The following is a 57,671-nucleotide window of genomic DNA, read 5'->3' as shown; positions in this document are numbered from 1 at the left end:
CTGGTAGAAAATGAGTTCTTAGATAAAGGCGAGAAGATATTTACAATGTAGATGAATACGACGTTAGAAGTTGTAAGTTATAAGTTCAGGACGTAAAACGTATAACTTAAAACCTAAAACAATAGAAAAAATGAACGAAATATTTGATTTTATAATTACCTCACGCAAAGCCTTTATTCAGTTAATAGATGGTTTGACGATTGAGCAATTGAATAAAATTCCTGAAGGTTACAACAACAATATTGTTTGGAATTTCGGGCACATTGTGGTAAGTACACAAACGCTTTGTTATGTACGCACCGGGGTTTTAGCAGATACAAACTCGGTAAACTTTAACGAATTCTATAAGAAAGACACTCGGCCGACATACACTGTAACTATGGAAGAAGTTGAGGAATTAAAAGCTTTAGCACTTGATAGCGTTGAAGAGATAAAAGAAGATTATGCAAATGGCGTTTTTGCAAACATCACGCCTTTTTCAACTTCCACCTATGGAGCAGAGATGAAAAGTATAGAAGAAGTGCTGGTTACCACTATAGGGCACGATAATGTGCATTATGGATATGCTTGGGCACTGAAGAAAGGCGTAGAAAGGGTTTAGGGTTTAGCGAAAAGACGAAAGCTAACACACTCGTTTTTGCGAGGAACGAAGCAGTCTTAATGCGATAGGTTAAAGATCTCGCTTTAGTTATAGGATTACTTCGTTCCTCGCAATGACGACCGCACATAACATATCGGTAAATCGTCCCGAAAAGAAACAACTGTTCGTGAAGACACGGACTTGACAATAATATTAATAGAAAATAGAACCATAAAATAAATAACAAAAACGATGTCAAATTATTTTAACACATTACCTCTAAGAGAAAAATTAAACCAGCTAGGTGTTTGCGATTTCATGGACAGCAACGAGTTTTTAGATGGCGTTAGCGCTTTGAAAGGCAAAAAACTAGTGATTGTAGGCTGCGGCGCTCAAGGCTTAAATCAAGGTTTAAATTTAAGAGATAGTGGTTTAGATGTAAGTTACACGTTGCGCAAAGAGGCGATTGAAGGCAAAAGAGATTCATGGAAAAATGCAACCGAAAACAACTTCAAAGTTGGTACTTACGAAGATTTAATTCCAACTGCCGATGTGGTAATTAACCTTACGCCAGATAAACAACATACTGCCGTTGTAAATGCAATTATGCCTTTGATGAAGGAAGGTGCAACGTTATCTTACTCTCACGGTTTCAATATTGTGGAAGAAGGCATGCAAATCCGTAAAGATTTAACGGTTATTATGGTGGCTCCAAAATGTCCGGGTAGCGAAGTTAGAGCGGAATATGTTCGTGGTTTTGGTGTGCCAACTTTAATTGCTGTTCATCCAGAAAACGATCCACAAGGTAAAGGATTGGCACAGGCAAAAGCTTATGCTGTTGGTACAGGTGGCCACAGAGCTGGGGTTTTAAAATCATCTTTTGTGGCCGAAGTTAAATCTGATTTGATGGGCGAGCAAACTATTCTTTGTGGTTTATTGCAAACTGGTTCTATCCTATCGTTCGATAAAATGGTAGAAAAGGGAATTGATGCTGGTTATGCTTCTAAATTGGTTCAATATGGTGTGGAAGTAATTACTGAAGCCTTAAAACAAGGTGGAATTACTGCAATGATGGATAGATTAAGCAATGTTGCTAAAATCAAAGCTTTTGAAATTTCTGAAGAATTAAAAGACATTATGCGCCCATTATTCCAAAAGCACCAGGATGATATTATGAGTGGCGAATTTAGCCGCACGATGATGGAAGATTGGGCTGCTGGTGATAAAAATTTATTGAAATGGAGAGCTGAAACAGGTGAAACTGCTTTCGAAAAAACGCCTGCTGGCGATGTTAAAATCGGTGAGCAAGAATACTTCGACAATTATTTATTAATGGTTGCTTTCGTTCGTGCAGGGGTTGAGTTGGCTTTTGAAACAATGGTGCAGGCGGGTATTAAACCAGAATCAGCTTATTATGAGTCGTTACACGAAACGCCGCTTATTGCTAACACCATTGCCCGTAAAAAATTATTCGAAATGAACCGCGTAATTTCTGATACAGCTGAATATGGTTGTTACTTATTCGACCAGGCTTGTAAACCATTATTAGCTGACTTCATGACTAAAGTTGACACTGACTTAGTGGGTAAAAACTTTAACGAGGGTAAAGATGGCGCTGTAGATAACAGAAAATTAATCGATGTTAACGAGGCAATTCGCTCACACGAAGTAGAACAAGTTGGCGCTACATTGCGTAAAGCGATGACTGCCATGAAAGCAATTAAAACTGCATAATAGAACTCAAACCTTATAGGTTTTAAAAACCTATAAGGTTTACAAAAAATAACAAAATGTCAAAAACATTAGTAGAAAAAATTTGGGATGCACACGTTGTAAAAAGCGAAGAAGGCTTTCCTGATATTTTATACATTGATACACACTTAATACACGAGGTAACTTCTCCGCAGGCTTTTGATGGTTTGCGCAAGAGAGGATTACCAGTTCTTCGTCCGCAGCAAACGGTGGCTACTGCCGACCATAACGTGCCGACTTTGAACCAATTACAGCCAATTAAAGAAGAGCTTTCTCGCTATCAGGTGGATATGCTGACCAAAAATTGTGCAGAATTTGGAATTGAGCTTTATGGTTTAGGTCATCCTTTTCAAGGCATTGTTCACGTAATCGGTCCGGAATTGGGCATTACCTTACCAGGGAAAACGATGGTATGCGGCGATAGTCACACTTCAACACATGGTGCTTTCGGAGCCATCGCTTTTGGTATCGGAACCTCGCAAGTGGAGCAGGTTTTTGCAACGCAATGTTTATTGCAGTCGAAACCTAAAACCATGAAAATTGAGGTTAACGGGGAATTGGGCAAAGGTGTTGGTGCAAAAGACATCATCCTTTACATCATCTCTCAAATTTCTGCAGCTGGCGGAACGGGTTATTTCATTGAGTATGCCGGTTCGGCAATTGAAGCTTTGAGCATGGAAGCCCGAATGACAATCTGCAACATGAGTATCGAAATGGGTGCGAGAGGTGGTTTAATTGCTCCTGACCAAACCACGTTCAGTTATATTAAAGGAAGAGAGTTTGCGCCTGCAGGCGAAGAGTGGGATAAAGCTTTAGCGTATTGGAAAACTTTGTATAGCGATGCTGATGCGAAATTCGATAGCGTTTTAACATTTAATGCCGTAGATATCGCACCGATGATTACTTATGGAACCAACCCAGGAATGGGAATGGGAATCCAGGAGCATATTCCGGCGACTAACGCACAACCTGATAAAGAAAAACTTTCTTATCAAAAAGCTTTGGATTATATGGGCTTTGATGATGATGCCGCTTTGATCGGAAAACCGGTTGATTATGTTTTCATTGGCAGCTGTACCAATTCTCGTATTGAAGATTTACGCGAAGTGGCAGATTTTGTAAAAGATAAACGCAAAGCGGATAATGTTACGGTTTGGATTGTTCCGGGTTCGAAGCAAGTAGAGCAACAAGCGAAAAATGAAGGTTTAGATAAAATTTTCGAGGCCGCAGGTTTTCAATTGCGTGAGCCAGGTTGCAGTGCTTGTTTAGGAATGAATGAAGATAAAATTCCAGCTGGAAAATATTGCGTTTCTACATCGAACAGAAATTTTGAAGGTAGACAAGGACAAAATGCCAGAACATTACTAGCCAGTCCGCTAACAGCTGCTGCGGCTGCCGTAACTGGCGTGATTACAGATGTTAGAGAAATGCTTGAACCGGTAGAAGGTTAAAAGGCGGAAGGTTTAAGGTTTAACGTAAGAACAAAATCCCTAAAACACTCGTCATTGCGAGGCACGAATCAATCTATTTTCCAACTGAGATTGCTTCGTACCTCGCAATGACGAAAAGCTAAGAAAAAATGATTTTAGAAGTTGCGATATTAAATATAAAAGCTGGCTTATCAGCTGATTTTGAAAAAGCTTTCAACGAAGCTCAAAAAATCATTTCCTCCATGGAAGGTTACATTTCACATCAACTGAAAAAGTGTTTGGAAGAAACTGACAAATATATTTTGCTGGTAAACTGGGCAACATTAAAAGCACATACCGAAGGTTTTAGAGGTTCTGCAGAATACCAAGACTGGAAAAAGCTACTGCACCATTTTTATGATCCTTTTCCAACTGTTGAACATTATGCTGAGGTGAGATAGCTTAAATGTAAATGATTTACGGTAAAGCAAATAACCCGTAACCAAAGACAAACAAAAATGGAAACATTACAAGAAATACAGAACCAATTTAATGCAGTATCCGAAAAATACGATAGGCAAAGGCGTTTCCTTATACCTTGTTTTGATGATTTTTATGGTACCGCTTTATCGCTGTCTGAAAATGTTTCAAGAATTAAAAACATCTTGGATATTGGTGCAGGAACAGGGTTGATGAGTGCGTTCTTTCATGAGAAATACCCAAAGGCAAAAATCACTTTGGTTGATATTTCTAAAGAGATGCTTAAAAAAGCTGAGGAGCGTTTCGAGGGAAATGAAAACATTAGTTTTTTAAATGCCGATTTCTCCACTATGGATTTACCAGAAAATCATTATGAATTAGTGGTTTCAGGACTGGCAATACACCATTTACCAAATGAATTGAAACAACAGTTGTTCGGCAAAATTGCAAAAACGCTCAAACCTGGAGGTTGGTTTATCAACGCTGATCAGGTTTTAGGCGAAACTCAAATAGCAGAAAAGGTATATACTGAAAATTGGAAAAATCATGTGGAGCAAAGTCCTAACTTAACGGATGAAGAGAAACAAAGTGCATTTGAGCGAATTAAGGTTGATATTATGGCGCCTTTAAAACCGCAGTTAGAATGGCTGGAAAATGCAGGGTTACAAAATGCGAATTGCTATTATCAATATTACAATTTTGTAGTATTTGCTGCAAATAAATAAAAAAAGGCGATATAACGGTTCCTGAAACCTGAAACTCGCAACTTGATACTTGTAAAATGAAAAAATTCATAAAATTAACATCGGCAGTAGTGCCTTTAAACATAGAGAACATTGATACCGACCAGATTATTCCGGCAAGGTTTCTAAAAGCGACCACACGTGATGGTTTTGGCGAAAACCTGTTCCGCGACTGGCGTTATGAAAACGATAATCAACCTAAAGCCGATTTTGTGCTGAATGACCCAACTTATAACGGTCAGGTTTTAGTTGCCGGAAAAAACTTTGGTTGTGGTAGCAGTCGTGAGCATGCAGCCTGGGCTATTCAAGATGCAGGTTTCGATGTCGTAATCAGTAGTTTCTTTGCAGATATCTTTAAAGGCAATGCATTAAACAATGGCTTGCTACCTATTCAGGTTAGCGAAGATTTCCTGGCCCAAATTTTTGGGGCTGTGGATAAAAATCCAAAATCGCCATTAGAAGTTGATCTGGAAAACCAAACGGTAACCATTGTAGAAACAGGAGCACAGGAATCTTTTGAGATTAACCCATACAAAAAATCGTGTTTAATTAATGGCTACGATGATATCGATTTCATCTTGGCTCAAAAAGATTTGATTGAGGAATTTGAGAAAAATTAATATCGAAAAGCTAAGACAATTATCATTTCAAGGTACGAAGCAATCCTACAACTATTGCTAGGTTCTTCAAACCATCGCATTAAGAGTGCTTCGTACCTCGCAATGACGACAGTAAGAATCAGTGTAATCAATCAATCTGTGTATTCAATCCGCAGCAATTAATAACCATGAAAGAAAGCATAGTCAACATTCAAAACCTAACCTTAAAACACCAACAAAAATCGGTGTTAAAGGATTTGAACTGGACTATTTATCGTGGTGAAAACTGGGCATTAGGTGGCACGAGTGGAAGCGGAAAAACATCTTTAGCAAAAATTATATCAGGCCTGCAAAGTGCAGCTGGCGAGGTAAGAATTAATTTTAATAATGATAGCCATTTACCAGCAGAGGCTTTATTTGTAGAAAGCTGGTATCAGTTTAAAAACCTGGAAGGCGTTGCAAACTTCTATTATCAACAGCGCTATACCAGTCAGCAGGCTAAAGATACCTTAACTGTCCATGCGGAATTAGTTGATTTTGGCAAGGAGAACTATCTACATTTTGATCACGTAGAACCGATATTAGAAGCACTACACTTTACAACATTTGCCAGTTCTCAATTGATTGAGTTATCAAGCGGCGAACATAAAAAATTGCAACTGGTTAAAGCTTTATGGTTGAAGCCGCAGTTGTTAATTATCGACCAACCTTATACAGGCCTGGATGCCGCATCTCGTAAAAACCTCAATCTTTTATTAGATGAAGTTTCAACGAATGGTGTTCAATTGATTTTAATTTCCAACGATTCGGAATTGCCAAGCGCTATTAATCGTTTTGCGGAAATAATAAACGGTCAAATTTTAGTTTCAGATTCAAGACTTATAACATCAGCTTCTGAAAAAAAACATACAAGAGAAATTCCTGATTTCCTTAAGGAATCACCTAAATATTCTTCGAAGAATATTGTAAAAATGGTAGATGTTAACATCAGCTATGGCGAGAAACAGGTTTTAAAAAACATCAATTGGGAAGTTAATGCTGGAGAAAAATGGTTACTGCAAGGCCATAACGGATCGGGCAAATCAACTTTATTGAGCCTTATAAATGGTGATCATCCGCAATCGTATGCCAACGAGCTTTATTTGTTTGGTAACCGACGAGGAAGTGGCGAAAGTATTTGGGACATTAAACAACATATCGGTTTAATCTCTCCTGAGTTTCATTGGTATTTTGATGCTACCTCAACCGTTTGGCAAAGTATTGCTTCCGGTTTTTATGATACCGTTGGCTTATTTCAGCAATTGCCCTACTCAAAAAGTGAGCAGGTAAATGAACTGATAGCATATTTTGGGCTAAGCGAAAATAAGAACGAGCTATTAGGCTCGCTTCCATTAGGAAAGCAACGCTTGGTTTTGCTGGCAAGAACCATCATCAAAAATCCCGAATTATTGATTCTGGATGAACCATGTCAGGGCTTAGACCAGCAGCAAACAAAGCTTTTTAATCAATTTATTGATGAGTTGTGCAATAACGGCATGACGATGATATATGTTGGCCATTTTGAATCGCAGCTGCCAACCTGCATAGAAAAAAGAATATTATTAGAAAACGGCGAAGTAAAAGTCGTCGAAAGTTTAAACACCAAAACTCGTCATGACGAGGTAGGAAGCAACCTTTTGCACCGTACTATCTAACTGAGATTGCTTCGTAACTCGCAATGACGGCAATATACAATACAATGAAGAAGAACATTTTAGTAATACCTGGAGACGGTATTGGACCCGAAGTTACCAAATGGGGAAAAGCAGCATTAGAAAAAATTGCTGAAATCTTTGGACATGAATTTGTGTTCGATGAGGCTTTAATGGGACATGCAGCGATTGAAGTTACTGGCGAACCACTGCCAGATAAGACTTTAGAAAAAGCCAGAAAAAGCGATGCTATCCTTTTTGGAGCCATCGGCCATGCCAAATATGATAACGACCCAAGCCTAAAAGTAAGGCCAGAACAAGGTTTGTTAAAAATCCGTAAGGAACTTGGGTTATTTGCAAACCTCCGCCCAATATTATTATTTGATGAACTTCTTCAGGCATCGAGCATTAAACCTGAAATTTTAAGAGGAACTGATATATTATTCTTCCGCGAGTTAACTGGCGACGTTTATTTCGGCGAAAAATCTCGTTCTGAAGATAGAAATACAGCTTCTGATTTAATGATTTACCACCGTTACGAAGTGGAGCGTATTGCACATAAAGCTTATCAGGCTGCGCAACAACGCAACAAAAGATTATGTTCGGTAGATAAGGCTAACGTATTGGAAAGTTCTCGCTTATGGCGTGAAACGGTTCAGGAAATTGCAAAACAATATCCTGATGTGGAAACGGAGCACATGTTTATCGATAACGCGGCCATGCAACTGATAAAAAACCCGAAGAAATTTGATGTGGTGTTAACGGCAAATTTATTTGGCGATATCTTAACGGATGAAGCTTCTCAAATTGCGGGCTCGATGGGTATGCTGGCTTCTGCATCTGTTGGCGAAAGCACAGGTTTCTTCGAGCCAATTCACGGTTCGGCACACGATATAACAGGAAAAGATTTGGCAAATCCACTGGCCTCTATCCTATCGGCAGCGCTAATGCTCGAAATTGGTTTCGGATTAAAAGAAGAAGCCAAATTATTGGTTGATACCGTTGACGAAGTCTTAAAAGAAGGTTTCAGAACACATGATATTGCCGACCAAACCACCAACCGATTCAAAGTTTTAGGCACCGCCGAGATGGGTAAATTGGTATTAAAATTCTTATCACAAAAATCAACTACAACCCCCCAAGCATAATGATACACGATCCCAATAAAGTATATATTTTCGACACCACCTTACGTGATGGAGAACAGGTTCCAGGTTGCCAGTTAGATACCAACCAAAAAATCGAAATCGCTAAAGCTTTGGAATTACTTGGCGTTGATGTAATTGAGGCAGGTTTTCCAATATCCAGTCCTGGCGATTTCCAGAGCGTTGTGGAATTATCAAAAGCAATAAAAAACCCGACCATTTGTGCGCTAACACGTGCAATAAAAGGGGATATAGATGTTGCGGCAGAGTCTTTACAATATGCAAAATATCCACGTATTCATACTGGAATTGGATCTTCTGATATGCACATTAAATACAAATTTAATAGCACCCGCGAGAAGATTTTAGAAAGAGCAGTTGAGGCCGTGAAATATGCAAAGAAATTTGTAGAGGATGTTGAATTTTATGCAGAAGATGCCGGAAGAGCGGATAATGAATTCTTGGCTCAAATGATTGAGGCAGTAATTGCTGCTGGTGCAACGGTTGTTAACATACCCGATACAAATGGCTATTGCATGCCTGATCAATACGGTTCTAAAATTCTTTACCTTAAAGAAAACGTAAAAAATATCGACCAGGCCATTATCTCTGTACATTGCCATAACGATTTAGGTTTGGCAACAGCAAACAGTATTGCTGGCGTAGTAAACGGTGCCCGTCAAATCGAATGTACTATAAACGGTATCGGTGAGAGAGCAGGAAACACCGCCCTTGAAGAAGTTTCGATGATTTTAAAAACCCATAGTTTGGGTTTACATACAGGCATCAATAGCAAGCATTTTACCGAAATTAGTGGTATGGTAAGCCGAATGATGCACATGCCAGTACAGCCAAATAAAGCAATTGTTGGTAAAAATGCCTTTGCACACAGTTCTGGTATTCATCAGGATGGATTTTTAAAACATCGTGAAAACTATGAAATCATCAATCCTGAAGATGTGGGCTTAAATAGTGCTGACATTATATTAACTGCAAGAAGTGGTCGCCATGCATTAAAGCACCATTTAGAGCGTTTAGACTACGACATTGATAAAATTAACATCGATGATGTTTACGAGCGTTTTTTAGTTTTGGCCGATGAAAAGAAAGACATTACCGACGACGATTTACTTTTTTTAATGAGTGATGGAGAAACACCGTCATACCTTAACGGTTATAAATTAAACTTGCTTCAGGTGGTTTGTGGCGATTTGGTAAACCCAACGGCTACGATTAAGCTTCAGTATAATAACGAAGAGAAAGAAGCGAAGGCAGAAGGAAATGGACCAGTAGATGCGACCATTAATGCGATATCAAGCTTAATTGATAAAGATATTACACTTAAAGAATTTACGATACAAGCCATGCATGGTGGAAGCGACGACGTGAGTAAAGTGAATATGAAAGTAGATTATAATGGCAAATCCTTCGTAGGCTTTGGTTTTAGCACAGATATTGTAAAAGCTTCGGCAAATGCATATTTAGACGCAATAAATAAGTTTTTGTAAGCAAGGTTAAAGCTAAAAGATTAAGCTGAAACCATAAATAGAATCGTCATTGCGAGGTACGAAGCAATCTTAAAGCGAGGGGAATAATCTTGAGTAGTAAGATTGCTTAGTGCCTTGCAATAATAAATAGAGAAAAGAACAGGATTAAATCATTTTTGAGGGAAGCTCCCCTCCTTATTTTCAAGGAGGAGTCGGGGGTGGTTTTTTACTTCCTTTTACAAATAGTTCCCTAAAAAATTGCAACGCCTGCCGTACAGCCAAAAATGGCAGCGCTGCAACAACTGAAAAAACACTGAACCTGCTTTTTCAAAAAATAAGTGTGAGTAACGCCTTGATTCTCACTAATACATAATATACAAATGAACGACACCATAAAAAATACTTTTGATTTTGAAAGCGCATACCATACCTTAAAAGGTGTGGTAAAGCGCACTCCTCTCGAGCTAAACGAAGGTTTATCTTTAAGATATAATGCCAACATTTACCTTAAAAGAGAAGATTTACAAATTGTACGTTCGTATAAACTGCGTGGTGCTTACAATAAAATCAGCACTTTAAATCCTGATGCCTTGCAAAACGGCATTGTTTGCGCAAGTGCCGGAAACCATGCACAAGGTGTTGCTTATTCCTGCAAAAAACTAGGTATTAAAGGCGTAATTTTTATGCCCGAAATAACGCCAAAGCAAAAAATCAAGCAGGTAAATATGTTTGGTGGCGATAATATTGAAATTGTTTTAGTAGGCGATACTTTTGATGATTGCCTGAAGGAAGCACTCGCTTATTGCGAAGAAAAATCATCAACCTTCATTCCTCCTTTTGATGATGAAAAAGTGATCGAAGGGCAAGCCACCGTTGCTATGGAAATCTTTCAGGATTTACCTGAGCTTGATGCCATTGTGGTTCCGGTTGGTGGAGGCGGTTTAGCTTCGGGCGTAAGTGCCTATTTACAGACTGTAAAGCCCGATGTTAAAATTTTCGGTGTCGAACCCATGGGCGCCCCTTCGTTAAGTGAGGCGCTTAAAAATGGTGGTCCAATAACCGTTGAAAACATTGAGCGTTTTGTTGATGGTGCAGCAGTAAAACGAATGGGCTGGATTACCTATAACTATTGCAAAGAGTTACTGAGTTCCACTTATTTAATCCCCGAAGGACAAATTTGTACCACCATTTTAAAACTTTATAACGAAGATGCAATTGTGGTAGAACCTGCTGGGGCGCTTTCGGTAGCAGCGCTGGAGCAAGTGAAAGATCAGATTGTAGGAAAAAATATCGTTTGTGTAATTAGCGGTGGTAATAACGACATCGAGCGCATGCAGGAGATCAAAGAAAAATCTTTACTGTTTGAGGGCTTGAAACATTATTTTATTGTTCGTTTCCCACAGCGTCCGGGTGCTTTAAAATTGTTTGTAAACGAGGTTTTAGGTCCACATGATGATATTACCCGTTTTGAGTTTATCAAAAAAACAAATAAAGAAAATGGGCCAGCTTTAGTGGGTATCGAATTAACCGACAAAGATGATTATGCAAGTTTATTGCAACGTATGAAAGATTTCAAATTTGAGATTATAGAATTAAACCAGGATCAAACTTTGTTCGAGTATTTGGTTTAAAAGGTTAACTGCTCTGAAAGATGATATTTTAGAGCAGTTACATTATGATTCTTTAACCAAAATTTCTTTGGCCATAATCATCGGAACACTGATACATTTCTTCTCCATGTAATTCATCACCCGTTCTAAAACCTCACGAGAAGCTTCATCCATCTGGCTGATTTCATCGGCAAACACGCCATTTAAAGCTGTATTTTTAATTTCCTTAATCTTCCTTGGAACTTCTTGCATAGCCAGCTCAATGCGGCGTTGCTTTAAAACAGTAAAAAATTCGGTGATGTTGTTGTTAATGATATCTTCCGCATGAACCAATTCGTTGTAACGTTCTTGAATATTTTTGCGGGCAACCTCTTTTAAAGATTCAACCTCAATGTAATGGACAAGGTTATTATGTATTACTGCAGGCGCAACATCATTCGGGATCGCTAAATCAACGATCACCTTCTTGCCAGTATCGCCATTAAGCAACTTAGCATAAAGTTCTTCATCAATAATAGCCTCTGTAGAACCTGTGCAGGTAATAATCACATCGAAACCAGCTGTAAAATTTTCTAAATCGCTTAACGGATAAGCTTTACCGTTTAATTCCGCAGCCAAAGTTTCAGCTTTAGAAAGCGTACGGTTAAAAATAGAAAAGTTAGAATATTTATGTTTGTTAAGGTATTTGGCAATATTCTGATTGGTTTCGCCAGCGCCAATAATCAGCACCCTCGAATTGCCACACATATTTAATTCTTTAAGCTTACGATAAGCCAAAGAAACCACCGAAACAGGGTTTTTTGAAATATTAGTATGCGTATAAACCTCTTTAGCCGTCTTCACCACCCTATCCATAATCATGCGCATGTAGTCGCCTGTAAAGCCTGCATCACGGCAGTTTTCATAAGCTTTACGTATTTGAGCAAGAATTTCCTTTTCGCCAACAACCAAACTCTCTAAAGAGCAAGATGTTCTTAACAAATGATTAAAAGCTTCTTCGTTCTCGTAAACCGTTACGTTATCCAGAAAACGCTCCATAAATTCAGGAGGTAAGCCCATATCCAAAACGGTTAAAAACCGGGTAACAAATTCCTTATTAGTTTTCTCTTTGGTAAGAAAAACAAACTCTACACGATTACATGTACCAATATAAAATATCTCACTAACCGGAAGTTCTGTTTGAATATTCTTCAACCTGCTATCTAAACTTTGATCACAAATAACCAATTTCCCTAAAGATTTTAGGTCGATGTGGTGATGCGTAAAAGCTATTACTTTTAAATATTCCAAGTGCTTCCGTTATTAACTATTATCGGGAAACAAAAGTAACACGGTTAGCGGTTGCGAACGTCATTAATCTGTAATTTACATCAATTTAGAACGGTTTTAAATAGGCGCATTCTGTTGACAAAATCTTCAAATCGCTTTTTGAAAAGCAAGAACAGTTTTTCATTTTAATGTTGGTCCTGATTTCCCTGCAAGCACAATGAAAAATTGTGGCTTTTCGTTCAATCAGTTTAGACCACTCAGGTTGCTGCTCAACAATAAAACCCAACCCATCCCATCAGGAACTTTCCGCCGAAAACAGGGATGGTACGCCCTTATAATTGATACTCGGATTAAAATACAACAAAATCATAATTTGTAGGTTTATAAATTGTACCAATACCTTAAACGATGATTATACAAAATGAGTTTAGCCTTAGTGGTTCAGATGGAAAATTAATTTTTGGCGACATTACTTTCGACGATAAAAACCCCAACACGCCTATCGTACTTTTTGTTCATGGCTTTAAAGGTTTTAAAGACTGGGGTGCCCATAACCTTGTTGCCCGCTATTTTGCAGCAAACGGTTATCGCTATATTAAATTTAATCTATCGCATAGTGGTGTAACAACTGATCAGCCAAAAGATGTAACCGACCTGGAAACCTTTGGCAGCAACACTTTTTCGAAGGAGCTATTTGATGTTAATACCGTGCTTGATTACATTGAGAAAGCGTATGGAAAGGAAACGGAAGTAAATATGATTGGACACAGCAGAGGCGGCGGACTGGCGATTATCGAGGCAGCAAACGATTTAAGAATACAAAAGCTAATTACCTGGAGTGCGATTTCAAGTTTTGACAGTCTTTGGAAAAAAGAGCAGGAAGCCGACTGGAAAAAAATAGGTAAAATTTACGTAGTTAACGCCCGAACGAAGGAGCAAATGCCACTAAATGTTACTTTGCTCGAAGATTTTGAAGAACATGCTGAAACCTTAAACATTTTAGATGCAGCGAAACGCGTTAATATCCCATGGTTAATTGTTCAGGGCGATGATGATGTGAATGTTCCATTTGAGAATGGGCAAAAGTTGGCTGATGCGAACCCAAATAGCAGGCTGGTCAAGATTGAAGGAGCTAACCACGTTTATGGCGCTTCCCATCCTTATGAGCATGAGACTTTGCCTCCGCTTTTATTTAAAGTTTGTGAGAAGGTTCTAACATTTTTGGGGGAATAATTAATATTACGACTGCCTTAAGTTTAATCGCTTAAATATTTAAATTCTTATTGAGCGGTCGTCACCCTGAATTTATTTCAAGATCTTAATAGCAAAGAAGATGCTGAAATAAATTCAGCATGACGTTATTTGTTAAGTAGCTATGGGTAAGCCTTAAGCTTGACTTGTTTTTGCAGTTTGTAAGGCCAAAGTACTATTTCTCCGTTCTACTTTAAACCGGCCTAACAATTTTTGGGGCTGTACTGTTCAAGCCTTGGCAGAAACTTTAAAACAAAAATTTTCAGCCGGCACTTTTGTTTCTTTTGGTGCCAAAAGAAAGAAGCCCGTCTGGCTAAGACAAATAAACACCCCGCTGTAAAAACGTCAATTATATTGATTTTTATGAAATAAATTAACCCACAGCATCACGAGAGGTAAAAGAAGCAATTAGCAAATTTTAATCATTCCCTCTTCCTACAAAGCCTCGCATGTCGCTTCCACTCGGGCTTTGAAAAATTTCCAAATCGAAATAAGGAACCGCAGCAAGTAAATGATCGAAAATATCGGCAGCAACTTCTTCAAATTTCTTTAGTCCTTTCTCTTTCGAAAACACATAAATTTCGATGGGTAAACCATTCTCTGTGGCCTGTAATTGCCTAACCATGAAGGTTAAATCAGTATTGATGTGTGGATTGCTCTCCAAATATTTCTCCGCATAAACCCTAAAGGTTCCTATGTTTGTCATGTGCCGTCCGTTGACCAGATTATTCGGATTTACGGTATTCTCCGCATTGAAAGTTTCGATTTGCAACTGCGTTTCTCTCAAATAATCTTTTAGGAAATCGATGCTTTTTAAACGGCCAATCAACTCATCATCGCAAAATTTAATGCTGGAAATTTTAATGTTGATGTGTCTCTTAATTCTCCGCCCTTCGCTTTCTTCCATAGCCCGCCAGTTCTTGAAAGATTCACTTACAATGGCATAACTTGGTACTATCGTTACAGTTTTATCCCAATTTCGAACTTTTATAGTCGTTAGGTTAATTTCGGTTACTTCGCCATCGGCACCGTATTTTTCGACGGTAATCCAATCGCCTACCCGTACTAAATCAATGGCACTCATTTGCACAGAAGCCACAAAACCTAAAATCGGATCGCGGAAAACCAGAATAAAAACCGCTGTTACTGCACCAAAACCTCCGAAAATATACAATGGAGATTGATTTAAAATAATCGATAAGATCAGTACAAACCCTACGATATAGAAAACGATTTTTGCTACTTGCTTATAACTTCTAATCGGTTTATCAGCATATTTTTTAGAGGCTTCCATGATGGAAACCAAAGCGTTTAAGAATGCATTTACTGCAAACATCACCGCTAAAACAATATATATTTTTGCAAAGATTGAGGCGTAGAACAACCAAACCTTAAAATCAACAAAGACAAAAGGCACAGCGTTATAAATAATGTAGGCACCAAAAATTAGTGCAAAAGCCCTAAATACTCTAAATTCGAAAAGTGCAATCTGCCAATTAGATTTTGTTTTAGCACTTTTTACCACTGCAATAAAAACTTGACGTGTTAAAAATATGGTCACGAAAAGAAATAGCGTAACGCCAACTAACCCGATGAAAAAATACGAATAAATGAGTTCGCTACCAGTTAATCCTCTACTAGAAAGCCAGTTTCTAAGTTCACCAAAAATAATTTGAAATTCAGGGATGCGCATAGCGGTAATTTAGGGATTTATTGATTATAGTTTTGGAATCGCTTTAGTAATGATCTGTGAGGACACAGACCATGAATTTGCGGACGGTATATAACTTTAACCCCTCGGCCTGTGTCCTCATAGACAGAAATTCAATGGATTATAGTGACCTCTTAGGGCACAGACCATGATATCTAGAACATTTTTAAACCTTTTCTATCCAATTCCCGTCGCCTTTGATAATGTCGATCAATTCATCTAATGCAAAGGCTGTATTTACATTTTTCTTAACTACTTCTTGTCCACGATACAAGGTAATTTTATCAGGACCCGTTCCTACATAACCATAATCGGCATCAGCCATTTCACCTGGACCGTTTACAATGCAACCCATGATCCCAATTTTTAAACCTTTTAAATGGTCAGTACGTGATCGGATTAATTGAGTGGTTTCCTGTAAATCGAAAAGTGTTCTTCCACAACTCGGACAAGAAATATATTCAGTTTTACTAATTCTTGTTCTGGTTGCCTGCAAAATGCCAAAGCTGGTCGCATTTAATAATGCTAAATTTTGTCCTGCGGCGTCAATCCAGATTCCGTCGCCAAACCCATCGGTAAATAAAGCGCCTAAATCAGTAGCTGCATACAATTGCAAATTATCTGCATCCAAATCTTTGTAAGTTCTCTTAATAATTACCGGAATTTGTAGATTTTTTTCTTGCAGCGCAACAAAGAAAGCTCGTTGTTCGGCCATGCCGTGTTGAGCCGAAGTATTTAATATAAAAACAACATTTACTAATTGACGCAACGATAAGTGATTAAACTGCGTCGCATCAATCTCTACAAAGTTTAAATGCTCATCCTTTATGGTGGAGGCATTAAATTCATCTAAAGAAAATACAGGATGGCAGTTGTGTTTGTCTCTTAAAGCCAACCATGTTTTATGGTTATAAATTTGTTTTAAGTTGCCGGGGAACGAAAATGAGGGCAGGTTATCTCCCAAAAAAACCAAATCACAAGCTTGATCTGTTAAGTTGTACTTATCTAATCCTGCGCTATAGTTATAGCCCACAGCATTTAAAAAATAAGGGTCTTTTAAATTTTCATGCGACACATCGATCATGACTACCGGATGGTGGTGACCACCAATATGCTGTACGAGTTCAGTAACTCTGCGAGAATAGGCATAGGGTGAATAAGTTTGGAGTTGGGCGTTTTTAATTGGGAGTTTCCCAGAAAACTGAAGACTCCGATCTCCATGCTTCAAACTCCTTTTCACATATCGATCTGCCAATGCTTTAGCAACCGGTGCTTCAAATTCAGGATCTTCAGTTAATGAAACGCGGATGGTATCGCCTAAACCATCTTCTAGTAAAGTTCCAATTCCTACAGCTGATTTGATCCGACCGTCTTCGCCATCGCCCGCCTCGGTAACACCTAAGTGTAACGGATAATTCATGCCTTCTTTCGCCATGGTTTCAACTAACAAACGGTAGGCCTGAACCATTACTTGTGTATTGCTGGCTTTCATGGAAATAACCAGATTGTAATAATTTTCCGCCTCGCACATGCGGATGAACTCCATTGCAGATTCTACCATGCCTCGTGGCGTATCACCATAATGACTCATAATTCGATCAGAAAGCGATCCATGATTGGTACCAATACGCATTGCTGTTCCGTACTCTTTGCAGATTTTTATTAACGGAATGAATTTTTTGTTGATTCTTTCCAGCTCTGCTGTATAAGCATCTTGAGTATACTCTAAATTTTCAAATTTCTTTTTATCGGCGTAATTACCAGGGTTTACACGCACCTTTTCCACAATTCTTGCAGCCATTTCTGCAGCATTCGGCGTGAAATGGATATCAGCAATTAGCGGAACATCATATCCACGGAACCGCAACTCCTTTTTGATATTGGCTAAATTTTCCGCCTCTTTAATACTTGGAGCGGTAATTCGAACGTATTCGCAACCCGATTCTACCATGCGTATGGTTTGTTCAGCCGTTCCGATGGTATCCATGGTATCGGTAGTGGTCATAGATTGTATTCGAATGGGGTTGTGCCCCCCCAAAGCGATGTCACCGATTTTTACTTCACGAGTTAAAAACCTCGAATAAGTGGTTAAACTGTTGCAATAACCGCCTTCTAAATCATGCTTTACCGATAAATTTTCCATGTGATTGCAAAGATATAGATAGAAATTTGAATGAGAGAATTTTGAAGGAGAGAATGACTTTTATTCTATATCAACCTGTCTTTAATCACCAGTGCATCGGCTGCTATATCATGCCAGCACTGGTTTTTTTTGTTTAGGAAGCTGTACAAATAACCAAAAAAAACTGGCACTACAGAAAGGATTTTGGAGAAATTTCTGGCTAAAGATCTACCAAATGAAATCCGTGATCCTTCGAGATCGGTTACCTTAATGTTGAGTAATTTTTTCCCGATTGTAGCTTGTGAAGCAGAAGATTCGGCAACACTCCCATAAATAAGCTTGATGATAAAAATTGATGGAAATGGAATCAAAAATGCCATTATACGGGCATCTTTCCCTTGGATAAAAACAAAGCTAACTAAAATGATAACCGAGTAAAATCCAAAGATGATGAAATGGTCAATCACCGAAGCCAACAATCGCTGATCGAAAGCGGCAAAATATTGAGGCGCTGTCTTTTGATACTTAAAACCTAAAAGCTCACGCAATTCTTCCATCGCGTGAGCTTCTTTATAGTCATCCATTCCTGGTTTGCGAATGAATGTATTGGGTTTAATATCTAAATTTTTAAGTTCAGCTAAACTATATGGGCCTTGAGGTTTTCCATTAATTACAACTGTGTATTCCATAAGCCCCTCCCAACCCTCCCCAGAAGGGAGGGCTTTGTATGATTAATATTTTATTTCCGAACAGCATCCCGCTCTTCGCTTTATTCTTTGAGCTTTCTAATACCTTGACACTTCAAAGCTACTTAATCCACCGTCTAAATTGATAAAAATCTTTTTGGTTGATGTTTTATAGTTTGAGGTTTCGTAAACGCCATCGCTAAGTTTTTCAAAGCCATCAAAATCTTTGGCAGATAAGCCTGTTTTTGTTTTAATGCGGCAACCAGAATTTGTTGGTACTTTAATTTTCACATCGGCCACGCCCGATTTTACAATTACATCAGTAATGGGAAGTAAATCGCCGAATTTAATATCCAGCGCTGCTGCACCACCATCAAAGCGGAAAGTACGAACTTTGTAATCGGCGAAATCGAAATTGGCTTCACCAGCACCAAGCTTCATTAGAATATCCCAATTGGCAGCTTTGTTCAATTTAAAATCTACATCGTTACCATTTTCGCCAAATTTCCATTTGCTTTTTCTGTTGTCCATACTAAAAGTAAGCACAGTTGCCGAATCGGTAATTAATTTCTTCAGAGAGAAATTACCATGTCTTTTTTTAACCTGAGCATTAATCAGTTCAGATGTTTCGCCGTCAAGGTTGAACGAAATTCCACCACCGGAAATATTTAAAACGGTTTTCTTAGCGTTTTCCGCTGCAACAAAAGGCTCCGCCAATTTCAAGCTATTAAATGCAGTATCGGTATGGTCACTTTCATCATCGTTGTCATTGTCGCTATCATCGATAGTAATATCGATATCTTTCTTAAACTTATGGCCCCACCAACCACTTTGACTAGGTTCTTGTTGGCCTTTATAAAATAAAAATGCCAATGCCACCACTAAAACTCCAACCGAAATGATGCTACCGGTTTGCGAATTGTTTCTGTTGAATAATATGTTTAAACCAGCAATGATTAAAAACACTGGCCAAAAGCCCCAAATGCTACGCCAGTAAAAATCAATAACACCAAAGTTTTCTAGTAGAAGTACACCACCAATAAAAAGCAGTAAAATACCCCAAATTAATCTATCTATTTTCATAATGCTTATGCTTGAGGGTGAGTAGTTGATGTAGAATTGTTGTCGTTTTTGGGTTCCTCTTCTACCACTGTAGTTTCAGTAAAATCGGCAGCCTTTTTTTCTTCCTCCTGAGCTTGTTGATTTTGAAATGTTGCCCACTCATTTTTTCTTTTTGATTTCGCAATAATGCCAATTCCTAAAGCGATAAAAATAAGCGGCCACATAAACTTGAAGAGGTTGCGAATGGTAAACCATTCGGGAATAAAGTCAAGCTCCCGCATCAAAAATATGCAACCAATTACCAAAAGGAGTAAACCAGCCACGGTTCTTCCAGCATCATTCGGCTTGCTCATTTTACCAAAGTCTGGCTGCGTTTCAAATGGTTTTTTCTCCGTTTCGTTTATCGGTTGAGACCAGTTTGTATTTCCAGTATTGGTAGTTCCTCCAAAAGGATTTGCATTTCCAAATGGCGGTGTATTTGGATTATTTTTATTAAAATAATCATTAAATTTTGTGAATTTTAGCGATGGGTCATTGTTAACCGGCACGATAATCCACATCACGATATAAGCAATTAAGCCGGCTCCAGCCATAAAAATGGTTGATAGCACAAATAATAGCCTCACTATGGTAACCTCTACCTGCATGTAATCTGCAAGTCCAGAAGCTACACCGGCAATCATCTTATCGTGTTCGTTTCTAAAAAGCTTCTTTTCCATAACGCTGTTCATTTTGTGTGTGTGTTTAAAAATTCAGCGGAGTAATCAAAACCTCATCAACATTTACCCCTTTACTTAAATTCAAAATGGTAAATAAAGTTTCTGCAATATCTTCGGGCTGTACAAATTTTTCATCCGGAATAGTCGTCCCCTCCCAGGATGAGGTTTTTGTTGAACCCGGCAAAAAAGCAGTTACTTTAACATTGTGAGGAGCTAACTCTTGCCGCAATACATTGTTAAGACTTAACATCGCTGCTTTTGTTACACTATAACTTCCACCATTTTCTACAGGGGCTTTACTTGCTATCGAACAAATATTGAATATATGCCCACGTTGAGCTGTACGCATTTTTTTTCCAAAAAATTTACTCATATAATAAGCCGCATTCACATTAAGGGCTTGTTGTTTTTCGAAAGCTTCATCGGCTTCATCCAACATACTTCCAGGTAAAAAAGCACCAACATTATTAATCAATACATCTGCGAAACCAAAATCGTTTTCTACATTATTTAAAAATTGACAAACTGCATCTTTATCTGCGCAGTCTACCGCGTATATTAAAACTGTTCTTCCAGTGATAAACAATTCATCACGCAATTCTTTAAGTTCTTCCAAACCTCGAGCTACCAGCGCCAAATGATAACCTTCGTTCCAGAGTTTAATTGCAATTGCTCTACCAATTCCTTTTGTTGCTCCTGTTATTACCGCTTTCATAGTTATTAATTAATTTTTGTTGACAAAAAACCATATTTATATTCTAAACCACGAATATTTTCGCAATTATCAAAGCGCTCCAACTTTTTTATCGTTTCTTTGTAGTAATATAAAATGATCATTTAAATTAAGCAATACATACGGAATGAATTTTACCAATTTCGGCAGATACATCCTGCTACTCAAGTCTGTATTCAGAAAGCCGGAAAAACTGAAAATATATCTCAAAGAAATCGCTAAACAAATGGATTATGTTGGTGTGGGTTCTTTGGGTTTAATTGCCATCATTTCTACATTTATTGGCGCTGTAATGACTTTACAAATTGCTTTCCAGTTGGTAAGTGATTTTATTCCAAAAACCATTATTGGATCGGTAAACCGAGATTCGAGTATTTTAGAGCTGAGCCCAACCATTAGCGCTATTGTTTTAGCAGGTAAAATAGGCTCGGCTATCTCATCAGAAATTGGTTCGATGCGTGTTACTGAACAAATTGATGCACTGGAAATTATGGGAATTAATGCACCTGGTTACCTCATTCTTCCAAAAATTATCTCTGGAATAACAATGGTGCCCATGTTGGTTATCATTTCTATGTTTTTAAGTATTTCTGGTGGTTACATTGGTGGATCAATTTCCGGAGCAGTAACCCCAGCCGAATATATCCAAGGGATTACAACAGATTTTAATCCTTACACTATCGTTGTGGCATTAGTTAAGGCTTTTGTTTTTGGTTTCATCATTACCTCGGTACCAGCTTATGAAGGTTTCTATGTTCGTGGTGGTGCTTTAGAAGTTTCACAGGCAAGTACAAGAGCGGTTGTTATTAGCTGTATTTCTATTCTTGTTTGCGATTATTTGGTTACTCAACTGTTATTGTAATGATTGAAGTTAAAGATATATACAAATCATTCTCTGGGAACGACGTTTTAAAAGGCATTTCAGGAAAATTTGAAGAAGGAGTAACTAATTTAATTATTGGAGGCTCTGGATCTGGAAAAACAACGCTCTTGAAATGTATGGTTGGCTTGCACCAGCCAGATTCGGGTTCTGTTTTATACGATGGGCGTGATTTTACGCCAATGACTTACGAGCAACGTATTGAAGTTCGTAAAGAAATCGGCATGCTTTTCCAGGGATCGGCTTTATTTGATAGTATGACGGTGGAGGATAACATCATGTTTCCTTTAAACATGTTTACTCATCAAACTCGCAAAGAAAAGATAGAGCGTGTAAACTTCTGTTTGGAACGCGTAAACCTGGCAGGCAAAAACAAACTTTTTCCTGCCGAGCTTTCTGGTGGTATGAAAAAGCGTGTGGGTATTGCCCGGGCAATTTCGATGAACCCGAAATACTTATTCTGTGATGAGCCAAACTCGGGTTTAGATCCGAAAACATCTATCGTAATTGATGAATTAATTCAAGAGCTAACTGAGGAATTTAAAACAACAACGATCGTGGTTACTCACGATATGAACTCGGTGATGGGGATTGGTGATTACATCTTATTTTTACACGAAGGAAAGAAATTTTGGGAAGGCAGCAACAAGGAAATTGCCCATACAGAAATTAAAGAACTTAATGATTTTGTATTTGCAAGTCGCTTCATGAAAGCTGCAAAAGACAAGTTTTAAGAAAATCCTTATATTTGGCTATGACTACGGCTACACAAAATATCATTAAAAAATTAGAAACCTTACCAGAAGGCATGGTAAATGAGGTAGAAGATTTTATTGATTTTTTGAAAGCTAAGCACGCTAAAAATTTCTTCAAAGCATCTGAAGAAAATAATAATGTGGTTGAAGAACCAAAAAGTTTATATGGAGCAGCGAAGGGAACTATTCTTTATATATCTGATGATTTTAACAAACCGTTGGATGAATTTAAAGATTACATGTAATGCGTTTCTTGCTTGATACTCATATATTCTTATTCTTTATAAATGGAGAATCCTCAATAAGTGAAGAGATCATTGAAATTCTAAATGATAAACAGACAGAAAAGTTTATCAGCATTGTGAGTATTTGGGAAATTACAATTAAGATGAACATTGGAAAACTTAGGCTCAAAGATGATCTAAAATCCATTTACATTTTACTAGACAATTTTGGTATAAAGATACTTCAACTAAGTAAAATAAACTTCGAAGTATATTTATCATTACCATTCGTTCACAAAGATCCTTTTGATAGAATGATTATTTCGCAAGCTATTGCAGATAATTTAACATTGATAACTGATGATCAATACATCAGAAATTATCCAAATTTAAAGTTATTTTAATACATGATACAATTATTAGCCCCCACCCATTGGAAAGATTATGAACTGATTGATTGCGGGGATTTTGAAAAATTAGAACGTTTTGGTACTGCAATATTAATTCGCCCTGAACCGCAGGCAGTTTGGAAAAAAACGTTATCAGAGCAAGAGTGGAAAAAAACAGCTAACATTACTTTTAGAGGTCGCTCGGCAACGTCAGGAGAATGGGTTAAGAAAACCCAATCGATTCCAGACCGTTGGCATGTCGAATATAAAAATAACGAAGTTGCCATTAAACTACGTTTAGGCTTAACTTCATTTAAACACGTTGGTGTTTTCCCAGAGCAGGCTGTAAACTGGGATTTTATCTCATCATCCATCAAAAAATTTAAAACACCGCAGCCTAAGGTATTAAACCTTTTCGCTTATACAGGTGCAGCTTCACTTATTGCAAACGCGGCCGGTGCAGAAACCACTCACGTTGATTCGATTAAACAAGTAGTTACCTGGGCCAATGAAAACCAAGAACTTTCTGGATTAAAAAACACCCGCTGGATGGTGGAGGATGCTTTAAAATTCGTTAAAAAAGAATTCAAAAGAGGAAAAAAATACAACGGGATTATCCTCGATCCACCAGCTTACGGTCATGGACCAAATGGCGAAAAATGGAAATTGGAAGATCATATTCAAGAAATGATGCAAGACGTTGTTCAGCTTTTGGATGAAAAAGAACATTTTTTAATTTTGAATACTTACTCTTTAGGATTTTCTTCCGTTATTGTAGAAAATTTAATTCGCACCTCATTCCCTGGCGTTAAGAATTTAGAAACCGGAGAATTATATTTACAAGCTACAGCAGGCGTTAAATTACCCTTAGGTGTATTTGGCAAATTCTGCAATGTGTAAATGTTAATTACTTTATTTTAAACTACCGGTTTTCCATCCTACTTTCATGCAAAACAGATTCGGAAAAACTGTCTACACTTTAATACTATAATAAATATCTATGAAACTTCCTCAATTAGCAGGTACTTTAATGCTCGGGCTTGCTACAGTAACCTTATTTGCTAACTGTACAGCAGATGGCAAAAATGGCGGCGGCAATGGCTCAAGTGCCGACACTTCTAAAAAGAAAACAGATTCAACAGTAAATATGATGAAACCTGTTGATAGAAAACTATATGACTCTTTAGATAAAAAATTGGCTAACGGTGATACCACAGGCAGATGGCCGGTTAAAAACCAACCTACACCACTAGCTGGAGCAATATTGCCATTTAAACGTATTGTGGTTTATTATGGTAATCTGCACTCAAAAAAAATGGGTGCTTTAGGCGAATATGCTCCTAAAGAGATGTGGCAACGCTTAAATACCGAAGTTAAAAAATGGGAGAAAGCAGATCCAACTACTCCAGTTCAGCCAGGTTTACATTACATCGCAGCAGTAGCAAGCGGTACCCCAGGTAAAGATGGAAAATACATCAACCGCATGGGTAATAAACAGATTGATTCGGTTTTGAAAATTTCAAAGATGCAACCCAATACGATCGTATTTTTAGATCTTCAGGTGGCATTAAGTACCATTAAGGCAGAATTACCTCACATCGAAAAATATTTACAACTACCCTATGTACACTTAGGTATCGACCCTGAATTCTCCATGAAAGATGGATCACTTCCAGGTAAAAAGATAGGTACTTATGATGCAGCTGACATCAATTATGTAACAGGTTACTTAGCAGATTTGGTTAAGAAATACAACTTGCCTCCAAAGGTTTTTGTATTACACCGTTTTACCAAAAAAATGGTAACCAACTCCAAAAACATTAAATTACGCCCAGAGGTACAGGTTGTAATGCACATGGATGGTTGGGGCGAACCAGAATTGAAAAAAGGTACATACAGACATTTTATTCAAAGCGAACCCGTTCAGTTTACAGGTTTCAAATTATTCTATAAAAATGATTTGAAGAAAGCACCTAACAGATTGATGACACCAGAGGAGTTGCTAAAACTCACACCAAAACCGATATATATCCAGTATCAATAATATTTTAAACCCGCAGCCAAATGTTGCGGGCTTTTGTTTTTTCAATCATCCAATTGCGCTCTTCATGAAATCCATCTTAATTATTACTGCATTTCTAATTTCTTCATTGGCCAGCTTTTCGCAAAAACTTAAATCTGCCGAATCATTGACCGCAGCGTTCTCAATAGCTGCAAAAAGCGGAAAGCCGGTATTCCTGATTATTAATACTCCTACTATTGAGCATTTGAAAAAACGCCCTGAGAATGCCAAAGTAGATTTCACATCTGCTTTAGATGACAAAGAGGTGATATCAAAAATTGAAGAAAACTTTGTAGTATTTAACACTACGATGGCAGATACCAGCGTGCGGTCTATCATGCGTTCGGGCAATATTAAACAATTTCCTGCGTATATCTTTCTTCGATCGAACAGAGAAATATTTTTTAGTGAATCTGCAAGCTCTACAGACAAAAACAGATATTTTTCAATGGTTGAAAGGGCAAAAGCTGCTTTTAAAGAAAAGTCAATTTCAGACCTGGAGAAAGATGCTCAACAGAAGGGAGACGCTGTAACATTAAAGAAGTTAATTGATGCCCGCAAGAAAATCGGCATTACGAACAATGCAGACTTAATAGAGCAATATGTTGGTAATTTGAAAATCAGTGATTTTAACAATTATGATAATGTTGTTTATATTCTAGAGGCCGGACCCTATGCAGATGGCACCGCATACAGGCTTGCCTATACAAACCGAAAGCTTATAGATAGCGTATACAAAACAGAACCACAATATAAAAGGGTAGCCTTCAACAATGCAATAATATCAAATACGATGATTGCGGCGGCGAAAGATAAGAATCTGAACAAAGCGATGGCAGGTGCAAATTTTGCCCGGTCAACTTGGTCTAGAGATTACCGTGGAGCCGATAAGTCGTATAATAACCAAATGCTCTGGTATTACAGTACAGTAAAAGATACTGCTTCATACCTGCGAACGGCGGCATATTTCTACGACAATCATTATATGAATATCGGTGCAGATAGCATTAAAAAAATTGAACAGCGAAACCATACAGTTAATTCAAAAAATCAATCGCTTCAATTGGGCGCAAAGAAGATGGTTTCAAAAGAGAAAATGGATAGTCTAATGAAACTTCCCGGCATTAAAACGGTGACATCATCTATCGTATCTATAAGTTCTTCAGGTAATAACTACGCAAATGAACTAAACAATGCAGCCTGGAAGTTTTACGAAATTGGAACTAAAAATATCAATTATTTAACGAAGGCCATGCTCTGGAGTCGGCGTTCAATAGAATTAAATCCAATTTCGGGATATTACGATACGTTAGCTCATATTCTATATCGAATTGGTTACTTTGAAGAAGCAATTAAAACGCAAGAAATAGCTATCGAGAAAGCCAAGAAGGAGCAGATCTCAACTACTAACTTTGAACTAGAGCTGAAAAAAATTAAAGCAAGAACATTGTAATCAATTGCTAATCTATAAAAGTTAATAAGGCATGTTGGCTAGCTGTATGGATATCTCGCCAAACCCTATTAATTACGCTTTCTTTCTTTGCAGCTTCTAATCCGCAATATGGAAATAAGGTATCACTCGCTCGTCGGCAAGCATGAGCGAGTTTCCTGCTTATCAAACTCACTTCTGAAAGTAAATTTTCTTCAATTTTTCCTGATGTAATCAATTGGTCCCAGGATTGATCGAAGGCATTATAGAATCGGCTGCGTAAATCTGCAATCTCTTCTTTACATTTTCGCAACTCTGACTGGAAGAACAAAATCTGTTGTTCATTGTATCTCTTCAACCCCGACCGCGATTTAAAAGCTTCTTCTACAAGTGCAATAAAATGTTTTGCCATACCTAAGCTATTTACAGCCAAAGTAGTTTCTGCAAGCTGCAGAAAAGGATAGTCAAAACCTTCATCAGCCACTTCGATATTACTATTAATGGTAAAAGTTCTATTGGTTGGTACTACCAAATCTTTTAGCTCAAAGGCATGGCTTCCAGTAGCAATTAACCCAAAGTAAGACCACCCTGCTAAAATTTCTACTTCATCCCGCTTAAGAATAAATGATTTAATAACCGGATTTCCCTTCTCATCCAGAACATCGCTTTCATCTGGATTTTTTAGTACACAATTGGCGGTAAATATAGTAGCATGCAAAGCACCGCTTGCATATTTCCAGTGGCCGTTTATCAGGTAACCATTATTTGTTTTAACCGCAGTACCACCAACTGCACCGCTTCCAGCAAAACAAACTTCTCGGTCTGCAAATATTTCCGAAGCCAGTTTAGGATTTAAAAAACCCGCGAACCAGGCTGCTCCGGCACACAAAGTGATGGTCCAGCCTAAGCTTCCATCGGCTTCAGCAAGTTCTTCCTCTAACCTTAATATTTCGGGAAGCTTTTTACCGGCACCACCATAAATCTTGGGTACAAAAAGTTTAAACCAATTTTCCTGATAGGCAAGTTCTAAAATCTCCGGGTGCAGCTTGCCCATTTCTTCAGATGGTGCCGCAAATGCCTGTACCTTTCCCTGCCAGGTTTGTGTTGATGTATTTTCCATGGAATTCCGATTCAATATGGGGTTGATATGTTAAATGGTTCGAAGGCTTCTTTTACCTATAATCTTCTTCCAATCGATAAAACCGAAAATGGCAACTACAAACAAGAAAATAGTTAAGCAAGCCATTAAAGGCAACTTTTTATGAAACAGAAGCGGAACAGCTACAAGGTTGGACACATTTAGAAAGATCCAGTTTTCAATTTTACGTTTGGCCAAAAGCCACATTCCTGCCCAGGCTGTGCTTGATACAAATGCATCGAGAAGTGGCACATCTGAGTCGGTATGGTTTCGCAGTACGAAATAGAAAATAAAAAAGCCAACTACCGAAATCATAACTGCTATGAGCAATTGATTGTTAGTGCTCCAGGCCACTTGGTTTGCCCCTTCAACTTTGCGTTTCTTCCAGATGATCCAACCGTAAACGCTCATGATTAAATAGTAAATACTAAGGCACATTTCTGCATATAGCTTTACATTTAAAAGTAGATACATGGATAATAAGATAGAAACAATACCTGTAGGATAAAGCCAAATGTTGTTTTTCTTGGCCAGCAACACTTCTGAAACGCCAAAGCCTACGGCAAGCCATTCGATTAACGAGGTATGTAAAATTTGCTCCTGAAAAAGCCTGAACCACTCTTGAAAATTCATTAACAATAATTTTATGTCTTCCGACTAATAAAAAATAATTGAAAACTGCTTTCAGGGCGAAACAGTAAGATAAATTTAACCTCTTCCCTCCGTCGGCATTATCCGAATCAGGTGCATTTAAGTTGAAAGTTTAGTGTTCAAAGTTGAAAGTTCCTCACACTTTTCACTGTTGACTTTTCACTTAAAATGGGTGTAATCTCAGCCTTTTGATTGCAAAAGAAATTGCAAAACAAAAAGCACCCCTTTGAGTAGCGCAAATATAGTTTTTATATTTAGAAGATAAGTAATTGAAAGATATTATTGTTTTAGCTTGCCAACTATCGGAGGATTACCTGATCCGCCAATTCTTTTAAACGTTAGGTAGTCGAATTTACCATCAAGATTTATACTACAAAGGAAATCAGCATTGATATTTTTATCTTTACAAGAAAAAAGATAGTAAAAATTTCTATCCTGCATAAATTTAAACTCTGCGGACTTGAAACCATCAATCATATCATGAATTCTACTTAGATATTTAGTGGTTTCTTCTTTTGTCATTTTCAATTTGAATCCACTAGAAAAGGTCCCGTAAATATCATCGTACATCGCTGAATTAAAATCTATCAGAAACTTTTGAATTATTTTTTCCGCGACTCTATCTTGAGCAAATACAACAGTTGAAAAAGAAATAAATAATAAAAATAAAAAAACTCTCATATTTCATCAAGCTTTTAAAATAATCCCAACTGTCCTTTTTCATCAATTTCTATATCATCTGGATTGGTGATTTCGAAATCAACTTTCTTAACAGGCTTTTCTTCTTTTGGTTTCTCCGATTCTGTAGCTGGCTGATTTTTAACCGCATCTGCTTTAGGATCCTTAACTGGTTTTTCAACAGCTTGGGCTTCATCGACTGCTTCTTCAGCCTGTGGATTTTCCGTCACGCTTGTCTTTTCAGCCATCACATCAGGCTTACGTTCAAATTTAGGCTTTGACTTTTCCTGTGTAGACTGGTCAGCTTTATTAGGCACTACGTTTTCTGGAGCCGCTTCCTCGTTACCTTCTTTTATCTCCACAGTATCCTCTTCAACCGAAGTTTTATCTTCTCCACTACCCTCATTTTCATTAGCTTCTTCCGCTTCAATTTCAGGATCTTCTAAAATTACCTTTCGAACATCGTGAGGTGATAGACGATTTCCATTGGCTTTCAAACCTTTTACATCAATCAGTTCGGCCAATGTTAAGTCAAGTGTTTCCGGAATTTGTGTCTTGCCTTTCAGTACATCAACCACTACTTTAGCGGCAGGATTTGACGTGAGAAATAATAAATTCGATTTTGGTTCTTCGCTAATAAAAACTACCTTTTTACCATTCGTCTGTAATTCAAAATTGAAGCGTTTGATGAAATAATTTTGTGCTTTTCCTTCAAAATGAACAGCAGCAAATATCTTTTCGGCATCAAACCTCTCAATCAGAATTAGTCCATCATCAAAGTGATTACTGAGTTCAAAAGAGCTTAGCTCGTAATATCCATCTTTATGAACCTGTAAAATTCTGTCATCGCCATCAAATTCGCCTAGATACTTCCCTCGTCCATCAACATTTAAACGCTTCAGTAAATCATCATACCAAATTTTTAATCCCGATAAAGTAGATACCCCTTTGCTTTTCAGAATGATTTTCTTGACCGGATATTTAGAAATGATATTTCCTTGCGAACCACGACCTTTGATAGCAACTTCTGCAAAATCTTGATCAAATTGTAGTTTACGTAACTTTGAATGCGGCTTTAAGGCAACGTTAACCACTTCTGCCTCACCATTTGGATTAGCTGTGAAATATAAAACCTTCGAACCTTTCGAACCCTTAGTTAAATCATATTCCTTATCACGGGTAACCCCGACAACTGCGAAACGTTTGATGTAAGCGGTTCCTGAAGAACCATCTTTATAAATCATATTGTAAATTGTCCGCTCGTCGTTTTTCTTAAAAACCTGTGCATGAATAATTCCCTTGCCAACAAAAGTTTTATCGGCAACCTTGGTAATCATGCATTTTCCATCCTCACGGAAAACAATTACTTCATCAATATCAGAGCAATCGGCAATAAATTCATCTTTACGCAAACCGGTTCCAATGAAACCGTCTTCGCGGTTCATATACAACTTAACATTTGCCAAAGCCACTTTTGATGCCTCTACCCTATCAAATAAACGGATCTCGGTTTTTCGTTCTCTGCCTTTGCTATACTTATCTTTTAGTTTTTGAAACCAGGCGATGGCATATTCGGTTAGATGTTTCAAGTGATTTTTAACCACTTTGATTTCATCCTCCAGGTTTTTCATTTGCTCATCGGCCTTTTTCACATCAAACCGGGTGATGCTACTCATTGGTTTATCGATCAGTTTCTTGAAATCCTCAGGTAATATTTCGCGATAGAGCGATGGCTTAAATGGATCAAAAAGCAAGTGTAAAACCTCAACTACCGTATCAAAGTTGGCAGAATTTTCATATTCAGGATTTTTATACATTCCTTCCTGAATAAATATTTTTAAAAGCGAACTGAAGAAAATTTTCTCCTGTAACTCGTGCAGGCGAATCTCCAATTCTTTTTTCAATAAACTTTTTGTATGCTTTGTATTTTCAATTAAGATATCATTCACACTCATAAAGTGTGGTTTGTCACCTTGAATAATACATGTATTTGGGGAAATGGAAACTTCACAAGCGGTAAAAGCATAAAGTGCATCGATGGTCACATCCGGCGAAATACCGGGTGCTAAATGCACAATAATTTCTACATGAGCCGCTGTACTGTCCTCAATTTTCTTAATTTTTATTTTGCCCTTATCATTGGCGGCCAAAATACTATCAATGATGGAACTGGTAGTGGTACTATAGGGAACTTCCGTTATAACCAGTGTCTTTTTATCCTTTTCTGTAATTTTAGCACGAACACGGATTTTCCCCCCCCGCTGACCTTCATTATAGTTTGAAAAATCGGCCATTCCACCCGTAAAAAAGTCGGGCAAAATATTAGGCCGAACGCCTTTCAGCGCATCAATGGAGGCATCTAACAATTCGATAAAATTATGGGGCATTACCTTGGTAGCCAAACCAACCGCAATACCTTCTGCCCCTTGTGCCAATAACAATGGAAATTTCACCGGTAAAGTAATCGGTTCGTTGTTACGTCCATCATAACTTAACTGCCACTCCGTAGTATCAGGATTGAAAACAACTTCATTAGCGAACTTAGATAACCGGGCTTCAATATATCTCGGTGCCGCAGCACTATCGCCAGTAATGGGGTCACCCCAGTTACCCTGCATGTCAATTAGCAAATCTTTCTGCCCAATCTGCACCATCGCATCGCCGATAGAAGCATCGCCGTGAGGGTGATATTTCATCGTGTTACCAATTACATTCGCTGCTTTGTTGAAACGTCCATCGTCCATTTCCTTAAGCGAGTGCATAATACGACGCTGAACAGGCTTTAATCCATCATGAATATGAGGAACTGCCCTGTCCAAAATTACATAAGATGCGTAATCGAGGAACCAATTTTCGTACAGACCGTTAATTGGTGTAATGGTATGTTTATGCTCTTCGTTTGGATTTAGGTTTTGATCTGATTCTTCACTCATTTATCTACAGAAATTGGCAGCCGTAAATATAATAAAAATGATTGCACAGTGTAAAAACAGGTTATTCACATTTAAGTACCGGAAATATCGGCGAGGCAATTTGTAATTAGGTTAGAGTATATCAAACCTGTTCAAAAAACCTTGGGAAATTGTTTGAAGATTACTCAGCAGAATCTGATAAAGCGATGAGTACCGCACCGGCAATCATCACCGTGCCACCAACTACAATTTGCCAGGTGATTTTTTCTTTCAAAAAGATGATCGATAAAACAATAGCAATCACTAAAGAGGTTCTTTCAATAGTAGCCACATAAGATGCTGGACCCATTGATAACGCTTTATACGAAAACAAAGTTGACAACGATGTAAAAACCCCTGCCGAAAGCAGAAATATCCATGCATTTTTTTCGATTGCCTTCCAATCGCTAAAATTGCCCTGATAAAACACTACTCCCCAGGTAATGAGTAAAATTAAGACGGCTTGAATGGCAAAAGCCAAACTGGAATCTACATTTTTTAATCCCGCCTTTGTTAGTACAATTACCAATGCAGCTGATATTGCTGCCAGCATAGCCCATAAAACCCACATAGTATTTTTGTTTATAGCTTAACAGTAGAAATTCAAAATAGATTGTAACAAAAAACAATATGTAAAACTTCATTATTTAGTTGAAAATGACTTGCACCACATTAGAAGTGGAAAGTTTAACCTGCGTTGCGCCACGCTCATGTTTATAATCTCCTATTAACTCATAACTGTGTACTCCTGGAATTTTAACCGGCTTAGTGATCCGAATATAAGCTTGGGCCGTAAATTCATCAGTTTTTTCAAGTGTTACTTTTAAACCAATTTACGATTCTTATAGCCGCCACTCGATTTATTTGGATGTGACTTTGAAATAAACCTTTCTGGCTCTTTTATTACAAATGAACTTTATATTTATCCATGATCTCTTTTAACCTTGGCCAATCAAAAGTGATATCATATTGTTTCGCCAGTCGATCCAAATCACCAGGTTTTGGTCGTTGATTATTAATAAACAAGTCAGCCAAATCGCTCATATATGCTTCGTGGCCAGCCGGACTGTACAATTCTATAAACTTTACGGTTTCTTTGCCTGTGTTCCAAAAACTATGAACAATTCCTCGCGGACGTAAATGCCAATCACCAGCTTTTACCTCAAACAATTCATTGCCAACCATAATGGTTAAAACGCCCTGTGTCACTCTACAAATCTCATCGAAAGTTTTATGATAATGTGGCGGGGCGCCCAAATAACCAACAGGTAGTGTAGATTCGGTTATGCCGACATGGCCATCGGTTTGGCTTTTATTAAGTTTAAAACTGATTTCTCCGTCACCGATTTTACCTTTTTTACCAGAATTTGCAAGAATGAAAATAGGTTTCTTAATATCATCAAAAATATCGCTTTGCGATTTAATATCGGCAAAAGCTTGAGAAGGCAGTGCAGCTGAACCAATTGAAGACATCGCAAGCAAATGTAACAACCTTCGCCGAGTTAAAATATTTTTCTGTTCATTCTCCATATTGATGATTTTTCTTCTAATTTATTGAATATCAAGAAATAAAAAGCATTTTTTAAAGAATAATATTATGGATGGGACTGAAACCCGACCCAAAAACTTCAACCGAAGATTATAAAGGGAATGGCTCGCAGATTAAAAGCATTTTCTGCATTTATAAAAGCGAGGACTTGCAGCGATAGCAGGCCTGAACTCACCAATCACTACCGAACTGTCCATTTTCAACTATTTTTAAACTTCAGCCCCTAAACGATCTTCTACAAAAGAGAATGGCAACAAACTTTGTACACTGGGCACTTTCAAAACTTCGCCGTTTAAACAGTAAAAGATTACTTCAATTGGCGATGCTTGCTTTCTTTCAAATTCGGCCATTACTTGCAAACAACCACCGCAAGAGGTAACGGGCTTCAGGATTTCAAAGGCATCGGTTTGCGCAGTAATGGCCATACTTTCGATCACCGAATTTGGATAGGCCGCACCAATGGAAAAAAGCGCAACACGCTCGGCACATAAACCAGAAGGATAGGCCAGATTTTCCTGGTTGCTTCCTAGTATTATCTCGCCTGAAGCCAGCCTGATAGCGGTTCCTACCCTGAATCTTGAATAAGGAGAATACGAACTTGTTAATGCTTTCTCTGCATTTTCACAAAGTGCTGCGTCTTGCTCCTTTAATTCGCTAACCCCATTGTACTGTTCGAAGGTTATATTAAGATTTAATAATTTCATTTTTAATGCTTTAATAAATAGCTATTGTTAAATTTTTATAGCGGGCGAACAATTTAGTTTAATTTTTGTAGTAATTACAAATAACTGTCTTAAATTTAATTTTAATGGCACGCTTTTGGCATTTAACAACCACCAAACACATTCGCTTTGAATAAATACGTACGTAAAAGTTTAAAAATTTTGCTCTGGGTAATTGCATCAATCATCATTTTGGTGGTCGCGATTGCGCTCTCGCTCAACATCCCTGCAGTCCAAAATTTTGTTAAGGGAAAAGCTATTGATTACCTTAAAACGAAAACAAAGACTGAAGTTAGCCTTGAAAGTATTAAAATCGCATTACCCAAAGATGTGGTGTTAAACAAGTTTTATATCGAAGACTTAAAAGGTGATACTTTGTTATTTGCTGAAAAATTAGCGGTTGATATTAGTTTATTTAAGTTAATGGACAATACTGTTGAGGTTAACAGTGTTGAGCTAAAAAACATACGTGCCAACGTTAAAAGGATTGCGCCAGACACTACTTTCAACTTTTCTTTTTTAGTTGATGCTTTTATGAGCGATCAAAAGAAGCCGGAGGAAAAGGTGGATAAGGATACCACATCCACCATGAAGTTTTCTGTCGATAAGGTTTCTTTTGAAGATATAGGCATTAATTATCGCGATGATGTGGCGGGTAATGATGCTAAAATTTACCTTGGCGCATTTAAGGCAAAACTGAAAACTTTCGATTTAGCTGGTCAGCATTACGTGATTCGAGATTTGGCGTTGAATAATACCTCGCTTAGATATTTACAGCAAAAACCTTTGGTAGAACTGGTCCAACATGTTACCAATAGTGTAGATAGCAGCCAGAAAGAAACGGGAAAACTGCCATTGATTGAGGTAGAGAACTTTGCTTTCAACAATGTGAAAGTAAATTACGACGATCAGATTTCTACTACGAAGGCAGTAGCGGATGTTAAGGAATTGGGCCTGATTAACTTGAAAGTCGATTTAACGAATAGTAAATATTCGGTAGAAGATGCTAAGTTAAATAAATCGAATATCCTCTTTGCTTTTAAACCTGCTCCAGGTAACGACTTAAAAAAGGTCGAAGACAACGTTGTTGCTGAAAAATCGGCGCTGGGCTTGATGATTAAAAATATTAGCCTGGCTGACAATAATGTGCAATTTGACAACTTAGGTGCAAAAGCTGCGCCTAAGGGAATGGATTTTAATCATTTAAAAATTACTGGTTTAAATTTTGGCGCCGGCGATGTAAGTTACGGTACCGAGGGCATTAAGGCCAATGTTAAAAATGGTTCGCTAAAGGAGAAAAGTGGTTTTGCGTTGAATGAGTTAAAAGGAAACGCTGTTTACAACGACAAGCAAATAAAGCTAAGCAACTTTGTTTTAAAAACACCAAATACCACCATTGAAAATGCTACGGAATTAAATTTTACTTCGATGGATGATTTAACCAAACATCCTGAAAGAGTGAAATTAGCATTAAGCTTAAAAAATACAACCATCGGACTAAAAGATGCGGGTTATTTTAGTGATGCCATCCCAGCGAATTACCGCAATGAAAAAATAAAAATAAATGCAGATGTGAATGGCTATTTAAATAACCTTAACATTCCTCGCTTGCAAATTACAGGATTAAAAAATACACAAATCGATATTAGCGGAACTGCTAAAGGTTTGCCCGACATTAACAAAACTTTCCTTGATTTGAATATTAAAAAACTCTACGTTACGAAGAGTGATATTTTAGTTGCCGTTCCAAGAAGATCGCTTCCATCTACAATCGAATTGCCAAATGTGATAAATGCCAATGGTAAATTTAAAGGTTCGATGACGGACTTTAAGACCAACATGAACATTCAAACCGATATGGGAGGTGCAATTTTAACCGCAGCGATGAGCGGACCAAACGGGAGAGAGAATTATAAAGCTGATGTTTCTTTGAACAATTTTAATGTTGGTCGCTTGCTAAAAATGCAGCCTAAATTAGGGCGAATAACGGTTAAAGCTAACGTGGTGGGAACGGGGCTTGATCCTAAAAAAATAAATGCCAAATTCAACGCCAGGGTGCTAAATGCCTACTACAATAAATATACTTACCGAAACTTAAATCTGGCAGGAACTTATGCTAATCAGAACGTTACCATTAAAGGTAACATGCCAGATAGCAACGTAAATTTCCTTCTGGATGCCAAAGCCAACCTTGCGGGGAAATACCCTGCCGTAAAAGCTGATTTGAACTTAAAACAATTAAATCTTCAGGCCCTCAACTTTAGTCCAACGTTGTTAAGCGCTGCTGGTTTAATAAAAGTTGATTTAAAAACTGCCGATGCAGATTATTTAAATGGTTCGGTAGATATTACAGGCTTGCAGTTGGCTAAAGATGCGCAAAGAATCAATGTTGATACCATTTCAGTTCGGGCAAAGTCGACAGCTACAGAAAATGAACTTTCGTTGAAGTCGGAAATCATATCGGCAAAAATTGATGGGAAGTACGAGCTGACAAAAATCGGTAGTGCATTCATTAACGAAATCAACAAATATTATTCTTTTGGGCAGGTAACCAAAATTCCTGATCAGAGGATGAGGTTCGCTGTTCAAATTTATGATTCGAAATTACTGAAACAGTTTGTACCAGAGCTGACTGTTTTCAAACAATCGCAGTTTTATGGTTTAATTGATACCCAGAAAGACAGTATACAGATTAAAGGAAATTTCCCGCAGGTAGTTTATGGAGATTTTAAAATTGATACTACTTCAATTAACATTAATAACGAAAACAACAAACTCGATTATGCACTAACGGTGAAGAGTTTGCAAAGTCCTTCCATTGCCTTGTTCAACACCGAAATAAGTGGTGAAGCACTAAACAACTTATTGGGTGTTAATATCTTCCTTCGCGATAGACAATTGAAAGATAAATATGTAATTGGCGGTAATTTTCAATCCATAAACAAAGATTTTAAATTTACACTGGACCCGCAGAAACTGTTATTGGATTATCAAAAGTGGGTCGTATCACAAGATAATTTTATTCAATTCGGTCAATCCGGAATATTAGTCAATCAGTTTGCAATTAGCAATAGCGGTCAGTCGCTATCAATAAATAGCAATCCCACCCAGCCAAATGCACCTTTGAGTGTTGAGTTTAAAGATTTTCAATTGGAAACGCTAACCAAATTCGCAGAAACGGATACTACTTTAGTTGGCGGCCGTTTAAACGGAACTGCGAATGTGAAAGATTTGGCATCGACCCCCAAGTTTGAAGCCAACTTAACGATAGATCAGTTACGTTATCAAAAAGACCAGCTTGGTACTTTGCGTGTGGCTGCTAATAACAATACACAAAATGCCTTTGAAATTAATGTGGCTTTAACTGGTGTTCACGATTTAAGAGTGAATGGATTTTATTACACCGCCCCTCAAAGCGCTTTGGATTTAACCGTGAATATCGATAAAATCGAGATGAAAAATATCGAGAGTTTATCTCAAGGGCAGCTGAAAAATGGAACGGGTACATTAACTGGGGCGTTAGCAGTTAAGGGGGCATTAACTGCGCCAAAAATATTAGGCGATTTAACCTTTAATAACGCTGGAATAAATGTGGCTTATGTAAATTCATACTTCCGTTTGCCGAACGAGAAGATATCTTTTACTAACGAGGGGATTGCCTTTAATAACTTTACATTAATTGATTCTTTGAACCAGAAAGCAACTATTAATGGAAAGGTTTTAACGACAGATTATAAAAATTATCGCTTCGGTTTGGATATCAGAATGAACAATTTCCGGGCAATTAATTCTACTGCTGCCGATAATGAGATGATTTATGGTACGGTTTATTTAACCAGCGACATTAAAGTTCGTGGCGATTTAAACCAGCCAGATGTAAACATGAATATCACGGTAAATAAAGGCACTAAGTTCTTCTTTGCTTTACCTTCGAGTGATCCATCAATCATTGATCAGGATGGAATTGTTCAATTTATTGACGCCGATGCACCTCCTTTTAACGGTCAAAAAGCACTTAAGATAGATAGCATCAGCAAATCGCCAGTAAAGGGAATAAATTTAGTTGCTGCAGTGAAAATAGATCCAGAAGCAGAACTAAATGTTGTTGTTGACCCCTCAAATGGGGATGCACTTAACATAAAGGGAGATGCTGACTTGAATGCAACCATGGATCCAAGCGGAAAAATAAGTTTAACCGGACGTTACGAAGTGGTGGATGGTTCTTACAATTTATCTGTTGGGCCATTAGGTAAAAAGGAATTCCGAATTGTGAAAGGCAGTACGATCGTCTGGACAGGTGAGCCCACTTCTGCTAATGCCAATTTAACGGCAATGTATGAAGTTAATGCTGCTCCTATTGATTTGCTTAACCAGCCAGATTTAGTACAGGCCAAAACCAAAATTCCATTTCAAGTTTATTTAATGATGAAAGGTGAGTTATTAAAACCTACTATTTCATTCAGAATCGATTTGCCTGAAAATGAAAGAGCTACAGAAATTGGGAGTTTGTCTTATACCCGACTTCAAAACGTTAATCGTGATGAAAGCGAACTAAATAAACAGGTTTTTGCATTATTGGCACTCAACCGATTTATTGCAAACAATCCTTTCCAAAGCTTGTCTGGCGGTGGCGGTGGTGTTTCTACACTTGCCCGATCAAGCGTGAGTAAACTATTAACAGAACAATTAAATAATTTAACCTCCGATTTAATTCAAGGCGTTGATTTGAACTTCGGTGTAAATTCATCAGAAGATTATTCTACCGGATCTATGCAACAAAAAACGGACTTGGAAATTGGTTTATCTAAGAAACTATTGAACGATAGGTTAACCGTTACCGTCGGAAGTTCATTTGCATTGGAAGGACCGCAAGCACCAGGAGAAAAATCTACCGATATTGCGGGTAATGTAAACGTAGAATATGCCTTATCTGCCGATGGAAGGTACCGTTTAAGAGCCTACAGACGTAACCAAAACGATGTAATTGTACAAGGTCAGATTATTGAAACCGGATTAGGTTTTACGTTAGTAGTTGATTACAACAAATTCAGAGAAATTTTCCAGAAAAAACGCAATAGAAGAACAAGAAACATTGAACAGAAAGCACAAAATGAGAAAACTAACTAGACCTATTTTATTTGTATTGGCCTGTTTAGTTTATGCAGGTTGCAGTAGTACGAAATCCTTAAAACCTGGACAAATTTTATATACGGGAGCAGATGTGATCATCAACCCAGATTCATCAGGGAAAATTGATGATGAGAAACAAGTAAAGACTGATTTAAAAAGTAAAACCCGGCCCCGCCCGAATAACAAACTCAAACTGGCTATCTACAACTTTGCTGGTGAACCTAAAAAGCCTAAAGGTTTGAGAAACTGGATCAGGAAAAAAGGTGAGCCGCCTGTGCTTTTGAGTGAAGTTAAATTGAAATACAATAACGATGTATTGACTAGCTATTTATTAAGTGAAGGCTATTTACAAGCAGCGGTAACAGGCGACACCGTGGTTAAAGATAAAAAAGGAAAGGCAGTTTATACTGCTGTTACTGGCGAGAGGTATAAAATTAACAAAATCACTTTCCCTCCTGATTCTGGCGTGTTAACTAAAATCATTAATGCCAATAAAGATAAAACGCTATTAAAAGTCGGAGACTTTTATGACTTGGATGTTTATAAAAACGAGCGAATCAGAATTGATAACGACTTAAAAGAGAGTGGATACTTCTATTTCAGTCCTGATTATTTGATTATGCAGGTAGATAGCACGCTAGGTAAAAACCTGGTAGATGTTACGGTTAAGGTTAAAGATATTGCTCCAGACGCGGCTTTGAAACCCTATACCATAAAAAATATTAAAATTTATCCGAATTACTCGCTCCGCAGAGATAGTATACTGCGTAAATTGAAGCCTTTGGAGTATCATGATTTTAATATTTACGATGACCGCAATACCTTCAAGCCCAGATTATTCGACCGATTGGTTTTCTTTCAAAAAGGGGAAGCATATAACCGCAAAGACCATAACCAATCCTTAAACAGGATGGTAAATATCGGTGCCTTTCAAGATGTTAGAGCCGAATTTTTACCAGTGGATAGCTTCAAGAATAACGAACTGGATTTGAACATTTACTTAACACCGCTAAAGAAAAATTCACTTACCTTCTCAGTAACGGGCACTAGTAAATCGAACAACTTCGTAGGTTCGGAAGTAAAGGTTACGCAAACTGTCAGAAACCTTTTCAGGGGGGCTGAGCAACTGGATGTTAGTGTGAGTGGTGGTTTTGAAACGCAAACCAGAGGTACTTCATTAGGTAAAAATTCACTGTCCCTTACAGCAGAGGGAAAGTTAACCTTTCCAAGATTTATTGTGCCGTTTTATAAGCCCAATAGTACTACAGCCTTTATCCCTAAAACAATCGCTTCATTATCTTACCAGATGTTGAACAGAGGATCAGAATATACTTTGCATGCCTTTAAAGGAGAATTTGGATATAACTTCAAAGAAAATCAGTACAAGGAGCATAATTTTAACCCGATTTCGGTAAGTTACATTTCAACAGGTTTCCCTGATTCAAATGTTAGAGACAGTTTGTTTAGGGTTAATCCTTTACTGCGAACAACTTTAGAAAATCAACTTATTATTGGTAGTAGCTATAACTTCACTTATACCAACCAAATGGAAACCAACCGCAGAAATAACACATTTTTCTACGGTGCACTAGAAACTGGTGGTAATGTTTGGGGAACGTTTGTTCCAAAAGATGAACAAGGCAAACGTTCTATTTTTAACGTTCCTTTATCGCAATTTGTGAGATTAGAAGCAGATTTAAGAGATTACTACAAAGTGACCAGAAATGTAACCTGGGCAAACAGATTGAATTTAGGTTACGGTTATGCCTATGGAAATAGTACCTCACTCCCATTTGTTAGACAGTTTTTTGCTGGTGGTAGTAACGACATCAGGGCATTTCCGGCCAGAACCTTAGGTCCCGGAACATACAAAGTACCAGATGATGCTATTTTTGCTGATCAAGGTGGTGACATCAAATTAATGCTGAATTCGGAGCTTAGATTTAAAATTGTAAGTATTCTATATGGCGCCTTATTTGTCGATGCTGGAAATATTTGGTTACGCAAAGAGGATATGGGCGTTCCTGGAACGGCAAATACTGGCAGGCCAGGTTCGGAATTTAAATTAAAAAATGTGCTCAACGAATTAGCTGTAGGTACCGGAGCAGGATTGCGTGTTGATGCCTCAATTTTTGTAGTTCGCTTGGATGTAGCATTTCCTGTTCGTAAACCGTATCTTGCCGAGGGTCAGCGTTGGGTGTTTGATGATATCGCATTTGGAAATAAGGATTGGCGCAGACAGAATTTAATTTTTAATATTGGGATTGGTTATCCTTTTTAACTTTTTAAATGAGATTAATCAAAAAAATCAAACAGTTTTTTATTGCACTTTATCATCTTTTTATAGCAGCTGGGAAGGGTTTTGCTGAAGATAGAATCACTAAATTAAGTGCTTCTTTAGCATATTATACCATATTTTCTTTAACCCCACTAATCATTATCGTTTTATCTGCTGCTACCATTTTCTTCGGTGATAAAATGAATACAGAAACCAGGAATAAGTTCTTTGCGCAAGTGAGTGATATGGTGGGTCCAGATGCTACCCTTCAGTTACAAGGTTTCGTTGAGAACGCAAATAAAACTGGCCAATCAACGATGGGATTAATTATCGGTATTGGGGTGTTAATTGTTGGATCCACAGCCATATTTATCGAAATTCAAGACAGTATCAATATGATCTGGAAGGTAAAAGCAATCCCGAAAAAAGGCTGGCTAAAAATGATTACCAACAGGCTACTCTCCTTTTCTTTAATCGTTTCAATGGGATTTTTATTACTGGTTTCATTAGTTGTAAATAGCGTGGTGGTAGGCTTGGGTGATAAACTCATTTCATTGTTATCAAAAACTGAAATAGACAAAGTTGTTCCTGTGGCTGATGATACCATGGCATTAATCATCTACATTTTGAATAACGTGATTACTTTGGCCGCGGTAACCGCAGTATTTACGGTAATTTTCAAGGTTTTACCCGATGTGATCATTAAATGGAAATCGGCTATCATTGGCGCACTATTTACTGCAGTACTCTTCAGTTTAGGTAAATATTTGATCGGTATTTATATCGAAAAAGGGAACCCAGGCTCTGCATTCGGGGCTGCAAGTTCCATTATTGTAATTTTGCTTTGGATCTACTATACCTCTATTATTTTATATTTTGGAGCAGAATTTACCCAGGCTTACGCCGAAAAATATGATGGCGGAATTGCACCTAGCAAATATGCTGTATTTACAAAAATTACTATCGTAGAAAAAAAGGTGGATATACTACCTCCCCAACACCCTGAAGATACAGTTGATGAACCGGAAAAGAAAAGTCTTTAGTCTTTAGTCTTTATTCCCAAATCTTCTTTGATAGAATTTGTTTGTTATTTGCGAATAAATTCAGGATTTCTCCAGTAACTCTTGCTCTAAAAACGGTTTGAGCACTAACGCATCCATGCCAGAAGCGAGGTACTTTTTGCGATCTTCCTGAATTACATTTGCCGTAACACCCAATATCGATACGGATCTTTTATTCATGTCTTCGCAGCTTCTAATTTTTTGAATAAGTTCAAGTACGATAAAGTTTTAAATAGTAATGGTGTTGAGTTATAATTTGTTGTATGCCAAATTGAGCGAGGAGGTTATCGGCAGTAATAACGGTTTTAATAAATGTTAATTTTGAACTGTCGACACCATTTTTATCCTTTTTGTTTATGGCGGCAATAATTCGTCCGAAAAATTTCTTTTTTGGCTGTGCGGCAACACTTGGTTTTACCGTATCAATTTTTACAATGCTTTTAAATTGCCTTGCGGTAAAAAGTTTGCTTTGAGGATTTATCTTTTCTACATCTTTATCTACCGCAACTGAAAAGTTAATTAAGCTATCAGAAAGTCTTTTGAGCTGAATAAACTGGGCGTTACGAGGCTTTTTTGAAGAATGAGCTGATCAAATCTATCAGAACTAAAAGCTCTTTCTATTATTTTGTTTCTCAATGGTATCCATGATTAAGGAAATTTCCTTAATCTCTTTTACGAACTGCTTGTAATAGCTTCTCTCCCCACTAATAACATACATTCTACACCTATTTTCTGCATCTTACAATTTTAAAAATACAGCTATCTAGTTTTGTTAAATCACTTTGTACCTGAGCAATTTTATTTACCCATTTTAAGAGTAGTATTTTAGAGAAATTAACACATAAAGCTGCTGTTATTCCTAAAAAGACTAAGATTAAAAATGCGACTATTAAATACTTTCCTGCTGAACTTCTAGTGGGTTTCCATTGCGTTAATTTATTTTGCGATTACATCAAGGCCGAATTTTATGCTACTTCATCAATAATTTTAGGTTCTTCCTGTACCTCGTCTTTTTCTACACGCAGATTTCTAATGATGTGTTGCTGCCTGTCGGGAGTATTTTTTCCCATATAATACTCCAGCAAACTTTTAATGGTTTGATCTTTCAAAATAACCGGATCTAGCCTGATATCTTTGCCAATAAACAAACCAAACTCATCAGGAGAAATTTCTCCTAATCCTTTAAAACGGGTTATTTCAGGTTTATTTCCTAATTTTTCGATAGCATTTCGGCGCTCTTCATCACTGTAACAATAAATGGTTTCTTTTTTATTTCGAACCCTAAACAATGGGGTTTGTAAAATGTAAACATGTCCTGCTTTTACTAAATCGGGGAAAAATTGGAGAAAGAAAGTCATCATTAACAATCTGATGTGCATGCCATCCACATCCGCATCAGTAGCGATAACGATGTTGTTGTAATGCAAACCTTCTAAGCCGTCTTCAATATTTAAAGCATGTTGTAACAGGTTAAACTCTTCATTCTCATAAACCACCTTTTTGGTTAGCTCATAACAGTTAAGCGGTTTACCTTTCAAGCTGAAAACGGCCTGACAATCTACATCCCGGGATTTAGTAATCGAACCCGATGCTGAATCTCCTTCAGTGATAAATAAGGTAGTTTCATATCGCTTCTCATGTGTAGAGTTGAAATGAACCTTACAATCGCGAAGCTTTTTATTATGTAGTGAGGCTTTTTTTGCTCTGTCGTTTGCCAGCTTTTTGATTCCGGCAATATCTTTTCGCTCTCTTTCTGATTGATTAATTCTTTTTAAGAGCGCATCGGCTACATCTGGATTTTTGTGTAGATAATCATCAAGCTCTTTTTTAACAAAATCATTGATAAATGTTGCTACTGAAGGTCCTTCAGGTCCCATATTTTGAGAGCCTAACTTCGTTTTAGTTTGCGATTCGAAAACCGGTTCCTGCACACGAACGGAAATAGCCGCAATAATTGATGAACGAACATCGGCAGCATCGAATTCCTTTTTGAAGAACTCTCTGACAGTTTTTACCACCGCAGCCCTAAAAGCAGCCTGATGCGTTCCACCTTGTGTAGTATGTTGTCCGTTTACAAATGAGTGGTAATCTTCTCCATATTGCTGACCATGCGTCATCGCAATTTCGATATCGTTACCAATCATATGAATAATCGGGTAACGGATTTCTTCGGGCTTATTAAATTTGGAAAGCAAATCATAAAGACCTCTTTCTGAAAAATATTTCCGGTTATTGAAATTGATAGTTAAACCCGTGTTAAGGAACACATAATTCCAAACCATGCTCTCCACGAAGTCGGGAATGTAGTGGTAGTTTCTGAAAATGGTTTCATCAGGATAAAACGTTATGGCAGTACCGTTTCGCTGAGTGGTATCGATAACAGGTTGTTCATTTACAATTTCACCTTTCGAAAATTCTACTTTTTTAGTTTTCCCATCACGGTAAGATTGTACAGTAAAACTGGTAGATAAAGCATTCACCGCTTTTGTACCCACGCCATTTAAACCAACCGATTTTTGAAAGGCGTTACTATCGTATTTTCCTCCAGTATTGATCTTGCTTACACAATCTATAACTTTCCCAAGCGGGATGCCACGTCCATAATCACGGACGTTTATTTTTTGCTCAGAAACTGTAATTTCAATGGTTTTTCCGGTTCCCATCACAAACTCATCAATTGAGTTATCGACAATTTCCTTCAACAAAACATAAATACCATCATCTTGCGCAGAGCCATCACCAAGCTTACCAATATACATACCGGGGCGTAGTCTGATGTGTTCTTTCCAGTCTAATGAGCGAATGCTGTCGTCGTTATAAATTACTTCTGCCATAAATTTTGTTATTTGTTACCAGATTGATTGAACTTTGCACAAACGCAAAGCAGCTATACCGAGGGATGGTTCGGAGCAAGCTTTAACATTCAACATGACAAGTATTAAGGGATAATTTGATATTGAGTTTTTTTGAAGTGAACATTGTTTGACTTCGCAAATCTCCAATAGCAAAAATTATTATACAATAATAGATTTATTCTGCGAGGCTGGCAAAATAAAATTTCAACAAAAGAGACGACTAAAATGTAGGAGTTAAAATTGAATAATAGGTGAACACTTTAATTCATTTTCACATCTCAAATCATCCATCTTCCATCCAACCTATTTACCTATCTTCACCCCGTTATTTTATCACTCCTTAATGCAACAAAAAAAGCAACTTTCGCTCTTCGATTTATCCATGATTGTGGTTAGTTTGGTCATCGGAATGGGCATCTTCCGAACGCCTGTAAACGTGGCTGCGAAAGCACAAATGCCCGAATTATTTTATCTGGCTTGGTTTATAGGTGGTTTTGTAGCCTTTTGTGGTGCATTAACTTACGCCGAAATCGGTTCCCGTTACCCGGTAACCGGCGGCTATTACAAAATTTTCTCGCAAGCCTATCATCCTTCAATTGCATTCGCTATCAATTGCATTGTGCTTATTTCCAGTGCTGCATCGGTTGCTGCAATATCAATTATCGGTGCAGAATACTTAAGTAAAATTGTTTTACCAGCCGAAATGCAAAATGAAACTTATCGAGTAGCTATTGCCATCTCCACCATTTTGATGTTTTACTTCATTAACCTGCTCGGCTTAAAAGCCAGTTCGAAAACCCAAAATATTTTAACCGTTATCAAAATCGGCTTAATCTTAACCTTAATTTGTGCGGTATTTTTCGGTGGACAAACCCAGGACGTTGCTCCCGTTTTCAAAACGAGCAATGGTGCTACACCAAGTTGGCAAAATTACGGAAAGGCTTTAGGACTTTGCCTCATAGCAGTTTCATTTTCGTACGCTGGATATGCACAAACGATTAATTTTGGTGGCGAAGTGAAAGACGCGAAGAAAATCATTCCGCGATCTATTATCATCGGCTTAACCATAATCGTAACACTTTACCTGATCCTTAACTATGTTTATGTTAAAGTCATCGGTTTTGAAGAACTGAAAACCGCAGAAAGTATTGCGGCAATTTTGGCTTCGAAAATATTTGGCCCAGCGGGTTTCAAAATTCTTTCGGTTATCATCTATATTTCCGTGATGGGTTATGTAAATGTAAACCTGCTAAGCAACCCGAGGGCAATGTTTGCTATGGGTGAAGAAGGCGCCTTGCCAGGCTTTTTCAGTAGGGTGAACAAAAAAACAGAAGTTATTACCTGGAGCTTAACCATCTTTACGGTAGCGGCAGTGGTGATCATTTTTTATGCAAAAACATTCGATAAGATTTTAAACTACACCATTTTTCTGGAAAGCATAAGTATGGCAAGTTCTGCAGCAACTATTTTTATTCTTCGAAAGCGAACTACAAATCTGGATAAGAAAACCATTTATACTGTTCCATTATATCCTGTTTTGCCCATCATATTTATTGCTGCCTATACTTTTGTAGCATTTAGCATTTATGCCGATGACCCAAATGCTGCATTAAATGGAATTTATATTTTTATAGGCTTTTTAGTGATTTATTTCATATCAAGAGTGATCAACAAGAAATAATTTAAAATGTTTTTAAAACTTATCTCATTTTGATGGTTAATTTATCGCATAAAAAGCAATATTATTGATGTTAAGAACGGTCGTCCTTGCAAGGTACGCAACAATCTCATTTGATAAATTAATATTACAAAGAGTTTATGCCAAAGGCATTCCTCTGGGAGCTTCGATCGACAAAAAATCAATTTTGCCTGCCTGCAGCAAGAAGGTATTTCATAGTCTGCGGATGCTTCGTGCCTCAGAATGAAAGCTTATTTAAGGTTGTCGCACCTGAAATGTACTTCTTCTCTGTCGGGTATAAATTTTGATTTTGAAACCTTTATTAACGAATTCCTTGGCGTTTTACCGCAAAATAATTAAGTTACCCTGCGCAAACAAACCTAATTGTAGTGAATAGAAAAACAGATCGTTTTCGACTGAAGCGTAGGGAGATGACAAATAAATAATCTAGTTTAACCAACTTAATGAATAAAACACTCTCGCTAAAACAAGAAATTGCTTACGCCGCCGGTATGATTGGTTGGAGCACAATGACGAATATCATCATTGTAATGTTGCCATATTTTTATCTGCCACCAAGTAACGCCGGCTTACCGCCATTGGTACCGCAGCTTGTTTTTTTAGGATTGTTCAACATACTATCCATTATTGCAGCTTCAGGAAGATTAGTTGATGCGGTTTTCGATCCTTTTATCGCTTCTAAAAGTGACGCAAGCACCAACCCGAAGGGCAGAAGGATGCCCTTTATGAAATGGGCAATTATACCGGCAATCATTTTCTGTGGATTAGTTTTCTACCCAATACAAAAAAGCGAAAGTTTACACAATGCCTGGTGGCTAACCATAACACTTTGTTTATTTTTCGTTTCAGTCACCACTTACATTATTCCGTATAACGCCCTATTGGCTGAGGTAACAAATACGCCGAGACAAAAAGTTAAATTATCCAGTTACCAGCAAGTGGGCTTTGTGATCGGGATTATTCTATCTGCCTGCACCAATAATTTTGCTGATCTGGTTCAACAGCATTTTGCAATCACAAATCGAAGCGAGGCTGTACAAATAGCCATTTGGGGTTTATGTATTTTATCAGGACTGGTTATGTTATTGCCTGTTTTCTTTATTAACGAAAAAGATTTTTCGCTAGCTAAACCTACACATATTCCACTTTGGCCCGCGATTAAAAACACGTTTAAAAATAGCAATTTCAAATATTATCTTATCTCAGATTTTGCTTTTTATACGGCATTAAGTATAATTTCCAGCGGATTATTGTATTTCTGTACGGTTTTACTAGGCTTAGATGAATCGGAAGGTGGAAAATTCATGGGTGCAATGGTGATGGCTTCTTTACTTTTTTATCCGGTAGTTAATTTCGGATCGGCAAAAATTGGCAAAAAACCATTTGTTCTTGCTTCATTTGTGGTTCTTTGCTTAATCTTTGTCACTATCTTTTTTCTCGGGAAATTACCCCTTTTGCCACGTACTCAACTTTATATTTTAGTTCTTTCTGCTTCCTTTCCGTTAGCTGCATTGGGAATTTTACCCAACGCCATTTTGGCTGATATTGCTCAAAAAGATACTGTAGAAACTGGTGAAAACCACGAAGGGATGTTCTTTGCAGTGAAGTACCTATTTGTAAAATTAGGGCAAACGCTTGGAATAGCCATTTTTGCCATGCTTACCATCTACGGCAAAGACCCTGGAAATGATTTTGGTTTACGCTTAAATGGCATTGTAGGTTTTGGACTTTGTTTAATCGCTTTAATTTGCTTTAGCAGGTTTAAGGAAGAAAAATGATTGAATTAGAGGATGATTGAATGATAGAATAAACCATTCTTAAGTCGGTCAATCCATCCGAATCGTTCATTCAAAATTTAGTTGCTCTTCGCTGAATGAATCATTTAATAAGTCATTCATTCGAAATTCACTCCTTCAATCATTTTAATTTACTTATCTTTGCAGCGAAGCAGGAATAAGGGCTTGCCATTCTGAATGGCATATTCTCTCCGCAAGTTAGTCCTTCAACAATTGATTGTTCTAGCTTCTTCGATAAATATTACAGAAAAAAACACATGTTATTCAAAGAATTAAACCTCATTGAGCCAATTTTAAAGGCACTTGAGAAAGAAGGTTATACTCAACCTACACCAATACAGGAGCAGTCCATACCCACAATATTAAAAGGAAAAGATTTATTAGGTTGCGCACAAACCGGAACGGGTAAAACCGCTGCTTTTGCCATCCCGATGTTGCAGTTATTGCACGAGAAACACATTAATACTAAAGCAACAAAAAATATAAAAGCTTTGGTTTTAACCCCTACGCGTGAGCTTGCCATTCAAATTGAAGAAAGTTTTAAAGCTTACGGAAGAAACCTTAATTTACGCAGACTGGTAATTTTTGGTGGTGTAAACCAACACTCGCAGGTGGAAGCTTTGCGTAAAGGTGTTGATATTTTAGTGGCTACCCCAGGCCGTTTGTTGGATTTAATGAACCAGGGTTTCATTAGTTTAAATACGATTGAACTTTTCGTTTTGGACGAGGCTGACCGTATGTTGGATATGGGTTTCATCCACGATGTGAAAAAGGTTGTGGCTAAATTACCTGCGAAACGCCAGACCTTGTTTTTCTCGGCTACGATGCCTGATGAAATTCAAAAATTGGCGAATACCATTTTATCTAGTCCTACAAAAGTGGAGGTTACACCAGTATCTTCTACCGCTGAAACCATCAACCAATCGATTTATTTTGTAGATAAGCCCGATAAAAAGAAACTTTTAATCCATTTGTTGGAAGATAAAGCGATTGAAACAGCTTTGGTATTTACCCGTACAAAACACGGTGCAGATCGTATTGTGAAAGATTTGGCACATGCTGGAATTAAAGCTGCTGCCATTCACGGAAATAAATCTCAGAATGCTCGTCAAAGGGCTTTAACAGATTTCAAAGATAGAAAAATCCGCGTTTTAGTGGCTACTGATATTGCTGCCCGCGGGATTGATATTGACCAGTTATCTCACGTTTTTAATTACGAATTACCCAATATTCCTGAATCTTATGTACATAGAATCGGTCGTACTGGTCGTGCGGGTGCAAATGGTATTGCGATTTCATTCTGCGATGCAGAAGAGAATGAGTATCTATTGGATATTCAGAAACTGATTAAAATTACTTTACCTGTTGTTGATAACCATCCTTACCCATTAACTTGGGAAAGTATGCTGGCCAAAAATCAGGTTAAACGTAAGCCACAAGCACAATCGAAAGGTGGCGGTGGTGGCAAAAGAGGTGGCGGTGAAGGAAACATGAGCGGCAAACCTCGTAATGCCAGTAACAACCGCAGGTTCGGCGGAAATAGAAATAAGGCTAAAGCATAGTCTAAGCTGAAAGAACAAAGCAGAAAGCCTAATGCTTTTTCTGGCGAATTACATATAATCCCGGGTTGTAAACTACAGCTCGGGTTTGTTTTTTGGGCCGTCGGCTAAAGCCAGACGGCAATGAATAGTAATATGTTAACATGAACAGTCGTCCTTCCTGCGTAGGCGGAAATCTTAAAAAACAAAAACCCTAAATTGAGTAGATCAATTCAGGGTTTTCCTGTATAAACTTTACAAACAAGCTTTCCTCTTAGTTAAACCACCACGTTAATAATCTTTCCTTTTACGAAAATGATTTTTTTAGGCGCTTTGCCATCTAAAAATTTCTGGAAGTGCTCATCCGCTAATAAAATTGCTTCAACTTCTGGCTGCGCTAATGTTAAGTTCAAATTCAGGTTCATCTTCATTTTACCATTGATAGAAACCGGATATGCAAATTCATCCTCTACTAAATGTTTTGGATTGAAAATCGGGAATTCCGTGTGAGACAAGCTGCCCGCTTTATTACCCAATTGAATCCAAAGTTCTTCGCAAATGTGTGGAGCATAAGGCGACAAAATAATCACCATATCCTGTAAAATATTCCGCTTATTGCATTTTAAATCCGTTAACTCATTTACCGCAATCATGAAACTGGATACAGATGTATTGAAAGAGAACCGCTCAATATCATCCTGAACTTTCTTAATGATTTTATGAAGTGATTTCAATTCGGCTTTGGTCGGTTCAGCATCAGAAACAGTAAACTCCCAGGCTTCATTGTGGAACAATCTCCAGAATTTGCGCAAAAACTTAAATACGCCTTCAATGCCGTTTGTATTCCAGGGCTTACTTTGTTCCAGCGGACCTAAAAACATCTCATACATACGCAAGGTATCGGCTCCATAACGCTCAATCAAATCATCGGGATTAACCACGTTGAATTTTGATTTAGACATTTTTTCGACTTCAACACCACAAATATATTTTCCGCCTTCAAGAATAAATTCCGCATGAGCGTACTCTTCTCTCCAGGCTTTGAATTTATTTAAATCTAGCGTATCATTTTCTACGATGTTAACATCGACATGCAATGCTGATGTTTTATATTCTTTTCTAAGGCCCGCAGAAACGTAAGTATTAGTTGGCTTGCCATCGGCATCATTAATTCTGTATACAAAATTACTTCTACCCTGAATCATTCCCTGATTAATCAATTTTTTGAAAGGCTCTTCTTCTTTCGTGTAACCCAGATCTTTCAAAAACTTATTCCAGAAACGACTATATAGTAAATGGCCTGTTGCATGTTCTGAACCGCCAATGTACAAATCTACAGCCTTCCAGTATTCAATAGCTTCTTTTGAAGCGAAGTCGGCATTGTTGTTGGCATCCATGTAACGGTACCAATACCAGCTACTTCCTGCCCAACCCGGCATGGTGCTTAATTCATAATGCCCCCCCTCCTTCGGGCTCCAACCTTCCGCTCTGGCTAAAGGAGGTTCTCCGGTTTCTGTAGGTAGATATTTATCAATTTCCGGCAGGATCAAAGGCAGTTCTTCTTCATGGATCAAGTATGGCAAACCATCTTTAAAGTAAACCGGAATTGGCTCTCCCCAATAACGTTGGCGACCAAAAATCGCATCGCGCTGGCGGAAATTAACTTTCGCCTTACCCACTTTTTCTACTTCTAACCAGTTATTTAAAAACGGAACAGCTTCTTTATATGTCAACCCGTTAATGAAACCTGAATTGATATATTTCCCCTCTTTTGTTGGGTCAGCTTGTATTTCAATATCCTGCTGACCATCCAAAATCTGGATAATTGGCAAGCTGAAGTGCTTTGCAAATAACCAGTCGCGTTGATCGCCACTTGGCACACCCATTACCGCACCCGTTCCATAACCGGCAAGTACGTAATCGGCAATCCATAATTGAACCCGTTCGCCATTTACCGGGTTAATCACATAAGTACCAGTAAATGCACCTGAAACCGTTTTTGTATCCGCCATGCGGTCTAATTCTGATTTCTTTTTGGTTTGAGAAATATAATTCTCGATACCTTGTTTTTGTGTTTCCGTAGTTAGTTCGGCAACCCATTCGTGTTCTGGAGCCAATACCAAATAGGAAACGCCGAAAATAGTATCTACTCGAGTGGTGAAAACTTCAATTTGTCTATCGCTGCCTTCCACCTGGAACTTCACACTCGCACCAACGCTCTTTCCGATCCAGTTGCGCTGCATTTCCTTAATCGGTTCAGGCCAGTCGATGGTATCTAAACCTTGCAAAAGCCTATCCGAGTAAGCCGTAATTCTCATGCTCCATTGCATCATTTTCTTTTGCTCAACAGGAAATCCGCCACGCTCAGAAAAACCATCTTTCACTTCATCATTTGCCAAAACTGTTCCTAAAGCCGGGCACCAGTTTACGGTGCTTTCTCTCAGGTAAGTCATACGGTATTTTAACAACTCGACTTGCCTTTCCTCGTCTGTAAAAGTAGCCCAATCACTCGGTAAGAAAGATTTCACATCCTCATCGCAAACCGCCTTAACATCAGCTGTGCCAGATGCATTGAATTTTTCAATCAACGTGGTGATGTCTTCTGCCCTATCATTTTCAATGTTATACCATGAATTGAATAACTGCATGAAAATCCATTGCGTCCACTTATAATAAGACGGCTCACTGGTACGCACTTCGCGGCTCCAATCAAAAGAAAAACCAATTTGGTCTAACTGCCGACGGTAAGTGGCAATATTTGCCTCCGTTGTAATAGCCGGGTGCTGACCAGTTTGGATAGCATATTGTTCTGCTGGCAAACCAAATGAATCGTAACCCATTGGATGCAAAACGTTAAAGCCCTTAAGGCGTTTATATCTCGAAAAAATATCTGATGCAATGTAACCCAGCGGATGACCAACATGTAATCCAGCTCCTGATGGATAAGGAAACATGTCTAACACGTAATATTTTGGTTTCTCAGAATGATTTTCGGCTTTGAATGTTTGATTGTCGGCCCAAAACTTCTGCCACTTTTGTTCTATTTCTTTGAATTGGTAATCCATTGCAAGTTTTAATTTTTAAAAGGGCGAAATTACGGAAATTAAGGGGTTTAGTGAAACATAATTTTTATCGCTTTTTGCCACATAACACACATATCATTGGATTTGATTTTTATACTTGCGTTCTTCATACTTTCTCGATTACGAGATATGAAGCAAGCTATTTAGTGTAAAAAACCATGAATAAAGAAACTCACCAAATAAAAATGCGCCACTGATCTAAAACCAATGGCGCAAGCAAATAAACGGGGATTTTAGATTTTTTATCGCGTTAAAGAATAGATTTTCACAACGTTTGTTTTATCAAGTTTAGCAGTAAACTGCAATTGGTTTGTAGTCAACGCTGTAACAGTGCCATAATAATTACCTTCAGCAAAAGAGATATTTAACCTGTTATCAACGATAACGTAATTACCAATGGTTCTGTTACCCTTAATACTTTGTTCAACCTGATCATCATTATCTGCTTTGAAATCCATATAGTCGCCACTTAATCCTGTAATTGTACCGTTAACTTTACTTGGATCTGCCAGTGCATCAGCAGCCGTGTAGCCAGATACTTCTATCTTCGCTATGCTCCATCTACCTGTAACACGAGCTTTAACAGACTCGTCATCTTTCTTACACGAAAATAGAACAGAGGTAAATACAATAAATAAACCGAGCAGGGTAATTTGTCTTTTCATTTGAATTTTAATTGGGTTATTAAGATAACGGCCTTTTAACAAAATTCGTACCGCACTGTAAAAATCATCAAAATTTTAAGGTATTAACTAAACTAAATATTGGCCTATACCGTTAATGATGATTATATTGGTGTTTATCAGGTATAATTTATATTTTCGCAAAAACAAAAGAAAAATACATGGAAGAATTCGAAGTAAGTGACGCATCTAAGAAAACCAAAACCGTATACATCTCTACTATTATTAGTATTGCATTGGTTTTATTAATGCTCGGACTGCTTGGGTTGGTACTTGTACATGCCAAAAACCTATCAAACTATGTTAAAGAAAACATAGTTTTAAATATCATAGTAGATGAGGGTGCGAAAGAGGCGGATGTTTTGGCTTTCCAAAAAGAGTTGAATGCAAATAAAGCGGTTAAACAAACCCAATATGTAAACAAGGAGCTTGCTGCCAGAAATCTTACTCAGGATTTAGGAGAGGATTTTGTAAACTTCTTGGGCTACAATCCTTTAACATCAACCTTCGATGTGTATTTGAAAGCAGAATATGCCAATAACAAAAGTATAGATGGGTTGAAAGCCTCGATTTCAAAAAACCCCGTGGTTAAAGAGGTCGTTTATCAAAGCTCTTTAATTGATATGGTAAATAAAAATATCAATACTATTGGCTTGATTATTTTAGCTTTTGCAGCATTACTTTTAATAATTTCTATTGCATTGATAAACAATACCATAAGATTAGCTATTTATTCTCAAAGATTTTTAATTAAGAGTATGCAGCTAGTTGGTGCAACGAAAAATTTTATTCGACGTCCTTTCTTATTATTTGCTGCACTACATGGTTTAATAGCAGCGTTCATTGCGATCATTATTTTATTGGCTACCTTAATATATGCCAGAAAAGAAGTGCCTGAAATTATCATTTTAAACAACTACAAAGAATTTGGTTTTGTATTTGTTGCTTTAGTAATTATAGGCATATTTATAACAGGGATTAGTACCTGGTTTGCAGTGAGCAGATATTTACGCTTAAAATCTTATAACCTTTACAGATAATGGCATTAGAGAAAAAAACAAATCCGATTGCAAAGGATGTGAAAAACGAGTTGGTTTTTACGAAAAAGAATTATCAATTATTGTTAATTAGTATGGCTATTGTCGTTCTTGGCTTCATTTTAATGATGGGCACAACAGGCGACATTTACGATTTTAGAAGAACATTACTTGCTCCTTTAGTGGTGTTATTTGGTTTTGCCTTCGGCATTTACGCTATTTTAAAAAAATAATTTGTTCATTACAGACTACCATAACGAAAACGCTTAATAAATTAAGCGTTTTCTACATTTCCGCACTACCCAAAACCTATGAACTATTTTCAAGCCATTATCCTTGCCATCATTGAAGGATTAACTGAGTTTTTACCGGTATCAAGCACAGGCCACATGATTATCGGCTCCTCATTTATGGGGATAGCCAGCGATCCTTTCGTAAAACTATTTACTGTTGCTATTCAGTTGGGGGCTATCTTATCAGTTGTAGTTTTGTACTTCAAACGCTTTTTCAAATCAATAAACTTCTACATCAAACTTGTTGTTGCTTTCATCCCTGCCGCTGTTTTTGGCCTTTTGCTAAGTAAGAAGATAGATGAACTTTTAGAAAGTCCGATGGCAGTTGGTATATCACTCTTGGTGGGTGGTATAATTTTGCTTTTTGTTGATAAGTGGTTCGATAAACCAACCATTAATGAAGAAGAAGAGATTAATTATTTAACCGCTTTAAAAATCGGATTTTTTCAGTGCATCGCCATGATACCCGGGGTTTCACGCTCTGGAGCCACTATTGTTGGTGGTATGACTCAAAAATTAAGCAGAAAAGTAGCGGCAGAATTTTCATTCTTTTTAGCTGTTCCAACCATGTTTGCTGCCACCGCAAAAAAACTTTTAGATTTTTATCAGGATGGTCATACCATTACCCAGGAGCAAACCAATTTACTTATTGTTGGTAACGTAGTTGCTTTTATTGTAGCACTTCTGGCGATTAAAAGTTTTATTGGGTATTTAAATAAACACGGTTTCAAAATGTTTGGCTGGTATAGAATTGTTGCAGGTTTAATCATCATCATCCTGCTAATGACTGGCCATAACTTAGAAATAATTTAATCTGTATCTTTGCGCAAAAAAAGATTTGTGAGTACAGAAAATTCAAAGTTTAGAGATTTCAATTTTGCAGAAGGTGAACTGCTTCTAATTAATAAACCATACAAGTGGACATCCTTTGATGTGGTTGGCAAAATTCGTAATTCTTTAAAACCTCTAAAACTTAAAGTTGGCCACGCAGGCACACTAGATCCATTAGCAACAGGCCTGCTGATTATATGCACCGGCAAATTAACCAAGCAAATAGATACCTTTCAGGCAGAAGAAAAAGAATATACCGGTACCATGATTTTAGGTGCCACCACCCCTTCTTTTGATATGGAAACGGAGGTTGATGAAACTTTCGACATTAGCAAAATTACTGAAGATGAAATCTATGCAGCATGTAAGCCGTTTATTGGCGATATAGAACAATATCCACCAGCACATTCAGCGGTAAAAGTTAATGGCGAACGTTTATACGTAAAAGCAAGATTAGGAGAAGAAGTAGAATTGCGAAAACGTTTTGTTACCGTCCCTGAGTTTGAAATTACCCGTATCGAACTGCCAGAAGTAGATTTCAGAATTGTTTGCAGTAAAGGCACATACATACGTTCGCTCGTTTCCGATTTCGGGAAACAGCTCAACAATGGCGCCTATTTATCAAAACTCACCCGCACACGTAGTGGAAACTTTTTGCTTTCCGATTCATTTGAGGTTTCAGAACTCGTTAATTATATTCGCAGTAAGAAGGAAGAGCCAAAAACCGAACCTCAACTATGAACAACATTAAAAACCGAAACACCAGATTTGTAAAAGAATTCTTTTTAATCGTTGCTGGTGTAACTTCAGCCTGTTTTGGTTTGAAAAGCTTTTTAATGCCAAACGAATTTATTGATGGAGGTGTTACAGGTATTTCGCTATTGGTAAGCACCTTAACCAAATGGAATTT

48 protein-coding genes (2 of these 48 running past the window's edge) are annotated in these 57,671 nt (G+C 37.7%); 30 read left to right on the top strand and 18 right to left on the bottom strand.

Annotated elements, in window-relative coordinates; genetic code table 11:
- The 11 genes from ilvN to ilvA form a co-directional block, all read left to right on the top strand.
- Nucleotides 1-51, top strand: the end of a protein-coding gene (gene ilvN / locus AC3ITD_RS00765) for an acetolactate synthase small subunit (RefSeq protein ID WP_056851585.1). It extends 588 nt beyond the left edge of the window; only the last 51 of its 639 coding nucleotides appear in the window; its start codon lies off the left edge, out of view; the stop codon is at nucleotides 49-51.
- Nucleotides 52-130: 79 nt separating this feature from the next.
- Nucleotides 131-601 carry a DinB family protein gene (locus tag AC3ITD_RS00760; protein WP_489363217.1) on the top strand — a complete coding sequence of 157 codons (471 nt, stop codon included), beginning with the start codon at nucleotides 131-133 and terminating at the stop codon, nucleotides 599-601.
- Nucleotides 602-832: 231 nt separating this feature from the next.
- On the top strand, nucleotides 833-2,314 hold the full coding sequence (ilvC, locus tag AC3ITD_RS00755; RefSeq protein ID WP_265798121.1) for a ketol-acid reductoisomerase: 1,482 nt from the start codon (nucleotides 833-835) through the stop codon (nucleotides 2,312-2,314).
- 56 nt (nucleotides 2,315-2,370) lie between these two features.
- Nucleotides 2,371-3,783: a 3-isopropylmalate dehydratase large subunit gene (gene leuC / locus AC3ITD_RS00750; protein ID WP_489363215.1), complete on the top strand. Its 1,413-nt coding sequence runs from the start codon at nucleotides 2,371-2,373 to the stop codon at nucleotides 3,781-3,783.
- A 128-nt stretch (nucleotides 3,784-3,911) separates the two neighbouring features.
- Complete coding sequence (locus tag AC3ITD_RS00745; RefSeq protein ID WP_489363213.1) at nucleotides 3,912-4,202, top strand: antibiotic biosynthesis monooxygenase family protein; 291 nt, start codon at nucleotides 3,912-3,914, stop codon at nucleotides 4,200-4,202.
- Between the two features lie 57 nt (nucleotides 4,203-4,259).
- Nucleotides 4,260-4,946, top strand: a complete 687-nt coding sequence (locus AC3ITD_RS00740) for a class I SAM-dependent methyltransferase (protein WP_489363211.1) — start codon at nucleotides 4,260-4,262, stop codon at nucleotides 4,944-4,946.
- A 56-nt stretch (nucleotides 4,947-5,002) separates the two neighbouring features.
- Entirely contained in the window at nucleotides 5,003-5,584 is a 582-nt protein-coding gene (gene leuD / locus AC3ITD_RS00735) for a 3-isopropylmalate dehydratase small subunit (protein ID WP_489363209.1), read from the top strand.
- A 167-nt stretch (nucleotides 5,585-5,751) separates the two neighbouring features.
- A complete protein-coding gene (locus tag AC3ITD_RS00730) occupies nucleotides 5,752-7,257 on the top strand; it encodes an ATP-binding cassette domain-containing protein (RefSeq protein WP_489363207.1) in 1,506 nt (501 codons plus the stop codon).
- Nucleotides 7,258-7,301: 44 nt separating this feature from the next.
- Nucleotides 7,302-8,402, top strand: a complete 1,101-nt coding sequence (leuB, locus tag AC3ITD_RS00725) for a 3-isopropylmalate dehydrogenase (RefSeq protein ID WP_489363206.1) — start codon at nucleotides 7,302-7,304, stop codon at nucleotides 8,400-8,402.
- Nucleotides 8,402-9,907 (top strand): 2-isopropylmalate synthase, encoded by a 1,506-nt coding sequence (locus AC3ITD_RS00720; protein WP_265798113.1) that lies wholly within the window; start codon nucleotides 8,402-8,404, stop codon nucleotides 9,905-9,907. Before leuB ends, AC3ITD_RS00720 begins: the two co-directional genes overlap by 1 nt.
- A 359-nt stretch (nucleotides 9,908-10,266) precedes the next feature.
- Nucleotides 10,267-11,517 (top strand): threonine ammonia-lyase IlvA, encoded by a 1,251-nt coding sequence (ilvA, locus tag AC3ITD_RS00715; RefSeq protein ID WP_489363203.1) that lies wholly within the window; start codon nucleotides 10,267-10,269, stop codon nucleotides 11,515-11,517.
- A 42-nt stretch (nucleotides 11,518-11,559) separates the two neighbouring features.
- Here the strand turns inward: ilvA and hemA are convergent, their stop codons facing one another.
- The gene (gene hemA, locus AC3ITD_RS00710; RefSeq protein ID WP_489363201.1) at nucleotides 11,560-12,786 is read right to left on the bottom strand and encodes a glutamyl-tRNA reductase; all 1,227 of its coding nucleotides are present in this window, start codon (nucleotides 12,784-12,786) and stop codon (nucleotides 11,560-11,562) included.
- 387 nt (nucleotides 12,787-13,173) lie between these two features.
- Between hemA and AC3ITD_RS00705 the strand changes: the two genes are divergently transcribed.
- Nucleotides 13,174-13,998, top strand: coding sequence for an alpha/beta hydrolase family protein (locus AC3ITD_RS00705; protein WP_265798109.1), 825 nt, complete (start codon nucleotides 13,174-13,176; stop codon nucleotides 13,996-13,998).
- A 436-nt stretch (nucleotides 13,999-14,434) separates the two neighbouring features.
- On the opposite strand, the gene AC3ITD_RS00700 is transcribed toward AC3ITD_RS00705, so the two are convergent.
- From AC3ITD_RS00700 to AC3ITD_RS00675, 6 genes are all read right to left on the bottom strand, one after another.
- Nucleotides 14,435-15,709, bottom strand: coding sequence for a mechanosensitive ion channel family protein (locus AC3ITD_RS00700; protein ID WP_265798108.1), 1,275 nt, complete (start codon nucleotides 15,707-15,709; stop codon nucleotides 14,435-14,437).
- Between the two features lie 184 nt (nucleotides 15,710-15,893).
- On the bottom strand, nucleotides 15,894-17,870 hold the full coding sequence (gene ispG / locus AC3ITD_RS00695; RefSeq protein WP_489363198.1) for a (E)-4-hydroxy-3-methylbut-2-enyl-diphosphate synthase: 1,977 nt from the start codon (nucleotides 17,868-17,870) through the stop codon (nucleotides 15,894-15,896).
- Between the two features lie 65 nt (nucleotides 17,871-17,935).
- The gene (locus AC3ITD_RS00690) at nucleotides 17,936-18,538 is read right to left on the bottom strand and encodes an RDD family protein (RefSeq protein WP_265798106.1); all 603 of its coding nucleotides are present in this window, start codon (nucleotides 18,536-18,538) and stop codon (nucleotides 17,936-17,938) included.
- A 96-nt stretch (nucleotides 18,539-18,634) separates the two neighbouring features.
- The gene (locus tag AC3ITD_RS00685; protein ID WP_489363196.1) at nucleotides 18,635-19,618 is read right to left on the bottom strand and encodes a toast rack family protein; all 984 of its coding nucleotides are present in this window, start codon (nucleotides 19,616-19,618) and stop codon (nucleotides 18,635-18,637) included.
- 5 nt (nucleotides 19,619-19,623) lie between these two features.
- Complete coding sequence (locus AC3ITD_RS00680; RefSeq protein WP_265798104.1) at nucleotides 19,624-20,316, bottom strand: PspC domain-containing protein; 693 nt, start codon at nucleotides 20,314-20,316, stop codon at nucleotides 19,624-19,626.
- Between the two features lie 25 nt (nucleotides 20,317-20,341).
- Nucleotides 20,342-21,031, bottom strand: coding sequence for an SDR family oxidoreductase (locus tag AC3ITD_RS00675; protein WP_489363194.1), 690 nt, complete (start codon nucleotides 21,029-21,031; stop codon nucleotides 20,342-20,344).
- A gap of 145 nt (nucleotides 21,032-21,176) precedes the next feature.
- On the opposite strand from AC3ITD_RS00675, the gene AC3ITD_RS00670 reads away from it, so the two are divergent.
- From AC3ITD_RS00670 to AC3ITD_RS00640, 7 genes are all read left to right on the top strand, one after another.
- Entirely contained in the window at nucleotides 21,177-21,911 is a 735-nt protein-coding gene (locus AC3ITD_RS00670; protein WP_132403625.1) for an MlaE family ABC transporter permease, read from the top strand.
- Nucleotides 21,911-22,663 (top strand): ABC transporter ATP-binding protein, encoded by a 753-nt coding sequence (locus AC3ITD_RS00665; protein ID WP_489363191.1) that lies wholly within the window; start codon nucleotides 21,911-21,913, stop codon nucleotides 22,661-22,663. The genes AC3ITD_RS00670 and AC3ITD_RS00665 overlap by 1 nt, the downstream gene beginning before the upstream one ends.
- A 20-nt stretch (nucleotides 22,664-22,683) precedes the next feature.
- Nucleotides 22,684-22,929: a type II toxin-antitoxin system VapB family antitoxin gene (gene vapB / locus AC3ITD_RS00660; protein ID WP_265798101.1), complete on the top strand. Its 246-nt coding sequence runs from the start codon at nucleotides 22,684-22,686 to the stop codon at nucleotides 22,927-22,929.
- The gene (locus AC3ITD_RS00655; protein ID WP_416338743.1) at nucleotides 22,929-23,312 is read left to right on the top strand and encodes a type II toxin-antitoxin system VapC family toxin; all 384 of its coding nucleotides are present in this window, start codon (nucleotides 22,929-22,931) and stop codon (nucleotides 23,310-23,312) included. The genes vapB and AC3ITD_RS00655 overlap by 1 nt, the downstream gene beginning before the upstream one ends.
- A 3-nt stretch (nucleotides 23,313-23,315) precedes the next feature.
- Complete coding sequence (locus AC3ITD_RS00650) at nucleotides 23,316-24,197, top strand: RsmD family RNA methyltransferase (protein WP_265798100.1); 882 nt, start codon at nucleotides 23,316-23,318, stop codon at nucleotides 24,195-24,197.
- Nucleotides 24,198-24,297: 100 nt separating this feature from the next.
- On the top strand, nucleotides 24,298-25,341 hold the full coding sequence (locus tag AC3ITD_RS00645) for a hypothetical protein (RefSeq protein WP_265798099.1): 1,044 nt from the start codon (nucleotides 24,298-24,300) through the stop codon (nucleotides 25,339-25,341).
- A 64-nt stretch (nucleotides 25,342-25,405) separates the two neighbouring features.
- Nucleotides 25,406-26,812, top strand: coding sequence for a hypothetical protein (locus AC3ITD_RS00640; RefSeq protein WP_489363188.1), 1,407 nt, complete (start codon nucleotides 25,406-25,408; stop codon nucleotides 26,810-26,812).
- Nucleotides 26,813-26,819: 7 nt separating this feature from the next.
- On the opposite strand, the gene AC3ITD_RS00635 is transcribed toward AC3ITD_RS00640, so the two are convergent.
- From AC3ITD_RS00635 to AC3ITD_RS00605, 7 genes are all read right to left on the bottom strand, one after another.
- Entirely contained in the window at nucleotides 26,820-27,908 is a 1,089-nt protein-coding gene (locus AC3ITD_RS00635) for an acyl-CoA dehydrogenase family protein (RefSeq protein ID WP_489363186.1), read from the bottom strand.
- A gap of 30 nt (nucleotides 27,909-27,938) precedes the next feature.
- Nucleotides 27,939-28,559 carry a nicotinamide riboside transporter PnuC gene (gene pnuC / locus AC3ITD_RS00630; protein WP_265798096.1) on the bottom strand — a complete coding sequence of 207 codons (621 nt, stop codon included), beginning with the start codon at nucleotides 28,557-28,559 and terminating at the stop codon, nucleotides 27,939-27,941.
- Between the two features lie 297 nt (nucleotides 28,560-28,856).
- Nucleotides 28,857-29,258, bottom strand: a complete 402-nt coding sequence (locus AC3ITD_RS00625) for a hypothetical protein (protein WP_489363183.1) — start codon at nucleotides 29,256-29,258, stop codon at nucleotides 28,857-28,859.
- 14 nt (nucleotides 29,259-29,272) lie between these two features.
- A complete protein-coding gene (locus AC3ITD_RS00620) occupies nucleotides 29,273-32,188 on the bottom strand; it encodes a DNA gyrase/topoisomerase IV subunit A (protein WP_489363181.1) in 2,916 nt (971 codons plus the stop codon).
- Between the two features lie 160 nt (nucleotides 32,189-32,348).
- Entirely contained in the window at nucleotides 32,349-32,777 is a 429-nt protein-coding gene (locus tag AC3ITD_RS00615) for an EamA family transporter (protein WP_489363179.1), read from the bottom strand.
- A 332-nt stretch (nucleotides 32,778-33,109) separates the two neighbouring features.
- Nucleotides 33,110-33,736 carry a cupin domain-containing protein gene (locus tag AC3ITD_RS00610; RefSeq protein WP_489363177.1) on the bottom strand — a complete coding sequence of 209 codons (627 nt, stop codon included), beginning with the start codon at nucleotides 33,734-33,736 and terminating at the stop codon, nucleotides 33,110-33,112.
- 228 nt (nucleotides 33,737-33,964) lie between these two features.
- Nucleotides 33,965-34,459, bottom strand: a complete 495-nt coding sequence (locus AC3ITD_RS00605) for a cytidine deaminase (RefSeq protein WP_489363175.1) — start codon at nucleotides 34,457-34,459, stop codon at nucleotides 33,965-33,967.
- 147 nt (nucleotides 34,460-34,606) lie between these two features.
- On the opposite strand from AC3ITD_RS00605, the gene AC3ITD_RS00600 reads away from it, so the two are divergent.
- The 3 genes from AC3ITD_RS00600 to AC3ITD_RS00590 are packed head-to-tail and all read left to right on the top strand — an operon-like array spanning nucleotide 34,607 to nucleotide 42,928.
- The gene (locus AC3ITD_RS00600) at nucleotides 34,607-39,604 is read left to right on the top strand and encodes a translocation/assembly module TamB domain-containing protein (RefSeq protein WP_489363173.1); all 4,998 of its coding nucleotides are present in this window, start codon (nucleotides 34,607-34,609) and stop codon (nucleotides 39,602-39,604) included.
- Complete coding sequence (gene tamL / locus AC3ITD_RS00595) at nucleotides 39,588-41,888, top strand: translocation and assembly module lipoprotein TamL (protein WP_489363171.1); 2,301 nt, start codon at nucleotides 39,588-39,590, stop codon at nucleotides 41,886-41,888. The genes AC3ITD_RS00600 and tamL overlap by 17 nt, the downstream gene beginning before the upstream one ends.
- Before the next feature lie 8 nt (nucleotides 41,889-41,896).
- A complete protein-coding gene (locus tag AC3ITD_RS00590) occupies nucleotides 41,897-42,928 on the top strand; it encodes a YihY/virulence factor BrkB family protein (RefSeq protein WP_489363169.1) in 1,032 nt (343 codons plus the stop codon).
- 60 nt (nucleotides 42,929-42,988) lie between these two features.
- On the opposite strand, the gene AC3ITD_RS00585 is transcribed toward AC3ITD_RS00590, so the two are convergent.
- Nucleotides 42,989-43,126 carry a response regulator gene (locus tag AC3ITD_RS00585; RefSeq protein WP_265798087.1) on the bottom strand — a complete coding sequence of 46 codons (138 nt, stop codon included), beginning with the start codon at nucleotides 43,124-43,126 and terminating at the stop codon, nucleotides 42,989-42,991.
- 785 nt (nucleotides 43,127-43,911) lie between these two features.
- Nucleotides 43,912-45,780 (bottom strand): DNA topoisomerase IV subunit B, encoded by a 1,869-nt coding sequence (locus AC3ITD_RS00580; protein WP_265798085.1) that lies wholly within the window; start codon nucleotides 45,778-45,780, stop codon nucleotides 43,912-43,914.
- 364 nt (nucleotides 45,781-46,144) lie between these two features.
- On the opposite strand from AC3ITD_RS00580, the gene AC3ITD_RS00575 reads away from it, so the two are divergent.
- The 3 genes from AC3ITD_RS00575 to AC3ITD_RS00565 all read left to right on the top strand — a co-directional run bounded on the left by AC3ITD_RS00575 (nucleotide 46,145) and on the right by AC3ITD_RS00565 (nucleotide 50,858).
- Nucleotides 46,145-47,482, top strand: a complete 1,338-nt coding sequence (locus AC3ITD_RS00575) for an APC family permease (protein WP_489363166.1) — start codon at nucleotides 46,145-46,147, stop codon at nucleotides 47,480-47,482.
- Nucleotides 47,483-47,943: 461 nt separating this feature from the next.
- The gene (locus tag AC3ITD_RS00570) at nucleotides 47,944-49,278 is read left to right on the top strand and encodes an MFS transporter (RefSeq protein ID WP_265798083.1); all 1,335 of its coding nucleotides are present in this window, start codon (nucleotides 47,944-47,946) and stop codon (nucleotides 49,276-49,278) included.
- Between the two features lie 275 nt (nucleotides 49,279-49,553).
- Entirely contained in the window at nucleotides 49,554-50,858 is a 1,305-nt protein-coding gene (locus AC3ITD_RS00565) for a DEAD/DEAH box helicase (RefSeq protein WP_489363163.1), read from the top strand.
- Nucleotides 50,859-51,112: 254 nt separating this feature from the next.
- Here AC3ITD_RS00565 and leuS read toward each other — a convergent pair whose 3' ends face one another.
- On the bottom strand, nucleotides 51,113-53,899 hold the full coding sequence (gene leuS, locus AC3ITD_RS00560) for a leucine--tRNA ligase (RefSeq protein WP_489363161.1): 2,787 nt from the start codon (nucleotides 53,897-53,899) through the stop codon (nucleotides 51,113-51,115).
- A gap of 260 nt (nucleotides 53,900-54,159) precedes the next feature.
- Nucleotides 54,160-54,582 (bottom strand): lipocalin family protein, encoded by a 423-nt coding sequence (locus AC3ITD_RS00555; protein ID WP_489363159.1) that lies wholly within the window; start codon nucleotides 54,580-54,582, stop codon nucleotides 54,160-54,162.
- A 179-nt stretch (nucleotides 54,583-54,761) separates the two neighbouring features.
- On the opposite strand from AC3ITD_RS00555, the gene AC3ITD_RS00550 reads away from it, so the two are divergent.
- The 5 genes from AC3ITD_RS00550 to AC3ITD_RS00530 form a co-directional block, all read left to right on the top strand.
- Nucleotides 54,762-55,640: a cell division protein FtsX gene (locus AC3ITD_RS00550; RefSeq protein ID WP_265798079.1), complete on the top strand. Its 879-nt coding sequence runs from the start codon at nucleotides 54,762-54,764 to the stop codon at nucleotides 55,638-55,640.
- Nucleotides 55,640-55,870, top strand: a complete 231-nt coding sequence (locus tag AC3ITD_RS00545; protein ID WP_265798078.1) for a DUF3098 domain-containing protein — start codon at nucleotides 55,640-55,642, stop codon at nucleotides 55,868-55,870. Before AC3ITD_RS00550 ends, AC3ITD_RS00545 begins: the two co-directional genes overlap by 1 nt.
- Before the next feature lie 78 nt (nucleotides 55,871-55,948).
- The gene (locus tag AC3ITD_RS00540) at nucleotides 55,949-56,743 is read left to right on the top strand and encodes an undecaprenyl-diphosphate phosphatase (protein ID WP_489363156.1); all 795 of its coding nucleotides are present in this window, start codon (nucleotides 55,949-55,951) and stop codon (nucleotides 56,741-56,743) included.
- 27 nt (nucleotides 56,744-56,770) lie between these two features.
- On the top strand, nucleotides 56,771-57,502 hold the full coding sequence (gene truB, locus AC3ITD_RS00535; protein WP_489363154.1) for a tRNA pseudouridine(55) synthase TruB: 732 nt from the start codon (nucleotides 56,771-56,773) through the stop codon (nucleotides 57,500-57,502).
- On the top strand, nucleotides 57,499-57,671 hold the start of the coding sequence (locus tag AC3ITD_RS00530) for a YitT family protein (RefSeq protein WP_265798075.1). The gene runs 688 nt beyond the window's last position; the window shows 173 of its 861 coding nt (coding positions 1-173); it begins with the start codon at nucleotides 57,499-57,501; its stop codon lies beyond the right edge, outside the window. The genes truB and AC3ITD_RS00530 overlap by 4 nt, the downstream gene beginning before the upstream one ends.

The organism is Pedobacter sp. KH_004 (genome assembly GCF_057840755.1).
Note: the sequence above shows the minus strand (reverse complement) of the source record. Positions and strands in the feature narration are given on the sequence as shown.

What these genes read in the sequence shown, in the direction of transcription:
- AC3ITD_RS00675 (WP_489363194.1), bottom strand. Translation starts at nt 21,031, where the DNA reads ATGAAAGCGGTAATAACAGGAGCAACAAAAGGAATTGGTAGAGCAATT.
- AC3ITD_RS00610 (WP_489363177.1), bottom strand. Translation starts at nt 33,736, where the DNA reads ATGGAGAATGAACAGAAAAATATTTTAACTCGGCGAAGGTTGTTACAT.
- leuD (WP_489363209.1), top strand. Translation starts at nt 5,003, where the DNA reads ATGAAAAAATTCATAAAATTAACATCGGCAGTAGTGCCTTTAAACATA.
- AC3ITD_RS00620 (WP_489363181.1), bottom strand. Translation starts at nt 32,188, where the DNA reads ATGAGTGAAGAATCAGATCAAAACCTAAATCCAAACGAAGAGCATAAA.
- AC3ITD_RS00570 (WP_265798083.1), top strand. Translation starts at nt 47,944, where the DNA reads ATGAATAAAACACTCTCGCTAAAACAAGAAATTGCTTACGCCGCCGGT.
- AC3ITD_RS00690 (WP_265798106.1), bottom strand. Translation starts at nt 18,538, where the DNA reads ATGGAATACACAGTTGTAATTAATGGAAAACCTCAAGGCCCATATAGT.
- AC3ITD_RS00590 (WP_489363169.1), top strand. Translation starts at nt 41,897, where the DNA reads ATGAGATTAATCAAAAAAATCAAACAGTTTTTTATTGCACTTTATCAT.
- AC3ITD_RS00680 (WP_265798104.1), bottom strand. Translation starts at nt 20,316, where the DNA reads ATGGAAAAGAAGCTTTTTAGAAACGAACACGATAAGATGATTGCCGGT.
- AC3ITD_RS00730 (WP_489363207.1), top strand. Translation starts at nt 5,752, where the DNA reads ATGAAAGAAAGCATAGTCAACATTCAAAACCTAACCTTAAAACACCAA.
- AC3ITD_RS00670 (WP_132403625.1), top strand. Translation starts at nt 21,177, where the DNA reads ATGAATTTTACCAATTTCGGCAGATACATCCTGCTACTCAAGTCTGTA.
- AC3ITD_RS00645 (WP_265798099.1), top strand. Translation starts at nt 24,298, where the DNA reads ATGAAACTTCCTCAATTAGCAGGTACTTTAATGCTCGGGCTTGCTACA.
- AC3ITD_RS00575 (WP_489363166.1), top strand. Translation starts at nt 46,145, where the DNA reads ATGCAACAAAAAAAGCAACTTTCGCTCTTCGATTTATCCATGATTGTG.
- vapB (WP_265798101.1), top strand. Translation starts at nt 22,684, where the DNA reads ATGACTACGGCTACACAAAATATCATTAAAAAATTAGAAACCTTACCA.
- AC3ITD_RS00565 (WP_489363163.1), top strand. Translation starts at nt 49,554, where the DNA reads ATGTTATTCAAAGAATTAAACCTCATTGAGCCAATTTTAAAGGCACTT.
- AC3ITD_RS00540 (WP_489363156.1), top strand. Translation starts at nt 55,949, where the DNA reads ATGAACTATTTTCAAGCCATTATCCTTGCCATCATTGAAGGATTAACT.
- ilvC (WP_265798121.1), top strand. Translation starts at nt 833, where the DNA reads ATGTCAAATTATTTTAACACATTACCTCTAAGAGAAAAATTAAACCAG.
- AC3ITD_RS00655 (WP_416338743.1), top strand. Translation starts at nt 22,929, where the DNA reads ATGCGTTTCTTGCTTGATACTCATATATTCTTATTCTTTATAAATGGA.
- pnuC (WP_265798096.1), bottom strand. Translation starts at nt 28,559, where the DNA reads ATGAATTTTCAAGAGTGGTTCAGGCTTTTTCAGGAGCAAATTTTACAT.
- ilvA (WP_489363203.1), top strand. Translation starts at nt 10,267, where the DNA reads ATGAACGACACCATAAAAAATACTTTTGATTTTGAAAGCGCATACCAT.
- leuC (WP_489363215.1), top strand. Translation starts at nt 2,371, where the DNA reads ATGTCAAAAACATTAGTAGAAAAAATTTGGGATGCACACGTTGTAAAA.
- AC3ITD_RS00720 (WP_265798113.1), top strand. Translation starts at nt 8,402, where the DNA reads ATGATACACGATCCCAATAAAGTATATATTTTCGACACCACCTTACGT.
- AC3ITD_RS00705 (WP_265798109.1), top strand. Translation starts at nt 13,174, where the DNA reads ATGATTATACAAAATGAGTTTAGCCTTAGTGGTTCAGATGGAAAATTA.
- AC3ITD_RS00685 (WP_489363196.1), bottom strand. Translation starts at nt 19,618, where the DNA reads ATGAAAATAGATAGATTAATTTGGGGTATTTTACTGCTTTTTATTGGT.
- AC3ITD_RS00740 (WP_489363211.1), top strand. Translation starts at nt 4,260, where the DNA reads ATGGAAACATTACAAGAAATACAGAACCAATTTAATGCAGTATCCGAA.
- AC3ITD_RS00605 (WP_489363175.1), bottom strand. Translation starts at nt 34,459, where the DNA reads ATGAAATTATTAAATCTTAATATAACCTTCGAACAGTACAATGGGGTT.
- AC3ITD_RS00665 (WP_489363191.1), top strand. Translation starts at nt 21,911, where the DNA reads ATGATTGAAGTTAAAGATATATACAAATCATTCTCTGGGAACGACGTT.
- ispG (WP_489363198.1), bottom strand. Translation starts at nt 17,870, where the DNA reads ATGGAAAATTTATCGGTAAAGCATGATTTAGAAGGCGGTTATTGCAAC.
- AC3ITD_RS00580 (WP_265798085.1), bottom strand. Translation starts at nt 45,780, where the DNA reads ATGGCAGAAGTAATTTATAACGACGACAGCATTCGCTCATTAGACTGG.
- AC3ITD_RS00745 (WP_489363213.1), top strand. Translation starts at nt 3,912, where the DNA reads ATGATTTTAGAAGTTGCGATATTAAATATAAAAGCTGGCTTATCAGCT.
- AC3ITD_RS00635 (WP_489363186.1), bottom strand. Translation starts at nt 27,908, where the DNA reads ATGGAAAATACATCAACACAAACCTGGCAGGGAAAGGTACAGGCATTT.
- AC3ITD_RS00545 (WP_265798078.1), top strand. Translation starts at nt 55,640, where the DNA reads ATGGCATTAGAGAAAAAAACAAATCCGATTGCAAAGGATGTGAAAAAC.
- AC3ITD_RS00760 (WP_489363217.1), top strand. Translation starts at nt 131, where the DNA reads ATGAACGAAATATTTGATTTTATAATTACCTCACGCAAAGCCTTTATT.
- AC3ITD_RS00650 (WP_265798100.1), top strand. Translation starts at nt 23,316, where the DNA reads ATGATACAATTATTAGCCCCCACCCATTGGAAAGATTATGAACTGATT.
- AC3ITD_RS00625 (WP_489363183.1), bottom strand. Translation starts at nt 29,258, where the DNA reads ATGAGAGTTTTTTTATTTTTATTATTTATTTCTTTTTCAACTGTTGTA.
- AC3ITD_RS00640 (WP_489363188.1), top strand. Translation starts at nt 25,406, where the DNA reads ATGAAATCCATCTTAATTATTACTGCATTTCTAATTTCTTCATTGGCC.
- AC3ITD_RS00555 (WP_489363159.1), bottom strand. Translation starts at nt 54,582, where the DNA reads ATGAAAAGACAAATTACCCTGCTCGGTTTATTTATTGTATTTACCTCT.
- AC3ITD_RS00550 (WP_265798079.1), top strand. Translation starts at nt 54,762, where the DNA reads ATGGAAGAATTCGAAGTAAGTGACGCATCTAAGAAAACCAAAACCGTA.
- leuB (WP_489363206.1), top strand. Translation starts at nt 7,302, where the DNA reads ATGAAGAAGAACATTTTAGTAATACCTGGAGACGGTATTGGACCCGAA.
- leuS (WP_489363161.1), bottom strand. Translation starts at nt 53,899, where the DNA reads ATGGATTACCAATTCAAAGAAATAGAACAAAAGTGGCAGAAGTTTTGG.
- tamL (WP_489363171.1), top strand. Translation starts at nt 39,588, where the DNA reads ATGAGAAAACTAACTAGACCTATTTTATTTGTATTGGCCTGTTTAGTT.
- AC3ITD_RS00585 (WP_265798087.1), bottom strand. Translation starts at nt 43,126, where the DNA reads ATGAATAAAAGATCCGTATCGATATTGGGTGTTACGGCAAATGTAATT.
- AC3ITD_RS00615 (WP_489363179.1), bottom strand. Translation starts at nt 32,777, where the DNA reads ATGTGGGTTTTATGGGCTATGCTGGCAGCAATATCAGCTGCATTGGTA.
- AC3ITD_RS00700 (WP_265798108.1), bottom strand. Translation starts at nt 15,709, where the DNA reads ATGCGCATCCCTGAATTTCAAATTATTTTTGGTGAACTTAGAAACTGG.